Raw genomic sequence first — 57,671 nt, forward strand, 5'->3', positions numbered from 1 at the left:
GTTGCAGCGCGACGTTGAGCTGCGTGCCGGAATCGAGCTCAGCGAACCGAAACGTGCCGGCGAAGACGACGAACCCGACACCGCCCCGCCCGCCCTCACCGTGCGCGGCAGCGACAGCCAAGGCTTTCGGCTGGACATCATCCGCACCGCCGCCGACCGGCCCGGCGCCCTGCAACGGGTGCGCTGGTGGCTCAAGGGCGACACCCTGTACCGCGCCGCCGCCCCGGCCCGCAGCCGCTATCCGCTGCCGGCGCCGACCTCTGGGGTGGCGGTGCTCACGGATGTCAGCGAAGCGCAGGTGCGGGTCTGGGATCCGGACAAGGGCTGGCGCCCACTGAGCGGCAACCGCAAGGAAGATCCGCCGGGCCTGGAACTGCGCCTGACCCGCCAGACCCCGCAAGGCCCCGAACGCTACCGCCAGGTCATCGGCCCGCTGCTGTGATCGCCCTGATTCTGCGGTGCCTGAGCCACCGCCATCGCCAGCAGGCTGGCTCCCACAGGGGATCCAAGTTGATGGCAGATTTCCGTGCCTACCACAGGTATCCTCGGTGTCCGCAAAATCCAGGTACACCACAAAAACCTGTGGGAGCTGGCTTGCCAGCGATGAGGCCGGCACTGCCGACATCTCTGTTGCCTGACACACCGCCATCGCGGGCAAGTCGAGTCGTCGCACCGCAGCTCCCACAGGTATCTCAAGCGCCCGCAAAATCCAGGCACACCACAAAAACCCGTAGGAGCTTGCCTGCAAGCGATGAGGCCGGCATTGCTGGCATCTCTGTTGACTGAACCACCGCCATCGCTGGCAAGTCGAGTCGTCGCACCGCAGCTCCCACAGGTATCTCAGGTGCCCGCAAAATCCAGGCACACCACAAAATCCTGTAGGAGCTTGCCTGCAAGCGATGAGGCCGGCACTGCTGGCATCTAAACCGCCAGCCATGCCGTCAGCTGAAAACGACGACCCCGCCCGGCAGTTTGGTGCATTTGACGCCATAGGCGTCGCGGATCAGCAAGGCGACGCCGGCCAGTTGGTCAAGGCTGAAGCGGGCCTGCACCCGGCGCTGGCCCAGTTCGCGGTTGAGCAGCACCAGCATGCCGGGGCGGTAGCGGTTGATCTCGTCGATCATCTGGCTCAGCGTCGCGCCGTTGAACACCAGCACCTGGTGCCGCCAGTTCATCACCGCGGCGGTGTCGACGCTCTGCACGCTGCCCACCTGCTGCGCGTCCCAGGTCAGTTGCTGGCCCGGCTCCAGGCGCACGCTGCGGCCTTGCAGGTCCACCTCCAGCACACCGTCGAGACACGTCACGCACACCTGCCGGTCGAGGTTGCGCAGGTTGAACCGTGCCTGACTGGTCCGCAGCCAGCCGCTGCCGGCCTGCACCGCCAACGGCCGGCGCACGGTCTGCACCTCGACTTCGCCGCTGAGCAGTTCGAAGCCTTGCGCGCCGCCTTCCACGGCGCGCTGGTTGATGCGGGTCTGAGTGTTGAGCTCCAGGCTCAGGCCGTCGGCCGGTTCGAAGCGGCGCTGCTCGCCGACCTCGGTGATGTAGTCGGCCCCAAGGCCCGAGAAACCGCCGGGCACCGTGCCGCGCACCAGCAGGAACGCCGCCGACGCCGCAATGGCGCCGCCCAGGAACGCCCGTCGGCCGAAGCGCCGGGGAGCCCGCAGGCCCTCGGCCGCCGGTTGCAGCAGGTGCCACAGGGCCTTGCAGTCCTCGAAGGCGCGGGCGTGTTCGGGGCTTTGCGCGCACCACTGGCGCAGGGCCCGGGCATCGGCGGCCGTGGCCCGGCCCGAGGTCAGCAGGATCAGCCAGTCGCGGGCTTCGCTCTGCAGACGTTCACAGGCCTTGGGCGCGGCAGGTGTCAGACGGAGGATGTTCAAACGCACAGTTACTCGACGGGTTGATCGGGACGCCCGGATCGGCGCTCTACTTTCAAGACGGTTTTCCGGCCCCGCGACCGAACCGCTGAAACACTTTTCTTTCCAGTTTCGCCGCGCAGTGCCCCAGCGCAGCCTTGATTTCCTTCTCGACCATGCGCGTGGAGATGCCGAAGCGCTGGGAAATCTCCAGGTGCGGCGCCTCTTCCAGACGGGCGGCGATGAAGATCCGCCGGCGCCGCGCCGGCAGCTCATACAGGGCGCTGAGCAGCGACTGGATCTCCTTCTGCCCACCCACCACCCGCGCCGGGTCGAGGGCTTCGTCGCTGATCTGCAGCAGTTCCTCGACCTCGCTGCCGGTGAGCAGCCGGGCGTCGGCCTGGCGGCGGTCGGCGGCGATGTTCAGCGCCATGCGGTAGAGGTAGGCGTTGGGCCGCAGGAGATCCGGCGGAGGCTCCATGCGATCCACCCGCAGGTAGGTCTCGTGCAGCACGTCGTTGGCCAGGTCCTCGGAGCCGAGACGACGGCGCAGGCGCACCCGAAAGTCGTCGTAGGACGTCAGGAACAGCTGGAGCATCGAACCTTGTCCGGCGTCTTTCATCCCCCGGAAACTCCTTCCCATCTGGTGCAGTCCATGCGTTTCCCTGTGTTTTTCTTGTCCATGGTTTCCGGCAACAGCAGCAGTGTCACCGGCTGACGCAAAGCCCCGGGCGTCGGGCGCTCGATGCTCAAGCGTTGAAAACTGTCCACCAGCGCCGCGTCCCGCCGGCCATCGCCGGTGGAGGTCAGCAGCCGATGGTGCTGCACCACCCCGTCGCGGCCGATCCACAACTGCAGCACCGCGCGGTAACTGCCCGGACGGGTGAGCGGCGAACGGCACAGCGTGCGTTCGATGGCCGCCTGCACCGCCGTCGCATAGCTGCGGTTGACCGCGCTGGGCGCCGCCGTTGCGTGCTGGGCCGGCCCTTGCGTCTCTTCGACCTGCGCCACCTGCAAGGTGAACGCATCAGCGCGGGCGTACTTGGCCATCAGGCCGCTGCCGCCGAGCATGCGGCGCAAGGCGTCGGCCGCGGTGAACTCACCGTCCACCGCCGACGAACGCCGGCCCCGGCTCAACTGGCTGTCGACCAGCACCGCCATGCCCGTGGCCCGACTGAACCGGTCCAGGGCCGACGCCAGATCCTGGGCCGGGATGTGCAGCGTCATGCGCAACGGTTCGGCCTTCGCCCCCAGCGCCAAGAGGCCCAGCAACAGGCCCAGACAGGCCTGGCGCAAAGGCGCTGAACGCACAAAACCGCCCTTGGCATGGCCTCGCTGCACGGCTGACGCACCCCTGAAAACCGTCATCCTGAGGGCTGTTTATGAATCTGGTGTGACGGACGGTGCAAAAAAACCATCACGGGATCGCCGACGGCCTTGCAGTAGACTCAAGTACCAGAGCGGCCCGTCGGGCCGGCCAGGAGGCCTGCATGAAATCACTGAGCAACATCGTTCTGGGCGGCGCGGTGCTGATCGCCTGCGCCATGGCGCACGCCGAACAGCCGACGGGGTGCATCGACGTAACGGTCGGCGGCTACAAGGCGCCGAACTACGATTGCCTGAGCCAGCAGATGGGCAACAACCCCGAAGGCGCCAAGGCGGCGCAAAAGAACCGCGAGGCGATGAACGTGCCCGTCGACAAGCGACCGCCGAACCAGGTGGGCCTGGCGACGCCGGCCGCCACCGCCACGCGGATGGGCAACGCCTTCGGCCACTCGGTCAAGCCGCAGCGGCCGCCGGCCGGTCAATGAGCCCAGAGCCCGAGGCGAGGGCGCTGGCTCGCGCGTGCGTGCGCAGCAGCCCTGCGCGCGCTCGGATCACTCGCTGGGCTCCTGGCGGAAACTCACCGCCAGCCGGTTCCAACTGCTGATGGTGCTGATGGCCATGGTCAGATCCACCAGCTCGCCTTCCGCGAACTGCTCCCGCGCTTCCTGGAAGACAGCATCCGTGACCTTGCCTTCGGACAGCAGCGTCACCGCTTCGGTCCAGGCCAGCGCCGCCCGCTCGCGCAGGCTGAAAAAGCCGCTGTCGCGCCACACCGCTACCGCGTACAGGCGCCGCTCGCTCTCCCCGGCCCGTCGGGCCTCCACCGAGTGCAGGTCGGTGCAGAACGCACAGCCGTTGAGCTGCGAGGCGCGGATCTTGATCAGGTGCAGCAGCGGCGGCTCGATGCTCAGGCTGCCGGTCAGCGCCTCCAGGGCGATCATCGCTTTCATCGCCTTGGGCGAGGCGCTGTAGTAATCCAGGCGCGGGGACATGGGCGGGTCTCGGGCAGCAGAAGAGTGATTTCACGGTAAGCGCTGGTGCGCCAGGGTTACAGCCCCAATTCCACGGAAAACTGGCAGACCACTGAACCCGGGCACACACTGACTCTGTGGGAGCTGGCTTGCCAGCGATGGCGGTATACCTGCTGACACTGATGCTGGATCCGAAGGCCCCATCGCTGGCAAGCCAGCTCCCACAGGGTTCTGCACCAATTTCGGGGATTTGCGATACGCAACTTCTGCCCCGCGTGCATTCGGAAGTAATCTGGCGGGCGCACAATCCGCCTCATTCGCCCCAGGAGCCCCGTCGGTATGGAACTTCATGTCGTGATCAACGGCCGCAAGGATCTGGCCGGCCAGTTGTACCAGCAACTGCGCGGCGCCATCGAGTCCGGGCGGCTGGCCGCCGGCACCCAGTTGCCCCCCAGCCGCCTGCTGGCCGAGCAGTTGGGGATTTCGCGCAAGACCATCTCCGACACCTATGCGCAGCTGACCTACGAAAACTTCCTCACCGGCGTGATCGGCAAAGGCACCTACGTCAACGCCCGTCCCGCCGCCGTGCAGCGCAAGCAAAGCGCTGCGGAACTGGCCGGCGCCGAGGTCGTCGAGCGATGGCGCAATCTGCCGGTGTTCCTGCGCCACCCGACGCTGGAAGGCTCGCTGCGCTACGACTTCATCGGCGGCGCCACCGGCAAGGGCCAGTTTCCCCAGGACGACTGGCGCCGTTGCGTCGCCCACGCCATGCGGCAGATGGCGACCTCCAAGGGCTTCTACAGCCTGCCCGAAGGCTTGCCGGCGCTGCGCAACGCGATTGCCCGGCACATTGCGTTTTCCCGTGGGGTGAATTGCCAGGACGAAGACGTGGTGGTGTGCAACGGCGCCCAGCAGGCGCTGGACCTGATCGCCCGGGTGCTGCTGCAGCCCGGCAGCGTCGTGGCGATGGAAGACCCCGGCTATCCACCCGCCCGTCTGCTGTTCGGCACCCACGGCGCCACGGTGGTCGGGGTGCCGGTGGATGCCGAGGGCATTCAGGTCGAGCACATTCCCGACGGCACCCGGCTGATCTACGTGACGCCGTCGCACCAGTTCCCGCTGGGCATGCCCATGAGCCAGGCCCGCCGCGAGGCGCTGCTGGAGCGCGCCCACGCACTGGGCGCCATCGTCATCGAGGACGACTACGACAGCGAATTCCGCTACGAAGGCCGGCCCACGGATTCGCTGCACAACCTCGACCGGCGCGGCCTCGTCGCCTATGTCGGCACCTTCTCCAAGACCCTGCTGCCGGAGCTGCGGATCGGCTATGCGATCCTGCCGCCGGCGATTCTTGAGGCGGTGATCCGCGCCAAGCAGCTCACCGACCTGCACGCCTCCACCCTGCCGCAATGGGCCCTGGCCAAGTTCATCGCCGAGGGCTGCCTGCTCAAGCACATCCGCCGCTGCCACACCGTCTACGCCCAGCGCCGGGAACGGATCCTGACGCGCATGGCCACCGACCTGTCGCCGTGGCTGGAGGCGGTGCCGCCCAGCGCCGGGTTCCACATGGCGGTGTTCTGCAAGGTGCCGCTGGACCTGCCGCTGATCATCGAGCTGGCGAAAAAGGTCGAGGTCGGGCTGTACGCGATCAACGGCTTCTACTATCAGCAAGCGCCCCGCGACGGCCTGTACTTCGGCTTCGGCGCCATCGAGACTCTGGACATCGATATCGCCCTGGACCGCCTGCGCGATCTCTTGCAGCAAGTGGCCTGAGGGATTGGTCTAACCGATTAACCGCCGATTGGTTATTGGTGATCCCGGGAGGCAGGCCTATCCTGCACAGGCCTTATCCCTCAATGGGCGGATGCGTCCGAACCGGTACAGGAGAGCGAGCCATGTCCAACCCCGTGATCAATACCGTCCAGGTGCAGGCCGCCGCCGGCCGCTCGGAAGAGCTGGGCAGGCAGTTGCAGAAGATCGTCGAGACCCTGCGTGAAACGCCCGGCTGCGACTCCTACATGGTCGACCGCTGCCCCGAGGACAGCCAGCGCTGGACGGTCAGTGCCCACTGGCAATCGGAAGCGGCCATGCAGGCGCACTTCAACCGCCCCGAGGCACAGGGCTTCATCGACCTGATCGACAGCCGGCTGGCCAACAGCGTGGACTTCAATTCCTTTCCCATCGTCTAGTCCTGCAGGGTCGCCACGGGTCTGTCTCTCTGCGGGATCGATTCGGCGAAACGCCCTCGCCACAGGGGCACGTGCCCGACAGGTTTCAGGGGCGGCGATTGGTCTCCCGATCTTCCCGAACATTGGCCGTTTGATCGAACCGCCGCGCGAACTACTGTGATCACCGACACCCACATTCCACAGGTGATGCCCATGAAAGCCCTGCACGTGTTTACCGCCCTCGCCCTGCTCGCCGCCGGCCCGGCCTTTGCCCATGGCACGGACGAACCTTCCGAGAAGGTCACCGTCCTGCAGGATCAGATGCTCAAGAACGCCCCCGGCAAGAAAGCCCTGATGATCGAAGTCGACTACAAACCCGGTCAGTCGTCCATCGCCCACCGGCACGAGGGCACCGCGATGGCCTACGTGCTGGAAGGCGAGATCGTGTCCCAGGTCAAGGGCGAACAGCCGGTCACCTACAAGAAGGGCCAGTACTGGTACGAACCGGCCGGCTCCGAACACCTGGTGTCGAAAAATGCCAGCAAGTCCAAGCCGGCGAAGTTGCTGGTGTTCATGGTATTGGCCCCGGACGAGAAAGTGCTGATCCCCCTGGAAAACTGATCGCTGTTGTGCCAGCCATAAATAAAAAGGCTCAAATCGTCGATTTGAGCCTTTTTATTTCCCGGGGCAATTAATCATGGGCGTTTAAAGCGAACAAGACTATTGGTCACCCGGTAACTTCGTCGATTGGTCGTTTCAACTTTCCGGTGCGGGTTTAGTCTGGTTCAACTGCCGTTCAGCGCGGCAACTTTAAACTCTTCGAACCGAAGTTGTTTCACGGGAGAACCACCATGAAACTTGCGTTTGCCGCAACGTTGTCGATCTCGGTACTGGCCCTCTCCGCCTGCTCGGTGCCCACCGCGCCGCCCTCGGCATCCTCGCTCGACACGCTGTTCACCCACCCTGTGGGCCGCAGCGGCGCCACCCGGGTGCCCAGCGGCGCCGACGTGTCCCTCGGCATCGTCTACAGCCCGGGCACCCAGACCAACCGCCAATACCTGCGCGACTACCAGGCCAACGCCGGCACCGGCTTCGGCCAGAGCCTGCTGGTGCAGCCGATCCACGACGCCTACGTCGCCACTTCGAAACCGGACATGGCCGTGGACTGGATGACCGCTTCGCTCAAACGCCGCTTCGGCTCGGTGACCGTCTACCCGGACATGCAGAGCCTGCGGGCGGCCAAGCCCGACGTGACGGCGATCATCGAGACCCGCAGCCAACTGATCACCTCGCGCAGCTCCGACATCCGTACCGACGCCAGCGCGGACTTCTACGATGCGCAGTTCAACTACATCGGCACGGCCAAAGGCACCGATGCCAAGGCCTTGAGTCCGTTGTGGGCCGACTACAAGCGCACCGACGACATCGTGGCGGATATCCATGAACAGCAGGACGTTCAAGTGCGGGCGTTGCAGAAGTTCGACCGGTCGCTCAGCGACTTGTTGGGCGGTGCGGCGGACAGTGTGTCGATGCTGGATACCCGGCAGGCTCAAAAGTTGTACTGATTTCGGTGGCCTCATCGCCAGCAGGCTGGCTCCCACAGGGATTCGCCTGCAACGCAAAACCCATGTGGGAGCCAGCCTGCTGGCGATGTGGCCCGATCAGGCGACACAAACCGCAGGCATGAAAAAGCCCCGCCTCTTGCGAGAGCGGGGCTTTTTCATTCAGCTACGGCTCAGGCCGGTTCCAGCTCGGCGTTGCGGGCCGAGGCGGCCGGTGCGACCGTCTGGCCGCTCAGCGCCACGTCCAGCAGTTCGCGGTTGGCCACCGCGTACATGGCGTAGTCGGTGCCGCTGGCGGCACGGATTTCCACCAGCATGGCGCGCCAGCGCTCGATCATCGCGTCGTGCTGTTCCATCCACAGCGCCAGGCGGGTTTCCACCTCCTGGGAGCCGTCGCCCTGTTGCAGGACGGAGATGGTGATCGCACGCTGCTGCCAGTCGACGTCGTCGCGGAACGCCTCGCGGGCCAGGGCCTGCCAGTTGTTCTCGACCGGCAAGGCGCTGATCTGCTGCATGTACCAGGTGATGTCCAGCGCGCTGCCTACGGCGAAGTAGGCCTTGGCCACGTCCGCCGGGTTCTGGCCGGTCACGTCGGAAGCCTCGATGATCGGCAGCAGGGTGTACAGGTGCGAGGTTCCCGCCACCATGCGCGCCAGCAGCTCCGGCACACCGGCCTCGACGTAGGCTTGGTAACGGGCCTGCCAGGTCTCGCGGATCTCGCCGCTGAGCAGTTCGTCGAGCTTGAGGCCCAACTCCTTCAGGTGCGGACCGAAATGCGCGACGTCACGGGCAGCGTTCTGCTCGTTGCGGCGGGCACGCAGGAACCAGCGGGTGGCGCGGCGCCCCAGGCGCATCAGCTCGTCCATCAGCTCCAGCTGCACTTCGGCAGGCACCTGGTAGTCCAGCGCTTCGATCTGACGGAACCAGTGTGGGAGGTGGAAGATGTCACGCACGATCACGTAGGCGCCGGCCACGTTCGCCGGGCTCATGCCGGTGGACTCCTTGAGCCGCTGAACGAAGGTGATGCCCATGTGGTTGACCAGGTCGTTGGCGATCTGGGTGCTGACGATCTCGCGCTTCAGGCGGTGACGGCGCATGGCTTCGGAGAACTTGCTGACCAGGGTCGGCGGGAACGCCGTTTCCATGTCGCGGGTCAGGTAGTCGTCATCCGGCACCAGCGAGTTGAGCAGCTGCTCCTTGAGGTCGATCTTGCTGTAGGAGATCAGCACCGACAGCTCCGGACGGGTCAGGCCATGGCCTTCGGCCACGCGCTCGGCCAGTTGCTCTTCGGTCGGCAGGAACTCGATGGCGCGGTCCAGCTTGCCGCGGCCTTCCAGGTCGCCCATCAGGCGCTTGTACTCGGCGATCCGCGCGTAGGCACGGCGGGCCGCCAGGGACAGGGCCTGGGTCTGCTTGTAGTTGTTGCCCAGCACCAGGCCGCCGACTTCGTCGGTCATGCTCGCCAGCAACTGGTTGCGTTGCTTGTCGGTCATGTCGCCGGCCTGAACCACTTCGTTCAGCAGGATCTTGATGTTCACTTCGTGGTCGGAGCAGTCCACACCACCGGCGTTGTCGATGAAGTCGGTGTTGGAGCCGCCGCCGTTGAGGCCGAACTCGACACGGCCCAGTTGGGTCATGCCCAGGTTGCCGCCCTCGCCCACCACTTTGCAGCGCAGTTCGTTGCCGTTCACGCGCAGCGCATCGTTGGCCTTGTCGCCGACGTCGGCGTGGCTTTCGGTGCTGGCCTTGACGTAGGTGCCGATGCCGCCGTTCCACAGCAGATCCACCGGCGCCTTGAGCAAGGCGTTCAGCAGTTCGGTCGGGGTCAGCTTGTCGGCCTGGATGTCGAAGCGCTCTTTCATCTGCGGCGAGATGGCGATGCTCTTCGCGCTGCGCGAGAAGATGCCGCCGCCTTCGGACATGATGCTGGTGTCGTAGTCGGACCAGGCCGAACGCGGCAGGTCGAACATGCGCTGACGCTCGACGAAGCTGGTGGCAGGGTTCGGGTTCGGATCGATGAAGATGTGCATGTGGTTGAACGCGGCAACCAGCTGCAGCTTGTCGGACATCAACAGGCCGTTGCCGAACACGTCGCCGGCCATGTCGCCGATGCCGACCACGGTGACGCTGTCTTCCTGGACATTGATGCCGCGCTCGCGGAAGTGGCGCTGCACGCCGACCCACGCGCCCTTGGCGGTGATGCCCATCTTCTTGTGGTCGTAACCGGCCGAACCGCCGGAAGCGAACGCGTCGCCCAACCAGAAGCCGTAGTCGATGGCGATGCCGTTGGCGATGTCGGAGAAGGTCGCGGTGCCTTTGTCCGCCGCCACCACCAGGTACGGGTCATCGTCGTCATGGCGCACGACGTTGGCCGGCGGCACCAGTTTGCCGTCCTTCAGGTTGTCGGTGATGTCCAACAGGCCCGAGATGAAGATGCGGTAGCAGGCGATGCCCTCGGCCGCGATCTCGTCACGGCTGCCGCCCAGCGGCAGGCGACGCGGCAGGAAGCCGCCCTTGGCGCCCACCGGCACGATGACCGAGTTCTTCACTTGCTGGGCTTTCACAAGGCCCAGGACTTCGGTGCGGAAGTCTTCTTCACGGTCGGACCAGCGCAGGCCGCCACGCGCGACGTTGCCGAAGCGCAGGTGCACGCCTTCGACGCGCGGCGAGTAGACGAAGATTTCGAACTTCGGCACCGGCTTCGGCAGTTCAGGGATCAAGTGCGGGTTGAACTTGAAGCTGAAGTACGACTTGTTCTGGCCGTTGGCGTCGGTCTGGTAGAAGTTGGTGCGCAAGGTCGCTTTGATCAGGTCCAGGTAACGACGCAGGATGCGGTCTTCGTTGAGGACTTGAACGTCGTCCAGCGCGGTCAGGATCGCTTGCTCCAGACGCAGTTGCTTGTCGTCCAGATCATCGCTGCCCAGTTTGCGCGCCAGGTAGAAGCGGGTCTTGAACAACCGGGTCAGTTCGCGGGCGATGTCGGTGTGGTTGTTCAGGGTGCTGGCGATGTAGCCCAGGTCGAAGCCCAGACGGATCTGCTTCAGGTAGCGGGCGTAGGCACGCAGCAGCGCGACGTCGCGCCACGGCAGGCCGGCGGTCAGCACCAGGCGGTTGAACGCATCGTTTTCGGCGTCGCCGCGCACGATGTGGACGAACGCGTCCTGCAGGGTGTCATTGAGCTGCTGGATGTCCAGGTCCATGCCTTCGGCCGCGGTGAACGCGAAGTCGTGGATCCAGAACTCGCGGCCGTTGTTGTGGCGCAGGCGGTATGGGAACTCGCCCAGCACGCGCAGACCGAGGTTTTCCAGGATCGGCAGGACGTCGGACAGCGCCAGCGGGGTATCGGCGTGATACAGCTTGCAGTGCAGCTCGCGCGGGCCCGAGGCCAGCGGCTGGTAGAAGCTCATGGCCAGCGGCTTCTTCTCGCTCAGGTTGAGCAGGTGCTGCATGTCGACCACGGCCGAATGCGCCGCGAAACGCTCGCGGTAGCCGGCCGGGAAGCCTTTCGGGAAGTCCGCCAGCACGTTGGTGCCGTTGGCTTCGCCGAAGGTCTCGACCGTCAGCGCGGCATAGTCGTCCTGCCAGCTGCGGCAGGCCTGGATGACTTCGTTCTCCAGTTGCAGCGGGTCGATGTCGATGCGGTTTTTCGGGTCGACGCGCAGGATCAGCTGCACGCGGGCCAGCACGGACTCGGAGAAGAACGTCCAGAACTCGCAGTCGGTGGCCTTCAGGCGCTCCATCAGCACGTGCTGGATCTTCTGGCGCACTTCGGTGGAATAGATGTCACGCGGCACGTAGGCCAGGCAGTAGCAGAAGCGGCCGTACGGATCCTTGCGCAGGAACACGCGGATCTTGTTGCGCTCCTGGATCTGCACGATCGACATCACGGTGCTGAACAGCTCGTCGACCGGGGTCTGGAACAGGTCGTCGCGCGGCAGCACTTCCAGCACCTGCGCCAGTTCCTTGCCCAGGTGGGCCTTGGACTGGAAGCCGGAGCGGCGCTCGATCTCCTCGACCTTGCGGCGTATGTACGGGATGGTGCGCACGCTTTCGCCGTACACCGAGGAGGTGTACAGGCCCATGAAGCGGCATTCCTTGATGACGTTGCCGTCGGCGTCGATCTCGCGGATCGACACGTAATCCGGGTAGGCCGGACGGTGCACGCGGCTTGGGTGCGCGGCCTTGGCGAAGGTCAGCAGCTTGGGTTCGCGCAGGTAGTTGACGGCGTAGTCTTCGATGCGCAGGTCGTCATAGGTCATGCCGGTGCGCAGCAGCTTGGTCAGGCCCAGGAACGAGGCCGGGTCGTACTCGATGTGGCCGCCGTCGGCCTGGTCGGTGACCACGAACTCTTCGTAGCCGAGGAAGGTGAAGTGGTTGCCCACCAGCCATTCCAGGAAACTCTTGATCTCGGTCTTCTCGTCGCCGTCGACGGCAAATGCGCTGGTGTCGAGCTTGGTGAGGATCTCCTGCACCTTGGCCTTCATCGGCTCGAAATCGGCGACCGCGACGCGGACCTCGCCCAGGACCTGTTCCAGTTCCTTGGTCAGCACATTCAGCTCGGCCGCGTTGGCGCAGCGGTCGATTTCCAGGTACATCAGCGACTCGTGCTGCACGCCTTCGCCGGTGGTGCCCTTTGGAAGGATCTCCAGCAGCTCGCCCTTGTCGCCGCGACGCACGCTCAGCACGGTGGTCTGCAGGGTGTGGATGCTGTAGCCGCGGCGGTTCAGCTCGGTGCGCACCGAGTCCACCAGGAACGGCAGGTCGTGGTGCAGCACTTCGACCGCGGTGTGGGTCGACTGCCAGCCGTGACGTTCGTAATCGGGGTTGTAGACGCGAACCTGCGGTTGCGCGTGGTCGAAGCGCTCAAGCAGGCGCCATGCGGAAAGCGTACAGCCAGCGAGGTCGGAGAGGCGACGCTGGGTCAGCTCGTCCAGGGAAATGATGCCGAAGAATTGTTCAGAGAACAGCGCCACTTGTGGCAGTGCCTGTTCACTGATGTGCTGCGCCAGTGCCGCTTGCAGTTGGTGCTGGAAGTCGGCTTTGCTGGCTGCGGTGAAGAACGCCATCTGTGGTACTCCGCTTGGGCTTGTTATTGATGGAAAGCGTCACATGCTGCATGGCCCCCTATCGGGCCGTTCCGTCTCCCTGTTCCTGATTCTCGGGCAGAGGAAACAGGGTGACAGGTGGGTGAAGCTGGACGAGACACTCAGGTCACATTCACCTTCCATTGGATGGGCATCTGCAAAAACGACTGCCGGGCGCCGGGTGCGGGCCGTCGGCAATGCCTTTACGGGTGCCCATCCGTTGCGCAGCTTAATGGCTGCGACAATGTGCCTGCTTGCAGCGCTGCGACATATTCGGTCATCGGCACGTAAACGGCGGCCTGCGCACCGGACAACACTAGCAGGGGATGGGCGTCCCGGCCTGTCCGGCGTCATTTTTTGCCGCACGCCCGTGCCAAAAATGACTGCGCCGGCGCGATTCGTTCCCTCTGGGTGCTTCGTCCGGTTTCGGCCTGATTTCCCATGCCCTTCCCTGCCCGGCCGGCACCTGAAAAACCGATAAGAAACAACTTGTTAGTTGCAGATTATTCGGTCGCACAAATCTCAAAGAATTGCCCTACGTCATTAACACAACACTTTCCTACAAGCCGGTTTGTTGGAAACAAAGGGCAATGTTATCAATGGAAAACCGGCAACCCATTTGTAAACAAACACGAAGCACGTTTTCGCGACGCACTTCGCTTGCCCGAAGGATCGGGCGTTCACCGCACAAGGAACAGGCACATGCCACAACTGGAAATACCCGGAATCATCACTTACGCCGACGGGACGTGGGAACTCATCAACTTGAACCCGGACAAGATCCGTGGCGACATCCGCAAGAACTACCCGCTGGGCAATCCGATGCACGGGTTCACCCTGGCCATCCAGAACGACTATCTGGCGCGCAAGCACAACCTTGAGCCCCACCTGCAAAACGAACTGAACGCCGTCGACGGCAACCATCCGCCCTTGCGCCACCACACACCGGACGAGTGGCTGGCGCGGACCGTCAACATCGTCAACGAACTGCTCTTTCGCAAGAACACCGAATACCAACAGCAGTTGAAGGCCACGCAGACGACCAAGCAGCTCGGCAAGCTGCAGGCCACCTACAACGCGATGATCCTCAACGACCAGATCACCAGCCTGCAGAACCGCCAGTCGTCCCTGTACGCGGAAATCGCCCGCCGCCAGGCCGAAGCCCTGGCGCAGCAACAGGCGGCAGAGGCCGCACGCCGCGCGGAGGAAGCCCAGCGCCAGGCAGAGGAACACGCGAGGCAAGTGGCGGCGGAGCAGGCCCGGATCGCAGCCGAAGAACAGGCCAGGCAGATCGACGACTACAAGCGCGCCGTGGCCTTCGTCGCCGAAGCGAACACCTACATCCTGGAAAAATACGGCGAGAAGCTGCATCAGGTGGTGCTGGACCTGCAGAAGGACATCTCCGGCAAGAAGATCCGCAGCTACGGCGAGGCCATGCAGACGTTCGAAAAGGTGCGCAACAACCCCCATGCCAGGCTCAGCCCGCAGGACACCCGCGCCGTTGTCGATGCCCTGAACGCGCTGGACAAGGCGACCTACGTGGACAACGTCAACCGGTTGGCCAAAGGGTTTGGCGTGACCGGCAAAATCGTGCAGGCGCATTCGGTGATCGAGAAGACGATCATTGGTTTTCGGGATGGGGATTGGAAGCCGTTGTTGCTGGAGTTTGAGAGCATCGCTCTCGGCATGGGGGCAGGGATGCTGGTGGCCATCGGCGCCGCGAAGTTACTCTCGGCTGCTGTTGCAAGCAGCGTTCTCGGCATCGTTGCGGTCGGCTTGCTGATTGCCTTGATAGCGTCAGTTCTTGATGCGAAAAACGTAGAAACAATCAACACCCTCATCCTCGAACAGTTCAACGCTGCGCCACAAGTATAACGACGCAAACCTGTTGGCCGGATGAGTCATAACGTCAATTCATTCCGGCCACACAACTTATAAATTGAGGCCTGCACGGAGATCACGCATGAAAACAATAGAGTTGAGAATACCCCTACCGGTGTTGATCATCGGTACATTTTGCGCCCCGATTTTCATCATCGGTTTCACGCTGCCTGCTTTTCCGCAGACCGATAATGACATTGCTCTCAATGAGTTCCTGGACGACCGGCTCTTCGGACTGGTTGGATTCTGGTCATCTCTCTTTCCCTTCAGTTCGAAGGCAGCTGCAAACTATGTGGCGACAACCGGCCCACTCATCTTCCTATATTCGATATACATGGCCATCACCGTAAAGGCCGACCCAAACGACAGCAAACCCTTGACATCTGCACAATACCTCGCCCTAGCAGCGGGAATGATACTTTTATTCATATTTCTTACATGGATATTTTATTTCAGACCAGATGATCTTGGAACACACAAAGGGAAATACGGAAACCTATTCGGCTCTTACACCTTCCTCTATTCATTCCATCAATCGCTCATCTCATTTCTGTATTTTTTCTTTCTTCCATTTTGCATACTCAAATCCATCTTCCGCACCCCTTTATTTAACCTGAGAAAATCATTAAAAAACTTATAAACCTGACAAAACCATCAACCTGCTTTACTTGACACTCAATGAGAACCCCATGCAAAAAAAAAAGAAAAGCCGACAATATCATTGGCTTTCCTTTTGGCAATCACGATGCCGATGCTGCTTGTCAACTTGATAGTCCCGCTCATAGGCGAGCCGCTACATACTGCCCTCGAGCATTTCCTCGATGCCTACCTGGTCGACGACATCGGCTTCTGGTCTTCAAAGCTGCCACTGAGCTCAAAAATCACCACGAATTACATCGCACTGACGGGGCCAATAGCCGGCGCGATCCTTTTGTTCAGAAACTGCAAAAGGATTGACACAATAAAGAAAGACCTGCAGCGCAATTCAGCCATAAAAATAATGGCCACGGCCTTTGCATTCCTACTCCTCTGCCTATTTTTCGCACACCAGGCTTATTTCAATTCCGTCGACCTGGCGATCCGAAACGAGAAGCTCAGGATCGCAGGACAAAACTTTCTGCTCTACACGCTATTTTCATCATCGATACTGCTTTACATTGCATTGACTCCGGTGTGCATATTCCTGCTCATGGTCTGTTTCTATTATCGAATCATTGAACCGCTGGCAAAAAAGGTGATGTAAGGGGCATGACTCATGCCTTGGCGATGTTCTCTTTGGCACCCCTTTTTTGTTTGTTCCTTCTCTGTACTCCATCCCACGATTCAAGATCGAACGTTGGCTGAGCAAGAGGCAAAAAAAATGAAGATGTAGCAGCAGATTCTTCGTCGGACTGGCAGAATCACGTTTTTTTCGTCGCCCCATCGCGTCCGGCCCCTCAGGAATCCTCCCCATGCAAATGACCACCGCCCTGCTCATCGTCAATCCGTGCGACGACGAAGAAGACAACATGGCCATGCTCTGCTGCCACAGCGACAAGGGCGAAATGTTCCTGATGAGCCGCTACCCGGACGAGGATGAACTGGAGATCACCCTGGATGGCGACCCTTCGACCCTGGAAGGTGTGAAGGTCACCCTGACCAAAACCCTGCTGAAGATCGAAATCGCGGCGGCGGATGCCGATGCGCTGAACGGTGACGACGTGCTGGAGATCACCTTCAACCCGGACATGGTGGATCTCGACGAGGTCGAAGAGACCCTGAAGAACATTCTGGACGGCACCGGCACTTACATCCGCCAGGCCTGAAGTCGCCAGGGCGGGCCCATCGTCGGATCGCCACCCGGAGCAAGCCTGCCCCCCCGGATCTGTATCGCGCACATCCCCTGTGGGAGCCAGCCTGCTGGCGATGGCATCCGTGCAGGCGCCATCGCCAGCAGGCTGGCTCCCGCAGGACTTTGTGCACGGCCGAAGTCCGCTTGATCCGCGTTGCCCGCACTGGAGCGGTGACAGCCATCCCCCCATGCGATCGTTACCCGGTCATTTCCCGCACTTTGCGCAAAATGCCGTTAGTCGCCACCCCCCGCGATGGATTAAAGTAACGCCCCCAGCCCCGGCGTTATCCGAACGTCTGCGGCCACCCTTTCCAGGAACAGTCACCGATGGAACATCGTGAAGCGCTGCTGGCGCTGCGCACCTTTCTTTCAACGCAGATCCTCGGCCAGGAAAAACTCATCGAGCGCCTGCTCATCGCCCTGCTCGCCGACGGCCACATGCTGGTCGAGGGCGCGCCGGGCCTGGCCAAGACCAAGGCGATCAAAGAGCTGGCCGAAGGCATCGATGCCCAGTTCCATCGCATCCAGTTCACCCCCGACCTGCTGCCGGCGGACGTCACCGGCACCGAGATCTACCGCCCGGAGACCGGCAGCTTCGTGTTCCAGCAAGGCCCGATCTTCCACAACCTGGTGCTGGCGGACGAAATCAACCGTGCCCCGGCCAAGGTGCAGTCGGCATTGCTCGAAGCCATGGCCGAACGCCAGGTGAGCGTCGGGCGCAGCACCTATGAACTGTCGCCGCTGTTCCTGGTGATGGCCACGCAGAACCCGATCGAGCAGGAAGGCACCTACCCGCTGCCCGAAGCCCAGCTCGACCGCTTCCTGCTGCACGTCAAGATCGGTTTCCCGGACGCGGCCGTCGAACGGCGCATCCTCCAGCAGGCCCGCGGCGAAGCCCTCAACGGCGAGACCAAGCCTGAGCGGCGGGTCAGCCAGCAGGCGATCTTCGCGGCGCGCAAGGAAATCCTCGGGCTGTACATGGCCGACGCCGTGGAGGAATACCTGGTGCAACTGGTCATGGCCACGCGCAACCCGGCCAAGTTCGACCCGGAAATGGCCGAGTGGATCGCCTACGGCGCCAGCCCCCGCGGTTCCATCGCCCTCGACCGCTGCGCCCGGGCCCACGCCTGGCTCGCCGGCCGCGATTTCGTCAGCCCGGAAGACATCCAGGCCGTGCTGTTCGACGTGCTGCGCCACCGCATCATCCTGTCGTTCGAGGCAGAAGCCGCCGGCATCGACCAAGACCGGGTGGTGCAGCGCATCCTTGACGTCGTTGCCGTCGCTTGACCGCCATGAACGCCCCCCTGCCGTCCGAACCGGGCATCCGCGTCAGCCTCGCCGAGCTGATCGAGATGCGTCACCGCGTCCGTGAGGTGCAGCTGTTTTCCACGCCGAGCCAGCGCAGCCCGCTGATCGGCCTGCACCATTCGAAGTTCCGCGGCCGCGGCGTGGACTTCGACCAGGTGCGGGTCTACCAGGCCGGCGACGACGTGCGCACCATCGACTGGCGCGTGACCGCCCGCACCCAGGAGCCGCACACCAAGCTGTTCCACGAGGAGCGCGAGCGGCCGATCTTCATCATGGTCGAGCAGAGCCGACGGCTGTTCTTCGGCTCCGGGCTGATGTTCAAGTCGGTGCTCGCCGCGCAGGCGGCGGCTCTGATCGGCTGGGCGGCGCTGGGCCACAACGACCGGGTCGGCGGACTGGTGTTCGGCGACAACGAGCATTACGAGATCAAGCCGCGGCGCAGCAAGCAGAGCCTGCTGCAACTGCTCAATCGGCTGGTGCGCGCCAACCAGGCGCTGCACAGCGAGCGCGAACCGGACCGCGATGCGTTCGGCGTGGCGTTGCGCCGCGCCCGCGAGGTGCTGCGGCCGGGCAGCCTGGTGATCGTGATCTGCGACGAGCGGGTGCTGTCCGACAGCGCCGAACAGCAACTGAGCCTGCTGTCGCGCCACTGCGACCTGTTGCTGCTGCCGCTGTCCGACCCGCTGGATCACGCCCTGCCGGCCGCCGGGCTGCTGCGGTTCGCCGAGCGCGGTGCGCAACTGGAGCTGGACACCCTCAACTTCGACCTGCGCCAGACCTACCGCGCCCAGGCCGAAGCGCGGATCGCCCGTTGGGAGCTCCTGGCGCAGAAGCTGCGCGTACTGCTGATGCCCCTGAGCACCCAGAGCGAAATGGTCGAGCAGATGCGTGAGTTCCTCAATCCGCAGCGTCCGGGCAGCGCACGATGAACGGCCTCGAACAACTGCAGCCGCTGATGTCCCCGCCACCGGTCGCCTTCTGGCCGCCGGCGCCGGGCTGGTGGCTGCTGCTTCTGCTGCTGCCCCTGGCGGGTTTCGCCCTGTGGCGCCTGCGCCGACTCATTCCGGTGAAGAAGCGCCCGATCGTGCGGGCCGAACTGCCGCTGGATCCGGTGCGCCTGGCCGCCCTCGCCGAACTGGCGCAAATGGCCAAGCCCTATGACGGCGCGCCCGCCGGTGCCTGGCTGCAGCAGCTCAACGGCCTGCTCAAGCGCCTGTGCCGCAACCATTACCCGAACAGCCAGAGCCACACCCTCAACGGCCGCAAATGGCTGGCGTTCCTCGACAACCGCTGCCCGGCCGCCGGCCTGACGCGCTGGATGGTGCTGGTCGAAGGCGCCTACAAACCCGAATGCAAGCTCGACGACAAGGCCATCGCCGGCCTGACCCAAGCAGTCGACACCTGGATCCGCAAGCATGTTTGAGTTCGCCTGGCCGTGGGTCTTCGCACTGCTGCCGCTGCCCTGGCTGATGCGCCTGGTGCTGCCGGTGGCCGACAGCGGCGAGCCGGCGCTGAAGGTGAGCTTTCTCGCCGACCTCGAAGGCCTTGCCCGCCGCCGGGCCCGGGCCAACCTGCCGGCCTGGCGGCAGCAGGCGCCGTTCCTGTTGCTGTGGCTGTTTCTGCTGATCGCCGCCGCCCGCCCGCAATGGCTGGGCGAACCGTTGCCGATCGCTGCCAGCGGCCGCGACCTGCTGGTGGCGGTGGACGTGTCCGGCTCGATGGACTTCCCCGACATGCAATGGCAGGACGAAGACGTCAGCCGCCTGTCGCTGGTGCAGCACTTGCTCGGTGACTTCCTGGAAAGCCGCGACGGCGACCGGGTCGGCCTGATCCTGTTCGGCAGCCAGGCGTACCTGCAGGCGCCTTTGACCTTCGACCGCCACACGGTGCGGGTCTGGCTCGACGAGGCGCGGATCGGCATCGCCGGCAAGAACACCGCCATCGGCGACGCCATCGGCCTGGCCCTCAAGCGCCTGCGCATGCGTCCGGCCCAGAGCCGCGTGCTGGTGCTGGTCACCGACGGCGCCAACAACGGCGGCGAAATCGACCCATTGACCGCCGCCCGCCTGGCCGCCGGCGAGGGCGTGAGAATCTACCCGATCGGCATCGGCGCCGACCCCGAGTCGAGCGGCAGCACCGCCCTGCTCGGCGCGAACCCGACCCTGGACCTCGACGAACCGGCGCTCAAGGCCATCGCCGAGGCCACGGGCGGCCGTTATTTCCGTGCCCGCGACGGCCAGGAGCTGCAAGCGGTCAAGGACACCCTCGACCGCCTCGAACCGGTGGCCCAGCAACCGACCCAGGCCCGCCCGGCCCAGGCGCTGTATCAATGGCCGCTGGCGCTGGCGCTGCTGCTGAGCCTGTTGCTGGTGGTCCGCGAACTGTGGCCGGACAACCCGCTGCAACGCCTCTTCAGCAAGGAATTGTATTTGCAGAGCCCATTGCCTGACTGGCGTGCACGCCTCAAGCGCCTGCGTCTGCGGAGGCGTCGATGATCACGTTCTGGCCGCACTGGTTCCGCCCCTGGTGGCTGTTGCTCCTGCCGTTGCTGAGTTGGCTGCTCTGGCAGCTCTGGCACCGGCAGAAGCGCGCCGGGCGCTGGCAGGTGATCCTGCCGCCGGCCTTCCATGCCACCCTGCTGCGCGGGGGCGGCGGGCGCGACAGCAAGCTGCCGTGGATCGCCCTGGGCGTGGCCTGGCTGCTGGCCCTCGCCGCGCTGCTCGGGCCGAGCTGGGAGCGGGTCGAGCAGACCACCCAGAAACCCGCCGACCCGCTGGTGGTGCTGCTGGAGCTGACCCCGGAGATGCTGGCCACCGACTCGCCGCCGACCCGGCTCGAACAGGCGCGGCGCAAGCTGTTCGACCTGTTGCAGGCGCGCAGCGACGCGCAGACCGCCATCGTCGTGTACGCCGGCAGCGCCCACACGCTGGTGCCGCTCTCCGATGATCTGGCCACCAGCCGCAACCTGCTGGACGCGCTCAAGCCGTCGCTGATGCCGCAAAGCGGTCATCGCGCCGACCTGGCGGTGAACAAGGCCCTGACCCTGCTCAAACAGGGCGCCTTGGGCCAGGGGCGAATCCTGCTGATCGGTTCGTCGCTGTCGGAAGAGGAACGCCTGGGCATTCGCCGGGCGCTGGGCGGGCAGTCCCCGCAACTGCTGATGCTCGGGGTCGGCACCGCCGAAGGCGCGCCGATCGCCCAGGAGGACGGCAGTTTCCTCAAGGACGCCCAAGGCGCGATCCGCGTGCCGCAGCTGGACGGCGCGGGCCTCAATGCGTTTCTCAATTCGGTGGGCGGCGAGTACCGCGGCGCCCGCCTGGACGAGTCCGACCTGCGCGCCCTCGGCCTGCTCGACGGCCCCCGCAGCCTGCGCGACGACGGCCAGACCCTGCGCCTGGACACCTGGGCCGACCAGGGCTATTGGCTGCTGCTGCCGCTGTTGCTGCTCGCCGCCTGCGCCGGGCGCCGCGGCTGGCTGTTTTGCCTGCCGCTGCTGTGGTGCCTGCCGCAGCCCGGCTATGCGTTCGATTTCGAAGACCTGTGGCTGCGTCCCGACCAACAGGGCCTGCACCTGCTCAAGCAGAAGCGCCCGGCCGAAGCGGCCAAGCACTTCGAAGATCCGCAATGGCAAGGGGTGGCGCTGTACGAGGCCGGCGACTACAGCGGCGCCGCCCAGCGCTTCGCCGAAGGCAACGACGCCCGCGCCCACTACAATCGAGGCAATGCCCTGGCCAGGAGCGGCGAGCTGGAAGCGGCGCTGGACGCCTACGATCAAGCCCTGGAGCGCCAACCGGACCTGCGCCCGGCACTGACCAACAAGGCCTTGGTGGAGAACCTGCTGAAACAGAAAAACGCCCCGCCGCCCGCCGAACCGCAGAAGCCGTCGACGCCGCAGAACCTGCCGGGCGACGAACCGCCGCCACCGGCCGCGACGCCGCCTGTGGCCAACAGCGAATCCCCGAGCGACACCGCACCGCCGCCTGCGGCCAGCGAACCGCCGCCGACCGCCCCGCCGCTGCCGGGCACCGATGAGCTGAGCGAAAGCGAACCGCAGGGCGAACAGAACGCCACACCGCCGCTGCTGCGCCCCGCCGAAGACAACCTCGAAGGCGAGCAGCGCCAGGCGCTGGAACAATGGCTGGGCAAGATCCCGGACGATCCGGGCGAACTGCTGCGACGCAAGTTCTGGTACGAACAGCAACAACATCAGGATCAGGAAAACATTCGATGAGCCGTTTCACCGCACTCTTGCTGCCCCTGCTGATCTGCACGGCCACCGCCCAGGCGGCCGGGCTGACGGCCAGCGTGGACCGCACGCGCCTGAACTCCGGCGAGACGGTGGAGCTCACCCTGGAATCCAACGATGTCACGCAGTTCGGCAAGCCGGACCTGGCCCCGCTGGAGCCGCAGTTCGAAGTGCGCGGCACCCGTCAGGTCAACCAGTTGAACACCCTCAACGGCGACAACCGCGCCACCACGCGCTGGATCGTCACCCTGCTGCCGAAAAACAACGGCAGCGTGGTGATTCCGCCGCTGCAGCTGGGCGACGCGCAGAGCCAGCCGATCACCGTGCAGGTGGTCGAGAGCGACGACCGCGAGAGCGCCGACAGCCTGGATCCGGTGTTCATCGAGGCCAGCCTCGACCAGAGCAGCGTCTACGTGCAGGCCCAGGCGGTGCTGACCGTGCGCATCTACCATTCGGTGTCGCTGTACGACGACAGCAGCCTGACGCCGCTGCAGATCGCCGACGCGCGCATCGAACAGCTGGGCGACACCCGCACCTACGAAAAAGACATCAACGGCGTGCGCCACGGCGTGATCGAAATGCGTTACGCGATCTACCCCCAGCACAGCGGCCTGCTGAGCATCGCCCCGCAGACGTTCAGCGCGACGCTGGTCGATACGCGACCGTCCGCGGACACCTCCACCCAAGGGCCGAAGCCGGGCAAGCTGATGCGCATCAGCTCCGCCGCGACGGCGCTGACGGTCAAGCCCAAACCCATCACCTACCCGGCCGACGCGCCGTGGCTGCCGGCCCGCAGCCTGACCCTGAGCGAGAGCTGGAACCCGGAGCCGGATCACCTGCAGGTCGGCGATTCCCTGACCCGCAGCCTGACCCTCAAGGCCGAAGGCCTGGCCAGTTCCCAGTTGCCCGCGCTGCCGGCCACCGAGGCCAACGGCTTGCGCCGCTATCCGGACCAACCGGTGCTCAACAATCAGAGCGGCGACCGGGGCCTGACCGGCAGCCGCGAGGAGCGCGAGGCGCTGGTGCCCAGCCGCAGCGGCGCCATCGAGCTGCCGACGGTGGAGGTGGTCTGGTGGAACACCTTCGAAGATCACCTGGAACACAGCAGCCTGCCGGCGCGCACCCTGCAAGTGGCGAGCAACCCGAGCCTGCAGGTGGACACCCCGGCCGGCACCCAGGCCTCGGGCGGCGCCGACAGCGAAGCGCTGTGGTGGTGGAAACTCAGCACGCTGGTCCTGGCGTGCACCACCGCCCTCGGCTTCGGCCTGTGGTGGCGGGCCCGCTGGCAACCGGCGATCCTGCGCGCCGCCCAGACCGGCCCGAGCCCGCGCACGCTGCTTGACGACATCAAGCGCGCCAGCCAAGCCAACGACCCCCACGCCACCCGCCAGGCCCTCGACGCCTGGGCCCGCCAGCAACCGGAAACCCTGGCCGACATGGCCGCCCGCTTCGTGCCGCTGTCCGATGCCCTAGACGGCCTCAACGGCGCGCTCTACAGCGAAACCGGCCAGCACTGGCAAGGCGAAGACTTGTGGCGGGCGATCCGCACCATTCCGGCGGCTGAGCGGGCGAAGGATCCGGTGGGCGACAGCGGGTTGCCGCCGCTCTACCCCAAATGACCGCGCGACGTCGCCACCTGCGGCGTCATTGCCCGTCAGGTGCCCGGTCTTCGGAGTCCTGCTGCGGCAGAAATGTCCGGGCGGCCAGCCAGCAGCTGGCCATCGACGCCAGGAACGACACCGATAGCTCCAGCCAGTAATCCGAAATCTCGCCGCCGTTGATGTCGTTGTTCCGCACAACGAGCAATACGAACCAGAACATCCATCCGGCGGCGACTCCGGCGCCTGCCAGAGCGACCAGCAAACAGTTCAGCGCCGTCTTCCTGACCTTCATCAAAGCGATCGCCAGCGCAAAAAACAGAAAAGGCAGAAAGAACACCAACTGCGCGAGGAAAGGCGCCAGGAAGGGCATCAGCAGCAGTTCGCCCCCCCTGACTTCCCCCAGCAGTTTCGGCGTATCGATCAAGTGGGCAAACACTGTGGCCGTCTTGATGATTCCGGCGATCCCCCCGACCACCATCGGGCACAGGAAGAAGGCCAGGAAGACCTTCCCGCGTGGGTATCGAGCCTTGATCATGGGGTGCAGCCCTGGGCTTTCGACAGGCCCAAGAGCTTGCAGCCATAGTTCACCCTTGAGCGGTAATCCAGGATGACCACACCGCCGTCGACACCTTGCTTGTCGCCGATGAGCGGATTGAGCGACGTGTCCGTGGCGTATTTGCCGACGGTCGTGAACCATGAATGGTCACCCAGGAACTTCTCATGGATGGTCTGCAGCAGCGACTGTTCGTTTTTCAACTGTTTGATGTCCCAGGCAACCGGATCAGTGGCCGATTTGTTGTACAGGTCTTTGAAATTATCGAAGCCGCCCGTGATCAGCGCGTCCCCCGCCGCCTTGCGCCAGTCGTAGACCGGGGCCAGGAACCAGCCCAGGCCAAAGCTCAGGAAGGATCCGTTCCCGTCCGCCCCCAACCCAGTCAACGGCGCTCTGGATACCGCCTCAGCGCCCCCGAACCAGTTGGCCCCGATCCCCAGTTCCTGTTCATACAGGTTGCTGGCCCCGAAGAAGTTGGCCCGGTTGTCGATGGTGTTCAGGTACGTCACCAGGCGGTCTGAGGCCCCTTGCGTGTTGTAGAGGTAGTCGAAGGTCGTGTGCGATGTGCGCGCCACGTCGTTGTGCATGACATTCCAGGCGTCCTGCATGGCGATGTACTTCAGCGCCGCGTTGACTGCCGTGCGGCAGCCGTCGCTCTGGGGGGCCTTGTCGCATATGCTGCGCATCTCCGAATCGAGGAACTCGCTGAGCTTCTCCGCCTTCGCGATGGCAGCGTTCTTTTCCTCTTTGGTGGAGCACGTCTTGCCGTTCAGGCAGTCTTCAACCTCCGAGAAGGCCTGGTGGGACAGATAGTTGTAGAGCGTCCCATTGGCCGCCACCGAGGCCGCCGTGCTCGGGTCACCCCCTGACGCCGTGGCCCCCAGCACGCCTACGATCTGGGAAATGGCCAGCAGGTTGGCCTGTGCCTGAATGTATTCAGGCGTGCCCGGCACATAGTTGGCCGGCAACAGTTTGTCCCCGAGCAGGCCCACCAGGAACTCGTTGGCACCGCCGGCGATCGCCCCCGTGCGGAAATCCCCTCCCATGGCCTTGGACAGCAGCCCGCCCAGGCCAGCGTGCAGCAGAATTTTCTCGATGCTGCCTTCAGGCAGCTTCAAGTCTCCGATGGCGCCCGCCCCCATGGCCGCGCCGATGGCAGTCAGCGTTCCGGTAGCCGAGCTGACCAGGTTGTCCTTGAAGCTGCCGCCGTAGACGACCGTTTTGATCAGGGCGTCGGCCGTCACCTTGGTGGCTATGACCTTGAATCCCTCCGGGGTCAGGCTGATGTTGCCCACGTCGAACTTCAACCCCTGGGTGACCCCCGCCGTGGCTGCGGCGACAACATAGCTTTTGATGGCATCTTCGGAGGTCATGTCTTTCAGGATTTTCCCGAGGTTGCCCCGGTTATCGATCGTGCTGACCGTCGCTTTCGTCGCGGCGGTGATGGCCACGCCCTGCAGCATCGCGTTCATGCCCGCCATCATCGGCCCGATGATGGCAGCCATCGCAATGGCGATGATCAGTTGAGAGGCCGGCCCGAGCCCGGAGTTCGAGTATTTGAACGACTCGTGGATTTCCTTCACTTGCCGCCAGTCCACGTCTCCGCGCGCTTCGGCCTGCTTGAGCCACGCCATCTGCGGATCGGCCTTGACCATGGCATCGATGGATTCGCTGACCGTCTGCTGATTGATCTGCTTCACATCGATCTTGAGGCCTTCCACCGCCTTGATGGCGATTTCGCCCTTGGCGGACATCTGTGTCTGACGGAACGTCTCGTCCGTGTTGCCCTTGCCCTTGGACGATACCCAGAAAGCGCTGTCGTTGGTCTTGGTATGGCTCTCGTCGTGAAGGTCTTTGACCCCTTCGAACACGATCTTCCCGCCGCTGTCCAGGCTGATGCCGCCACCACTGTCGAGCTTCGCGACCTGGAATCTCTGGTCGCCGCCGCTGACCAGCGCCATGTTGCCTCCGGTCGTGATTTCACTGCCGACATGCGTCACCTGCGTGACTTCGTCATGACGCAGTTTCTTCCTGCCGAAACTGCCCTTGTCCTTTTTGTCGTACAGCGAGTAGTCCGTGTCTTGCGCGGCCAATACTTCGAGCTCGTCCCTGGCCACCAGATAGGCTTCGTCGCCGGCCTTGATCCGGCTGGAGATCAACGTCAGGTCATCGCCTGCCCGAATGGCGACATCGCCGCCGGCAGTGATCGTGCTGGCGATCTGTTTGACGTGGTCTTCCTGGGCGGTCACCTTCTTGGTCTTGTAATAGGAGTGGCTTTCATCGGCCCCGGAAGCGATGGTCACATCGCCGTCCGCAATGAGCGTGAAATTGCGTTTGGCGTTCATGTCACTGGCGACTGCGGCAAAGTCACGACCCGCACTCATCGAGATATCGCGTCCGGCACTCAGGCTTGAGCCGAACTGAGTGACGGAGCTGCTCTGCCGGGCACCGCCGTCGACGTTGATCTGTTGAGCCGAAGCGATGGCGATGTCCCGACTGGCCTCGATCCGGACATCCCGCCCGCTGGACATCGAACCTCCCACGCTGAGCATGTCCCGGCCCGAGAAGATCGTCAGGTCATTCGCCGCCTCGATGCGCGCTGCACTGTCGACGACGTCACGCTGGAACGACTTGCCCTTGCCGTCGAAGGCATCGGTGCTCACCGAACGCTCGTTGACGATGTCCCCCGTCAAGGTCACAAGGTTGACGTCTCGCCCGGCGATGATGCCGCCCGACTTGTTGACGATGTCATGCACGGCCAGCAGGCCCAGGCGGTTCCCCGCTTCGATCAGGCCGCTGTTGGTCAGGTCCAGCCCGGCGCTCGCGGCCAGATTGTTGCTGGCGCGCAACGTGCCTGCGTTGACCAAGTCTTTGCCTGCGATCAGATCGACATCGTGTCCCTGGATCAACGCCCCGTTCGGCGCCAGTCGATTGTTGGCCTGGGCCAGGTACAGCACCGGCACCAGGACCTTTTCGCCGTTCACTTCGTGCTCTTCGAGCCAGACGATGTCGTGGGTCAGCGCCGCCACTTGCTGAGCGGTCAGGGTCACGCCGACGGACAGGTTGAGCTCGTTCTTGCTCGCCACCGCGTTGTTCATCAGGTACTTGAACATCGCTTCGTCGGAGGTCTGGCCGTCGATGAAGCGCTGGCCCGTGCGGGCGACCACGGCCTGCTGCACCAGGCGCTGCTCGAACAGGCCGTCGCCGAGGCGCTTGGCGCTGGTGTCGGGGTCGTAGCCGAGCTTGCCCAGCAGGTAGTCCGAGCTCATGAACGACTTGAGGTCAGTCAGCGCCGGGTTGGTCTCGATCAGGTACTTGTGCGGGTTGGAGCGCACGCTGGTGTCGGGCAGCCCCTGAACCCGCGGCACATCGAACGAGGCCTGAGAGCGGTCGGGCGCCAGCACGCCGACCGGACCGTCGCCGGCGACCGCGTTGACGTTGATCGGCGCCGTCTGGCCATTGAGGTTCAGCGACGGACGGGCGGCCAGGGTCAGGTCGCGCTTGGTCGTCGAGACCGGACCGCTCTTGTCGAACGTCAGTTCGGTGGCCGGCCGGGAAGGCATGCCGTCCGAGCGCTGGGTGGTGCCGGCGGCGACGGTGCCGATGGTCCAGTCCTTGCCGGGCGTCACCGCCGGCTCGCTGCCGCCTTTGCCGCTGTAACGGAACAGGCCGTTTTCCCCGGTCGGCAGGGTGAAGCCCGGCAGCGCCAACGGGTTGACCTGTTGCTGGGCCAGATCCGGCGGCAGTTGTGGATTCAAGAAGATGACCGTCGGCTTGACGGCGCTCTTCACCCCGGTGTCCGTCCCCTCCTTGGCCGTGCCGTCGAAGTGGGTATAGGGATTGAGGTTACCGTTGCGGATCGTGGTTTTGGCGTTGATCTCCACCGCCTGACCCGCCTGGACAACGGAGGAAACGCTGCCGCCGCCGTCAGTGAAGACACGGGTGTCCTTTTTCAGGTCGCCCGCCAGAATCTGGCCGGGGACGGCGACCTCGGGGCCGGTGCCGAACTTCGCGTTGGTCTTGCCGAGCATCTGCTTGGCGATCGCGGTGTAGTCCCAATGCGTTCCGCCCTTGTCCGGCTCATGCCAGGTTTCGATGTAGTCGTACTGGTTTTTGGAGTTGCGGTCTGCATAGGCTTGCAGGTCGGTGCTGATCCAGCTCGTCTGCTTGCCGGGCAACCCGCCGAGCTTGAAGATCCGCGAGCGGGTGAAGGTGCCCGACTGCAGGCCGAAGTTGTCGAAGGTGTCGACGTCGAGCTTGATGTTCTTGCCGGCCGATATCAGCGAGGCCGTGTTGGTGAACGCTCCGACGTTGCCGGTCAGGTTGCCCGCCACATTGAGGGACGCCTGGGGGCCTGAGATCGTCGAGGTCGATTCGAAGCTTTCGTTGACATAGAACGTCGCGGAGCCGTCGAAGGTGATGTCACCCGAGATGAACTTCTCCTCGCCGACCACGCCTTCGGTCTTGTTGTTGAAGCTGTTGGCCGACAGCGAAAAATCGCCATCGACATTGATCGACGCGGCCTGGTTGTTGACGGCATTGGCGCGCCCCCCGTCCTTTCCGCCGATTGTGAGATTGCCGATGCTGTAGACATCGCCGGTCTGGTTGGTGAAGTCATTGACCAGCAGGTTCATGTTGCCGCCGCTGAAGATCAGCCCACGGTCATTGAGCAGGCTGGCCGTCCTCACCGTCAGCGTCTGAGCCGCGCCCAGCGTGCCGCTGTTGGTCACGGCGCCGGCATCGATCGTCAAGTCACCGCCGGCCGTCAAGCGTCCGCCGGCGTTGTTGAGCAACCCGCCCACGGTGACTTTGCCCTGCCCGCCTGCGCCGATGCTGGCGGCGTTGGTCAAGCCGAGTTGTGCCGCCGCAAACGTCAGATTGCCCAGGCTGCTCAGGCGGCCATTGCCGCCGTACCCGCCGCTCAACTGGATATCCAGCTCGCCGTCGCTGGCGATCAACCCGTCGTTGGTCCAGCTCGCGCCGCGCCCGACCAGTTTGTCCGAGGCCAGCAGTTGCCCACTGGCGGTCTGGGTGAAGCGGTTGACGTTGACGGTCAGGCGGCCGGCCTGGATCACGCTGCTGTTGGTCCAGCTGTCGGCGTTGAGCGTCAGGCCGCCACGGGTGACCAGCGCGCCGCCGGCGTTCATGACGTTGGCGGTCGAGAGGCCGAATTCCCCCGTCCCCACGTGCGTCATGGTGCCGCCTGCGTTGAGCAGGCTCGGCGCGTTCAGGATGAAGTCCGTGTTGGCGGTCTCCACCAGGCCGTTGCGGTTGTCGAACAGGCTGCCGATCTGGAAGTCGGTCTTGCCGCCGCTGCCCAGCGCCCGCAGCTTGCCGCCCTGGTTGTCCACGTTGGCGGCGCGGATCGCCAGCAAAGCGGCGCTTTCGATCAGGCCGCCGCGGTTGCTCAGGTTGCCGTCGAGCCCCAGACCGATGCCGTTGCCGCTGACCTGGCCCGCATTGTTGTTCAGCGAGCCGGCGACCATGTTCACCGCGCCTTTGGCGTAGATCCCGCCGCCGCTGTTGTCGATGGCGTTGCCGCCGGCGTTGAGCAGGATGTCGCCGGCGTTGGCGGCGATGCGTCCGCCGTCGCTGTAGATGCCGCCCAAGGCCCGCAGGTCGAGGCGTGCGCCTTCAAGCTTGCCGCCCTGGCCGTTGCGCAGCACGCCGGTCAGGCGGGTCTGCAGCAGGCCCTTGAGGCTGGACAGCACGCCGCCGCGGCTATCGAGGCTGGCGGCGGTGAGGTTCAGGTCACCGGTCCGGGCGATGAGCTTGCCGCCCTGGTTGTCGATGGCCCCGGTGCCCGCGTCCACCGTCAATGCGGAGTAGCTCTGCACCGCGCCTTTGCCGTTGCCGAAGGCGCTGGCCTTGATGTTCACGCCGGCGTCGCGGCTGAAGATCAGCCCGTCGGTGTCGTTGTGCACGGTGCCGTCGGCTGTGATCGCCAACTCGCCGTTGGCCGAGACCGTGCCGCGCCCACTGTTGTTCAGGTCGCCGCCGGTCAGCAGGCTCAAGGAGCCCTGGCTGATCACCTGGCCGCCTCGGTTGTCGATGCCGCTGGCGCGCAGCACCGTCAACGGGCCGGCGCTGCCGAGGGCGCCGTTGATGTTGGTCAGGGCGCCGAGCAGGTCGAGGGCAACGCTGCCGTCGCCGACCAGGCTGCCGCCGCTGTTGTCCAGCCACGTGCCGGTGAAGGTCATCGCCTGGCCGGCGGTGATGCGGCCGCCGGCGTTGTTCAGGCCAGTGGCGCGGATGTCGAGGGTGCCGCTGCTTTCGATCAGGCCGCCCGAGGCGTTGGTCAGCGTACCGCCGGTGACGGTCAGCGTCTGCTTGGCGCCGCTGGTGATGATGCCGGCGGTGTTGTCGAGGCTGGCCGCCTTGATGGTCACCTCGCCCTTGCCGCCCAGACCGCCCTTGCTGTGGTTGACCAACGCGCCGCTGAGGCCGATGGCCAGATCACCGAACTGGCTGGAGACCGTGCCTTCCTGGCTGTTGTCGAGGCTGCCGCCGTCGACGGTCACGCCGTTCCAGCCGGACACCAGGCCGCCCTGGTTCAGGATCTCGGCTGCCGTCAGGTGCAGTCGGTCGTTGCTGATCAGGTTGCCGCCACGGTTGTCCAGGCGGTTGCCGGTCAGGCTGAAGCCGTTGACGCTGGAGATCTCGCCCTTACGGTTGTCCAGGTCGCGCAGGTGCGCAATGCTCAGCACGCCCTTGGTGTTGATCAGGCCGTTCTGGTTGTTGAGATCCGCCGCCGTCGTGCCCAGATCGATGTTGATGCCGGTTTTCCCCAGCAGCATGCCGCCCCGGTTGTTCAGGCCGCTGCTGTTGAGCGTCAACTGCTGTGCGGCCTTGACCGTGCCGTTGCCGTTGTCCAGCAGGCCGTCGACGGTCACGCTCAGGTCGCTGTCGCTGAGCAGCACCCCGCCGTCGCTGTTGTCCAGGCTCGCGGCACGGACCTTAAGCGCCGCTGCAGCGATCTTGCCCTTGACCGAGGTCAGGGCCTTGTCGAGCGTCAGGGTCAGCTTCTGGTTGCTCAGCACCTGGCCGCCGCTGTTGTCCAGCGAGGCGGCGATCAGGTCGAAGGCCTGTCCGCTGGAGATCTCACCGTTGCGGTTGTCGATCCCGACGAGGTTCGTCAACGACAACACGCCCGGTGCGTTGATGAGTCCGTCTTCGTTGTTCAGCGCGCCGCCTTGCAGGTCCAGGCTCAGGCTGCCCTTGCTGAAGAACTTGCCGCCCTGCTGATCCAGGCCGCGGACCTTGCCCGCCAACTCGGTGGTGGCGCCCAGGCTGCCGGCGGTGTTGGTCACCTGGCCCGCATCGAGCTCAAGCCGGCCGTCGGAGAAGAGGCTTCCCCGGCTGTTGTTCAGCGCGCCGGTGGTGAGGCTCAAATTGCCCTTGCTGCTGATGACGCCCTTGTCCTGGTTGTCCAGCGACTGGCTGTTGAGGGTGAGCGCAGCGTCTGTCAGCAGTTGGCCGCCCTTGTTGCTCACGGCGCCACGGGTGTTAACGCTCAGGGCCTTGGCGCTGGAGACCACGCCTTTGTCGTTGCTCAGGCTCTGGGCGTTGACCGACAGCGCCCCTTCGCTGTTGAGACGCCCCTGATCGTTGTTCAGGGCCGACGACAGGTTGATCGACAAGTCACGCAACGTGCTCAGCCGGCCGCTGTTCTCCAGGGTCGCCCCGGTCAGCGTCAGCCCCGCATCGCCGGACAGCACGCCGCCGTTGCGGTTGAACACCTCGCCCACGGTCAGCGCCAGGTTGCCGCCGGCCAGGATGTAGCCGCTGTCGCTGTTGTCGAGCCAGGCGCCGGTGAGGCTCACATCGGCCTTGCCCGACAGCTCGCCGGTGCGGTTGTCGAGGCGGCCGACGGTGAGTTTCAGCGCTTTTGCGGCGCCCACCAGGCCTTCGCGGCGGTTGTCCAGGCTGGCGGCGTCGACGGTCAGGCCGGCGTCGGCGATGACCACCCCGGCCTGGTTGCCGAAGGTGTCGCTGACGGTGAGCCCCGCCTCCCCGCGAATGCGGATTTCGCCGTCGGTGTTGTCCAGGCTGGCGCTGCGGCTGTCGAGGCCGGCGGCGGCGATCAGCCCCTTGACGTTGCTCAGCGCCCGGTCGACGACCAGGGTGAGCTTTTCGTTGCTCAGCAGTTTGCCGCCGTCGTTGCTCAGGCTCTGCGCAGTCAGGCTCCAGGCCTTGGCCCCGGCGATCTCGCCGGCGCCGTTGTTCACCTCGCCGAGGTTCTTCAGCAACAACTGGCCAGGCGTGCGGAGGTTGCCGCGCCGGTTGTCCAGCAGGCCCCGGTTCATGTCGAGCGTCAGGTCGCCGTTGCTGAACAGTTCGCCGCCGTCCTGCTCCAGCGACGTGAGCGATACCGTCATCTGCTGCTGGCTGCCGATCCTGCCGCCGCCGTTGTCCAGGTGCGCGGCCGTCAGCAGCAGCGTGCCGTCGGTGGCCAGGCTGCCGCCCCGGCGGTTCTTGAACTCGCCGGTGCTCAGGGTCGAGTCGCCCTTGGCGCTGATCAGGCCGGCGTCGCTGTTGTCGAGGCTGCCGCTGGCGAAGGTCAGGCCTTTTTGCGAAACGATCAGGCCACCCTGGTTCAGCGCGGCGCCGACGCTGGTCAGCGCGATCGCCTCAAGGCCCGACAGCTTGCCCAAGCGGTTGTCGAGGCGCCCGGCATCGAGGGTCAAGCGGCCGTCGCTGCTGATCAGGCCGTTCTGGTTGTCGATGACCTCGTCGAAGGCCAGCTTCAGGTCCTTCTGGGTGACGATCCGTCCGCCCACGTTGCTCAGGCCGATGCCGCTCAGTGTCACGGCGCCCTTGCCGAAGATCAGGCCGTTGGTGGCGTTGATGATCTGCGCGACCTTCAGGCCCAGGGTCGTATCGGACAGCACCTTGCCGTTGTCGCTGTTGTCCAGGCGCGCACCGCTGATCAGCAGGCCCTGCCCGCCGGACAGCGAACCGCCCCGGTTGTCGATCTGATCGACGTTCACGGTCAGGGCCTTGAGCGAAGCGACCAGGCTGTCCTCGCGGTTGCCCAGCTGCTTGCCGGTCAGCGTCAGGTTGCCTTCGGCGACCAGTTCACCGCCCTGTTGGCTCAGGACGTCGATGTTCGCCTCGATGTCGCCCTTGCCGGATATCCGTCCCTTTTCACGGTTGTCCAGTTCTCCGACCGTCAGCTTCGTCGCCAGATCGGCACGAATCAAGCCGCCTCGGTTGTCGGTGTTCGTGCTGTTGAGGATCAGGGTGTTGAGCGACGATACCTTGCCCGCGCCGTTGTCCAGGCGGGTGGCCTGCACATCCATCGCGCCGTTGGCCTGGATCAAGCCTTTGCGGTTGTCGAGCTGGCCGCCGATCCGGGTGGTCAGCGTGCCTTCACTGGTCAACTGGCCTTGCTGGCTGTTGTCGAGTCGCTGCGCGCGAACGATCACATTTTGCTTTGCGCCGATCTTGCCGGCGCTGTTGTTGATCGCACCCAATGCGCTCAGGTCCAGCAAGCGGCCGGCGGTCATGAGGCCGGCGACGTTGTCGAGCGCGGTGACGACCAGGACGCTGTCGGTTTGGCTGGAGAACTCGCCGCCGGAGTTGCTGAACTGCCCGACGTTGCCGTTGAAGTTGCCGCCGCTGTTGATGACGCCCTTGCCGTTCAGCACCTGGCCGGCATTCAGGCTCAGGGACTGGCCGCCCAGCACCCGCGCGCCGTCGCGGTTGTCGAGCGTTCCGGCCGTGACCGCCGTGCGCTGCCCGCTGAGCGTGCCGCCCTGGTTGTTCAGGTTCTGCGCCACAGTGACGGTCAGGTTGCGGCTGGCGACCACGCTCTTGCTGTTGCTGAGGCTCTGCGCGCTCAGGCTCACATCGCCGTTGGCGTTGCGGCTGTTGTCGGCATTGACCCCGGCCTCGACGATGCCGGCGTTGCTCAGCTGACCGCCCGCCGTCAGGGCGATGCTGTCGCGGGCGGCGAGGGTCTGGCGGTTGGTCAGGTCACCCTGGGTCTGCACGCTAAGCGCGGTGCCGGCGTCGATCGCGCCGCGCGCATCGAGGCCGGCGGTCTTGACCTTGACAGCGCCGGTGGCCGAAGTCTCGGCCAGGCTCAGCTGACCGTTGGCGTCGAGCTGGATGTCGCCGCCGCTGGCGATCAGTTTGCCGTCGAGCTTCACGCCGACCCCGGCCTCGGTGCCCACCAGCTTGATCGCCCCGGCGTACATCCCGCCCAGGGCCGAGCTGTCGATGGCCAACTGCGGCTTGGCGCTGCCGTCGTCGGCGCGGGCCGTGGCGTTGAGGCTGTCGGCGTTGACGTCGTTGCGCCCGGCGACGATGGCCAGGTTCTGCGCCTGGAGCCGGGCGTTGATCTTCGCGCTGCGGGTGATGATCTCGAAGCGGTCGACATTGCCCGCATTCAGGCCCTCGCCTTCGATGGCGACGCTGCCCTGGTCGACCTGGAAGCGGTCGAGGCGTCCGTTGTCCAGCACCGGCTTGCCGGTGGTCAGCGTGACCCGCGGTGCGTTGATGAAGCCGCAGCCGCTGCAGGTGATGCCGTAGGGGTTGGCCACGATCACCCGCGCCGACTGCCCCGCCACCTCGGTGTAGCCGCGCAGCTGGCTCGGGCTGCCGCCGACCACTTCGTTGAGGATGGTCTGGGCCGAGCCGCTGTTCTTCAGGTTCGGGTTGCCGATGATGTGGCCGCCCAGTTGGGTGGCGGCGGTCTGGGTGGCCGCGTTGTTGAGGATCACCCCCTGGGCGCCGACGTTGTAGTCGTTGAACTGGTTGTGCGACAGCCCCGTGCCGTTGGGCGTGGCGATGTTGACGATCGGCACGCCGTTGCCGGCCCGGTCCAGCCCGGTGCCGGGGTTGGCCACCACGATCCCGTCCGCCTGCGCCCACAACGGCTGCCAGAACATGACGTTCGCCAGCAGGAACGCCAGCCCGCGCTTGGGCATGCCCAGGAAGCGCTCGCGCGGATTGACGGCAGCAGCGGGTTGGCCGGCCGGGAGGGTCGGGTGGCGAACATCCATGTCGATGATCTCGGATAATTGTTTTTAGAAGAATGCAGATGCAGCAGTGCGGCGCCTTGCGCCCGGTCAGCGCAGACGGCGCCAGGAAGACAGGTCAGAAGAAGTGCGCATCGAAGTGCGCAACGGCTCCATCAAGGACAACGGCAGGCATGGGCAGACAGGGCAAGCCTGCGCCCGGCCTCGCCGCAAAGAGGCGTGAGTGCATGTCCGATCCCTCGAAGCAAAAGTGATATCAAAACAATATCGAAATACTAAAATGCCACTATTCTGGCGTCAATTAATAGATTGTCCTCCCGATGCTTGTAAATCCCCCGAAGCGAGGACGCACGCGAGTTCGACCACAATCGACGCATTTGCCAGTAGACTCTCCCCTCTTTGGCCTCCCGACTTTGCAGCGGCCATCACCTCAATCCTGATGCGGAGTCCGCCTTGCGTCTGTTTCACACCTCCGACTGGCACCTTGGACAGAACCTGCACGGCCAGGAGCGCGATTTCGAGCACGCCTGCTTCCTCGAATGGCTGCTCAAGCAACTGCAGCTGGCGCAGCCGGATGCGCTGCTGATCGCCGGCGACATCTTCGACACGGTCAACCCGCCGGTCAAAGCCCAGGAGCGCCTCTACGACTTCATCGTCAGCGCCCACGAACAACAGCCCGCGCTGACCATCGTGATGATCGCCGGCAACCACGATTCCGGCTCGCGGATCGAACTGCCCGCGCCGCTGATGCGACGGTTGCGCACCCATGCGCTAGGCCGGGTGCTGTGGCTCGATGACGGGCAGCTCGACACCGAACGCCTGTTGCTGCCGGTGCCGGACGCCTCGGGCGAGGTCGCCGCGTGGTGCTTGGCGCTGCCGTTCCTGCGGCCCGCCGAGGTGACCGGCCCGCACTTGGGCGACGACTACCTGCACGGCATCGGCCAGGTGCATGAGCGCCTGATCGATGCGGCGAACGCCAAACGCGCGCCCGGCCAGGCGCTGATCGCCGTCAGCCATGCGCACATGGCCGGCGGCTCGGTGTCGGAGGACTCCGAGCGCAGCCTGATCATCGGCAACGCCGAGGCCCTGCCGGCCAGCCTGTTCGGGCCCACCGTCAGCTACGTCGCCCTCGGCCACCTGCACAAGCCGCAGAAGGTCAACGGCGAGGAACGGATCCGCTACAGCGGCTCGCCGATCCCCCTGTCGTTCTCGGAGATCAACTATCAGCACCAGATCCTCGACGTCACCCTCGACGGCGAAACCCTGGTCAGCGTCGAACCCCGACTGATCCCCCGCTCCGTGCACCTGCAACGCGTCGGCCCGGCGCCGCTGGCCGACATCCTTTTGCAACTGGCGGACCTGCCGAACATCGACCTGCTTGCCGAGACCCAGCGCCAACCTTGGCTGGAAGTGCGCGTGCAGCTCGACGAGCCGCAGCCGGACCTGCGCCAGCAAGTGGAAAGCGCCCTGCAAGGCAAGGCCGTGCGGCTGGTGCGGATCGCTGCCGAATACGCCGGCAGCGGCGGACGGAACGGCACCGACGAGGGCGATGCCCTGATCGAGCTGGACCAGCTCACCCCGCAGGAACTGTTCAGCCGGGCCTGGTTCGACAGCTACGGCAACGAGGCCGACGAGCAGACCCTCAAGGACTTCGCCGAACTGCTCCAGGACGTACAGATGGAGGTCGGCCAGCCATGAAGATCCTCGCCATCCGCCTGAAGAACCTGGCCTCGCTGGCCGGCCCGTTCGAAATCGACTTCACCGCCGAACCGCTGGCCAGCGCCGGCCTGTTCGCCATCACCGGCCCGACCGGCGCCGGCAAGAGCACCCTGCTCGATGCCCTGTGCCTGGCGCTGTTCGGCGCGGTGCCGCGGCTCAGCAACACCGGCCGCGACGCCAAGGTACCGGACGCCGACGGCGAGATCGCCACCGGCGACCCGCGCACCCTGCTGCGCCGCGGCACCGGCGAAGGCTTCGCCGAAGTGGACTTCGTCGGCGTCGACGGCCGCCGCTACCGCGCCCGCTGGGAAGCCAACCGTGCCCGCGAGAAAGCCGCCGGCAAATTGCAGGTCAGCCGCCAGAGCCTGCGCGACATCGACCAGGATCAACTGCTGGCCAGCCAGAAAGGCGAATACAAGACCCAACTGGAAGCGGCCCTGGGGCTGAACTTCGAGCAGTTCACCCGCGCCGTGCTGCTGGCCCAGAGCGAGTTCAGCGCCTTCCTCAAGGCCGACGACAACGACCGCAGCGAACTGCTGGAAAAGCTCACCGACACCGCGCTCTACACCCGCCTGGGCCGGCGCGCCTTCGACAAGGCCAAAGAGGCCCGCGAGGCGCACAGGCTGCTGCAGGAACAAGCCGTGGGGGTCACGCCGCTGGCACCGGAGGCTCGCGCCGAACTGGACGAGCGCTTCAACGCGGCGCAACAGCACCTGAAGGGGCAACAGGCGCAGCTCAAGCAGCTTGACCAGCAACAGGCCTGGCTGAAGGAACTGAGCCGCTTGCAGGAAGCGCAGCGGGCCGCCGCCGAGCAGTTGCACAGCGCGCAACAGCAGTGGGAAGGCCTGGCCGCCGAGCGCCTGAGGCTGACCCGGCTGGAACAGCTCGGGCCGCAGCGGCACCAGTTCACCCGCAAGTCCGAACTGGAAGCGCTGCTGACGCCGTTGGCCGAGCAGATCGCCGCCCACACGCAGCAGCAGACCGAACTGGCCGAACGCCAATCGCAACTTGCGCAAGGTCTCGACGCGGCGAAGGCCGCCCTGGGCGAGGCGCAACAACGGCAAGGCGACAGCACGCCGCTGCTGCGTATCGCCTTCGAGGAGCAAAGCACCCTCGCCCGCCTGGCCAAGGAAACCGCCCTCAGCGCCGAAGCCAGGCAGCTCGCGGAACAAGCCTGCGCCCAGGGCCAGGCCGGCATTCAAGCCTTGGTGGAGAGACAGGCCGAGGTCGCCGAACGCTTGCGGGACATCGCAGGCGGGCTCGGGCAAAGCGCCCACCTGGCGCCGTTGAGCGATGCCTGGAACGCCTACCGCGACCGCCTGCAACAGCTGATGCTGATCGGCAACCGCCTGAACAAGGGCCAGGCCGAACTGGCCAGCCTTGAACAGGCCGCCACCCGCAGCGCCGAAGACCTCGCCCGGCAGAAACAGGAGCTGGACGTGCTGTTCAAGGAGGCCGGCGCCGAACCGGACGCGGTCGCCGAACAGATCGGCCTCCTCGGCAACCTGCTGCAGGACAACCGCAAGCAGCTGCGCGCCGTCGAAGACCTGACGCGTCTGTGGAGCCACCATCAGGAACTGGGCACCCGCAGCGCCGACCTGCAGCAACGCCTGGTCGAAGCCCAGCAGGAACGCGACCGCCTGACCCAGGACGGGGTGAAGGCCAAGGCCGAACTGGCCGTCGCCGAACAGACCCTCACGGTCACCCGCGAGCTGCTGGAACGCCAGCGCCTGGCCCGCAGCGCCAGCGTCGAGGAACTGCGCGCGCAGCTGCAGGACGGCCAGCCTTGCCCGGTCTGCGGCAGCGACGCGCATCCGTACCATCAGCCCGAGGCGCTGCTGCAAAGCCTCGGCCGGCATGACGAGAGCGAACAGGCCAACGCGCTGCAAGCGGTGGAGCGGCTCAAGGAATCGCTGATCGAACTGCGTACGGCCGTCGGTGCCGTCATCGCCCGGCAGAAAGAGCTGCTGCAGCAACAAGAGCAACTGACCGCGCAACAGCACGCCTTGGCGCCGACCCTTGACGCGCATCCGTTGGCTACGCAGTTGAAGGTTCAGGACGCCGACAAGCGTGACGCCTGGCTCGTGCGGCAGAACGATCAGCTGAACCTGAGCATCGCCCAGGACGAACAGCGCCAGAGCGACCTGCTCACCCTGCAACAGGACGCGGCGCGGCTGACCCAGCAGTTGCGCAAGACCGAATCCGCCCATCAGCAGGCGGCGCAGCACCTGAGCCATCAGCAGCGGGAACTGGACAGCGACCGGCAACGCCTCGACGAAGAACTCGACGCCTTCGCCAACCTGCTCCCGGCGGACACCCTGCAAGCGCTGCGCGTCGAGCCGGCGGCCGCCTTCATGCAGCTTGACCGCCAGATCGCCGAGCGCCTGGCGCAGGTCGATCAGCAGAAGGAGGCGTTGGAGGAACAGCAGGAACGCCAGCAGACGCTGGACAAAGAGCAGGAGCGTCAGCGGAGCCGCGCCGAGCAGGCGCAGGCCGCCGAGCGGCAATTCAATGACTTGGCCGAGCAGCAACTGGCCAGCCAACAGAAGCTGGCGCAGTTGCTCGGCGAACACACCAGCGCCGAGCAATGGCAGCAGCGGCTGGAGCACGCCGTGGAGCAGGCCCGCCGCGCCGAGGCCGACACCGCCCACGCCCTGCAAGATCTGCGCACGCAACAGGTGCAGACGGCGGCGGAACTCAAGGCGCAGCAAGAACGCTGGCAAGCGCTGGACACCGAGGATCGGGAGCTGGCCGGCAAGATCGCCGACTGGCGCGCGCGGCACCCCGAGCTCGACGACGGCGGCCTCGAAGACCTGCTGCGGATCGACGACGCGCAAGTCAGCGAACTGCGCCAGCGCCTGCAGCACAACGAGAAGGCCATCGAGCAGGCCAACGTCCTGCTGCAGGAGCGTGACCAGCGCCTGCTCGAGCACCAGGCGCAGCGCAACGGCGGCCTGGAGGCCGACGCATTGGCGACCGCCCTCGCCGACCTGCTACAACAGCTCGCCGTCAGCGAGCAGCAGTGCGCCGAACTGCGTGCCGAGCAGGCCGAAGACCAGCGCCGGCAGAACGCCAATCAGGCGCTGGCGCAGCGGATCGCCGAGGCCTACGCCGAATACCAGCGCTGGGCCCGGCTCAATGCGCTGATCGGCTCGGCCACCGGCGACACCTTCCGCAAGATCGCCCAGGCCTACAACCTCGACCTGCTGGTGCATCACGCCAACGTGCAACTGCGTCAGTTGGTCAAGCGCTATCGGCTCAAGCGCGGCGGCAGCATGCTCGGCCTGCTGGTGATGGACACGGAGATGGGCGACGAACTGCGCTCGGTGCATTCGCTGTCCGGCGGCGAGACGTTCCTGGTGTCGCTGGCCCTGGCGCTGGGGCTGGCGTCGATGGCGTCGAGCACACTGAAGATCGAATCGCTGTTCATCGACGAAGGCTTCGGCAGCCTGGATCCGGAATCCCTGCAACTGGCCATGGATGCCCTCGACGGCTTGCAGGCCCAGGGACGCAAGGTGGCGGTGATTTCCCACGTGCAGGAAATGCACGAACGGATTCCGGTGCAGATCCAGGTGCGACGCCAGGGCAACGGCTTGAGCACCGTGGAGGTGAAATGAACACGCTCTACTCGTTCCGCCGCTGCCCGTACGCCATGCGCGCGCGGATGGCGCTGCGCTATGCGGGGGTGCCGGTGGACATCGTCGAGGTCAGCCTCAAGGCCAAGCCGGCGAGGATGCTGGAGCTCTCGCCCAAAGGCACGGTGCCGGTGCTCGACGCCGGCGGCCGGGTGATCGACGAGAGTTTGGAGATCATGCGCTGGGCACTGGCGCAGAACGATCCGGACGACTGGCTGCTCAAGGACGATTCGTTCCACGCCCTGTGGATGGAGAAGCTGATCTACGGCAACGACCAAGTGTTCAAGGTGAACCTGAACCGGTACAAGTACGCCGAACGCTACCCGGAGCAGCCGATGGAGGCCTATCGCGCCGAGGGGACGCTGTTCCTGCAGAAGCTCGACGAGCTGCTCGGCAAGCGCGAGTACTTGCTGGCCGACCATCCGTGCCTGGCCGACATCGCGCTGCTGCCCTTCGTGCGCCAGTTCGCCCACGTCGACCGCGAGTGGTTCGCGCAGACGCCTTACGTGCGGTTGCAGCGATGGTTGCAGCGCTTTCTCGAATCCGACCTGTTCACCGGCATCATGAAAAAGTAATCCCGGGTTCAGGCCAGCACTTCACACATGCCGATGGCCGAGCAATCCACTTCGAACGGCCCGAGGAAATCACGCTCGGACTTGACCGGCGGATTGCCGGCCAGCAGCCCCAAAGCGTTGGCCCGTTCGATGTTGTGGGCGATGGTGTGGTTGGCCTCTATGGCCCGGGCCAGGCCGCCGACCGAACCTTGGCCGAAGCCCAAGAGCGAGGCGCCGTTGGTCATGAACGCAAGGCCGGCGATGATCCAGAGTCTGTAGCCTTTCATGCTCCGCCGACTCCTGCCAGTTCAGCCGCGTCCGCCGTTGCGCCGTGGGAACGGAGCTCGAACTGAATGCCGGGATGGGCGACCTGGACCGGTGCGTCGAAGCGGTGCTGCGACTGCGAGACGAGGCTGACGGACAGCACCATGACCAGGTACAGACCGATGGCCAGGTAAGCGCCGCGTTTGGCGTAAGCGATGAGGGAACTGGCCATGATGTGGACTCCGTGAACCTGTTTCGAGGCCCACAGAATCGATCAAAAAAGCCGAAGGAACCACTCAGGGTTATCCATAGTGACCATCAGCTTCGTTGATCATTAAACCGGTCTATCTCAGCCTTCAATAATACTCATGAGGCGTTCGAACGCGGCTTCCGGCTCGCCGGCGACAGGCTCGGCAGCCGACAGGATGGGGGTGGAATAGAGAAACAGGAGTACCACGGCCAGACGCATCGCCATGCTGTCGATCCTTATGCGGGGAAGGAGTCAAAAAATCAGCGTCAACTTTACGTTCATGGCTATGTGATATCAAGCGCGGACAGTGATATCCGGCAGATGCTGTCGCAAACGGTTATGCAGGAGCGACATCACTGTTGCGGCCAACGCTTGGAAAACTGCGGCGGCGTCAATGACTTCGCTCCTGCATAACGGGTGCAGTGCGGGAAGAGTTTCAGTGTTGGGCTTTGTGGTCCAGAGCGGCGTAGAAGTTGGCGCTCTGTTGCAGGTACTTCTGGGTGTAGCTCTGGGTGTGGGATTTCTTGTCGCTGACTTCGACGCTGGCGCTGGCTGGCAGGGCCACGGAAGCGGAGATGGCGGACGCGGCAATCACGGAAAAGAGATTGAAGTTCATGGCGGTAACCCTCGTGTTCGGTTGGCTTGCTTGCCCGTTCGGGCCGTGAAGCAAACTTAACGCTCGAGGGTCCGCCGCTTGAAATGCTTTATGGCATTAGCTGTTATCAGCGCGATTAATACAAAGGCGCAGGCCCCGCGAACCGGGGCCTGCGGCTCATTGACGCAGCAGGAACTTGAGGTCGCTCGGGGCATCCATCGGCAACGTCTGCACGACTTTGCCCAGCAGACCGGTCTTGTCGTCGCGCTCAAGCACGACGATGCCGTTGCTCTTCTGGTTGGCGATCAGCAGGAACTTGCCGGTGGGGTCGAGGCTGAACTCACGGGGGTGATCGCCCTCTACCGAACGCCGTTGCAGCTCGCTGAGCTTGCCGCTGGCAGGGTCGATGGCGAACACCAGCATCTGGTTGGCCGTGCCCCGGTTGCTGACGTACAGGAACTTGCCGTCGGCGGAGGCGTGCAAAGCGGCTGCGGCCTTGTCCGAGGTCGGCTGGCCGGCCGCCAGGTCCACCAGTTGGGTCTGGGTCAGCACCCCGTCCCGGTAGTCGAACACCGCCACTTGGGCGCTCATTTCCATGGTCAGCCAGGCGTGCTTGCCGTCGGCGCTGAACAGCAGGTGACGCGGGCCGCTGCCCGGCGGCAGGTCCACCGACGCGGTTTTCGCCGGGGTCAGCGGCAGCTCGGGGTTGGCCTTCGGGTCGTAGCGGTAGATGAAGACCTTGTCCGCGCCCAGGTCATTGGAGAACACGTAGCGGCCGTCCGGCGAGGAGACCGTGGAATGCACATGGTTCGATGCCTGACGCTCCGGGTTCACCCGGCTGGCCGGGTGGGCGCTCATCTGCACCACCGGCTTCAGGCGGCCGTCGCTGCCCACCGGCACCACCGCCAGCGTGCCGCCCGGATCCTCGGCCACCGAGTAGTTGCTGACGAACAGGTGGCTGGCGTCGCCGCTGAGGCTCGAATGGGTCGGCTCGTTGCCCAGGCTCTGCACCTGGCTGATCAGGCTCAGGGCCTGGGTCTTCGGGTTGATCGCGTAGCTGCTGACGCGACCCACCGGGTCTTTCTGGCCGGGGCCGTTTTCGTTGACCACGAACAGCTTGCGCTGATCCTTGGACAAGGTGAGCCACGACGGGTTGGCGCTCTTGACCACTTGCAGCGGGTTGGGCCCGATGCGGCCGGTGGCGCTGTCGAAACTCATCCGGTAGATGCCTTGGCTCGCGCCCGCCGTGTAGGAGCCCACCAGCAACTGGAAGGTTTCGGCCGAGGCGCTGGAAAGGCCCATCGCGCCGACGCTGCCGGCCATCAGCAGCGGCCAGAACTTACGCATCTTCATGAGCGTCATCCTCATCGTCGCCACCGCCGAAGGCGTCGAGGCAGACCAGACGGTGTTCGCCGCTGGCGCCGACGATCAGCCAGCTCTGAAGGGATTCGTCGAAGGTCGCGGCCTTGACCTGGGCCGGGGTGAATTCCCAGTGTTTGGACAAGCGCCCGTCTATGCATTCGATGTGCAGGTTGTCGACTTCGTCGAGGGCGAATTCGAAGGCGTGCAGGCCGTCGATTTCGACCATCCCGCAATGTTCGAGGGCGTCGAGAAGGGAGTTGGGTACGGCAGTCATGGCAATCATGTCTTTCAGGGGGAAAGCGGCAATGATAGCTCAATGTGAGGCTGGATCCTCTGCGGGAACGCAGGTGGGTACAGAGGCCGACAGTGCCGGCCCCATCGCTTGCAGGCAATCTCCCACAGGTATCTCGGGTGTTTGCAGGATCTAGGTACACCACAAAAACCTGTGGGAGCTGGCTTGCCAGCGATGACGGTGGATCAGGCAACAGAGATGTCGGCTGTGATGGCCTCATCGCTTGCAGGCAAGCTCCCACAGGATTTAGCGGTGTTCGCAGAAATGGCAGATCACCGCAAGTCCTGTGGGAGCCAGCCTGCTGGCGATGAGGCCGGTACAACAGACATCTGTCAGAGGGCCTCGCGCGTTGGCTTACCGTCCACCAGGCGCTGGATGCGCAGCGGATTGGCGTTCTTCAGCGGTTCCGGCAGCAGGTGGTCGGGGTAGTTCTGAAAGCACACCGGGCGCAGGAAACGGTCGATCGCCAACGTGCCGACCGAGGTGCCACGGGCATCGGAGGTCGCCGGGTACGGCCCACCGTGCACCATCGAATCGCACACCTCGACCCCGGTCGGATAGCCGTTGAGCAGGATCCGCCCGACCTTCTGCTCCAGCAGCGCCGTCAGTTCCGGGAACTGCGCAAAGTCTTGCGGCTCACCGATGAGCGTCGCGGTGAGTTGCCCGTGCAGGCCGTTGAGCGCCGCATGCAACTGCGCCTGGTCTTCCACTTCGACCACCACCGTGGCCGGCCCGAACACTTCCTCCTGAAGCACCTCGTCGCCCTGGATCAGCAACCGAGCATCGGCCTTGAACAACTGCGGCTGCGCCTGGTTGCCTTGCTGCGGATTCCCCGCCAGGTGCGTGATGCCCGCGTGGGCCAGCAGCTTCTGCAAGCCCTTGCCGTAACTGGCGAGGGTGCCGGCGTTGAGCATGGTCTGCGCCGGTTGATCGGCGATCAGCCCGGCCAGTTGTGCCACGAACCCACTGAACTGCTGCGAACGCAGGCCGATCACCAGGCCGGGGTTGGTGCAGAACTGACCGCAGCCCTGCACCACCGAGGCCGTCAGGTCACGGACCACGGACTCCGTGCGGGCAGCCAGCGCCTGCGGCAGCACGATCACCGGGTTGATGCTCGACATCTCGGCGAACACCGGGATCGGCTGCGGGCGTGCGGCCGCCATGTCGCACAGCGCCCGTCCGCCCTTGAGCGAACCGGTGAAGCCCACGGCCTGGATCGCCGGATGCTTGACCAGCCATTCGCCGACGCCACCGCCGTAGATCATGTTGAACACGCCCGCCGGCATGCCGGTCTTCTCCGCCGCACGGATCAGCGCATCGGCCACCCACTCGGCGGTGGCCATGTGGCCGCTGTGGGCCTTGAACACCACCGGGCAGCCGGCGGCCAGCGCGGCGGCGGTGTCGCCGCCCGCCGTGGAAAAGGCCAACGGAAAGTTGCTGGCGCCGAACACTGCCACCGGCCCGAGGCCGATGCGGTACTGGCGCAGGTCCGGACGCGGCAGCGGCTGACGCGCCGGCAACGGCAGATCGATCCGCGCCCCATAGAAGTCGCCGCGACGCAGCACCTGGGCGAACAGGCGCATCTGGCCGCTGGTGCGGGCGCGCTCCCCTTGGATCCGCGCCGCCGGCAGTGCGGTTTCGCGGCAGACCACGGCCACGAACTCGTCGTCCAGCGCGTCGAGCTCATCGGCGATCGCATCGAGGAACTGCGCCCGGCGCTCTGCGCTGAGGCTGCGGTAGGCCGGGTACACGGCGGCGGCCGCTTGGGCGGCGGCGTCCACCTCCTGCGCCGTTGCCTGGAAAAAACCGTAAGGCAACGGTTCGCCGGAGCTGGCGTCCACGCTCTGCAACTGGACGTTGCCGGCGGCGCTGCGGCGCCCGCCGATGTAGTTGAGGCCGAGAATCTGAGTCATGGGATCTCCTTAAAGGGTACCGATGCTGCCGGGGGCGAAAACCGCGTCGGCCGGGGCGATGCCGTTGACCAGGGGCGCGCCGAATTCGGCCAGGCTGATCTCGAACACATCGCCCGGACGGGTGCGGACACCGTCGGCGAACGACAGCGTCGCGGTGCCGAAGAAATGAATGTGCACATCGCCCGGCCGCAGGAACTGGGCGTACTTGAAATGGTGGTATTCGAGGTTCGCCAGGCTGTGGCACATGTTCGCTTCGCCGCTCAAGAACTCGTTCTGCCACAGCGTTTCGCCGTCGCGCAGGATGCGGCTGGTGCCGGCCAGGTGCGGCGGCAGATCACCGACCCGAAGCTCGGGGCCGTAACTGCAGCTGCGCAGTTTCGAATGGGCCAGGTACAGGTAGTTCTTGCGTTCCATCACGTGGTCGGAGAACTCGTTGCCCAGGGCAAAACCGAGGCGGTACGGTTTGCCGTCGTGGCCGATGACGTAGAGCCCGGTGAGCTCCGGTTCTTCGCCGGCGTCTTCGGCGAACGGCGGCAACGGGAACGGCTGCCCCGGCCGCACGACGATGCTGCCGTCGCCCTTGTAGAACCACTCCGGCTGCACCCCGGCCTGCCCAGCCGCCGGCTTGCCGCCCTCCACGCCCCATTTGAAGATGCGCAGGGTGTCGGTCAGCGTCGCTTCGTCGCCGGCCTGCTGGTGCATCTTGTCCCGGGCCGAGGCGCTGCCCAGGTGCGTGAGCCCGGTGCCGCTGACCAGCAGGTGCGCCGGATCCGGATGGTCGAGCGGCGGCAGGATACGCAGCTGCTCCCGCAGTTCGGCGTAATCGTGGCTGATGCCCAGGCCGAAGGCCTGCACCTGCTGCGCGAGGCTGACGCCGGCCTCGATGGCCGCCAACGCCAGATCACGCACGGCGCGCACGTCCTGCACCTCCCGCACCAGACCGCCCTCGACCACGCCGACGCGGCGTTCGCCGTTGCTCAATTCGAATTGCACCAGATGCATGTGTTCTCTCCTCTCAACAAAATGTCTGAACACCGGAAAACCTGTGTCCGGCAGGTAGCGTCAGGTGCGAGTCGCGCCCCGTGCGCTCGCTGCGAACTGGTCTGCCGGCAACACGTGTCTGCGCTCAAGCACCCGGTAGACCACACCGGTCAGCATCAGTCCGAACACCATCACCCCGGACAGGAAGTACAAGCCCGAGGCGAGGTTGCCGGTGTATTCCTTCAGCGCCCCGATCACGAACGGACCGATGTAGCCGCCCAGGTTACCCACCGAGTTGATCAGCGCGATGCCCGCCGCCGCGCTGGCGCCGGCGAAGAACCGCCCCGGCAAGGTCCAGAACACCGCCGTGCAGGAAAACAGCGCGAACGCCACCAGGCACAGCGCCGCCAACTGCATCGCCGGCAACGCCAGCCAGGCGCTGAAGAACAGGCCGAGCGCGCCCAGCACGTAGAGCACCGCCAGATGGCCGTAGCGGTCGTTCAGCCGGTCGGAGCTGCGCGGCACGATCAGCAGGCCGACGATGCCGAAGAGGTACGGCACCGCCGACACGAACCCGGTGACCAGGTCGCTGCCGCCGAACTGCTTGATCAGGGTCGGCAGCCACAGGCCCAGGCCGTAGATGCTCAAGGTCACCGGCAGGTAGAACAGCGCCAGCAGCAAGACGCGCGTGTCCTTGAGCGCATGCAGCGGGTTGCCGTGACGGGTCTGGCCGTATGCCTGCAGATCCTTTTTCAGCTCGCCGCTGAGCCAGTCCTTTTCGGACCGTTCCATCCAGTCCACCTGCTCCGGCCCGTCCGGCAGCCAGCGCAGCACCGGCCAGGTCAGCAGGATCGCCGGGGTGCCAATGACGATGAACAGCCATTGCCAGCCATGCAGGCCGAGGATGCCGTCCATGCCCAGCAGGCCGCCGGACACGGGGCCGGTGATCATCATGGCGATGGGCTGGGACAGGATGAACAGCCCGAGGATCTTGCCGCGGTGGCGCACGGGGAACCATTGGGTGATGTAGTACAGAACACCGGGAAAGAACCCCGCCTCCGCCGCGCCGAGCAGAAAGCGCATCACATAGAAGCTGTACGGGCCCTGGACGAACGCCATGCCGATGGTGATGGCGCCCCAGGTGATCATGATCCGCGCGAACCAGCGCCTTGCGCCGAAGCGTTCGAGCATCAGGTTGCTGGGGATCTCCAGCAGGAAATAACCGATGAAGAACAGACCGGCGCCGAGCCCGTAGGCCGCGTCGCCGATGCCGATGTCGGCGCCCATGTGCAGCTTGGCGAAGCCGACGGCGGAGCGGTCCACGTAGGCGATCAGGTACAGCAGGATCAGGAAGGGAATCAGTTTCAAGGTGATGCGCCGGACAAGCCGCTGTTCCTGGCTCATGGGGTCGGTCTCCGATTGTTGTTGTTATGGAACCTCGGGGGATGCCTCAGGCGAACCTCGCCAGGGCCGATCCTCTCGTTGAAATCGACTATATAGTAATACTTATTAGACGCCAACACTTCCACAGCAGCCATTTTTCGCTTAGCTTAAGCCAAAGCTCGCAAACAATAGTCTTACAATAAGAGAACCGATCATGTCTGATAAGAAACCCGCCCTGCGCTCGGCCCAATGGTTCGGCACCGCCGACAAGAACGGCTTCATGTACCGCAGCTGGATGAAGAATCAGGGCATCGCCGACCATCAGTTCCACGGCAAGCCGATCATCGGCATCTGCAACACCTGGTCGGAGCTGACACCGTGCAACGCGCACTTTCGCCAGATCGCCGAGCACGTGAAACGCGGCGTGATCGAGGCCGGCGGGTTTCCGGTGGAATTCCCGGTGTTCTCCAACGGCGAGTCGAACCTGCGCCCGACCGCCATGCTCACCCGCAACCTGGCGAGCATGGACGTGGAGGAAGCCATCCGCGGCAACCCCATCGACGGCGTGGTGCTGCTGACCGGCTGCGACAAGACCACCCCGGCGCTGCTGATGGGCGCGGCCAGTTGCGACGTGCCGGCCATCGTCGTCACCGGCGGGCCGATGCTCAACGGCAAGCACAAGGGCAAGGACATCGGTTCCGGCACCGTGGTCTGGCAACTCAGCGAACAGGTCAAGGCCGGCACCATCACGCTCGATGACTTCTTGGCGGCCGAGGGCGGCATGTCCCGCTCCGCCGGCACCTGCAACACCATGGGCACCGCGTCCACCATGGCCTGCATGGCCGAAGCGCTGGGCACCTCCCTGCCCCACAACGCGGCGATCCCGGCGGTGGACGCGCGGCGCTACGTGCTGGCGCACATGTCCGGCATGCGCGCGGTGGAGATGGTGCGCGAAGACCTGCGGCTGTCGAAGATCCTGACCAAGCAGGCGTTCGAGAACGCGATCCGGGTCAACGCGGCGATCGGTGGTTCGACCAACGCGGTGATCCACCTCAAAGCCATCGCCGGACGCATCGGCGTCGACCTGGATCTGGACGACTGGACGCGCATCGGCCGGGGCATGCCGACCCTCGTCGACCTGCAGCCGTCCGGGCGTTTCCTGATGGAAGAGTTCTACTACGCCGGGGGCTTGCCGGCAGTGCTGCGGCGCCTGGGTGAGGCCAACCTGATTCCGAACCCGGACGCATTGACCGTCAACGGCAAAACCATCCGCGAGAACACCCAGGACGCACCGATCTACGGCGAAGACGAAGTGATCCGCACCCTCGACAACCCGATCCGCGCCGACGGCGGCATCTGTGTCTTGCGCGGCAACCTGGCGCCGCTCGGCGCGGTGCTCAAGCCATCGGCCGCGACGCCGGAACTGATGCAGCATCGCGGCCGCGCCGTGGTGTTCGAGAACTTCGACCACTACAAGGCACGGATCAACGACCCGGAACTGGACGTCGATGCCCACTCGGTTCTGGTGATGAAAAACTGCGGGCCGAAGGGTTATCCGGGCATGGCCGAGGTCGGCAACATGGGGCTGCCGGCCAAGTTGCTGGCCCAGGGCGTGACGGACATGGTGCGCATCTCCGATGCGCGGATGAGCGGCACGGCGTACGGCACCGTGGTGCTGCACGTCGCCCCGGAAGCGGCGGCCGGCGGGCCGTTGGCGGCAGTGAAAGAAGGTGACTGGATCGAGCTGGACTGCGCCGGCGGGCGCTTGCACCTGGACATCCCGGACGCCGAACTGGCGGCGCGCCTGGCCGATCTGCAACCGCCGCAGCCATTGCTGGTGGGGGGTTACCGTCAGCTGTACATCGACCATGTGCTGCAGGCAGACCAGGGCTGCGACTTCGACTTCCTGGTCGGCTGCCGGGGTGCCGAAGTCCCGCGCCACTCCCACTGACAACGCCTTCCCCTGTGGGAGCTGGCTTGCCAGCGATTACGGTCTTTCAGCTGACATTCATGTTGACTGACACGCCGCCATCGCTGGCAAGCCAGCTCCCACATTTGCTTTGTGCACCTGCCTCAAGACCATGCCACGCCTGCTATGATGCCGGGCACCGTTCACCCCACAGGATCGCCCCGCTCCCCATGGATTACCGCAAACCCTCCGACCGCAAAAGCATGCACTCGCGCATCGTCCAGGAACTGGGCCTGCAGATCGTTTCCGGACGCTTTGCGCCCGACGACAAACTGCCCGCCGAAGCCTTGCTCTGCGAGGAGTACGCGGTGAGCCGGCCGGTGCTGCGCGAGGCCACGCGGGTGCTGGTGGCCAAGGGGCTGGTGTATTCGAAGCCGCGGGTCGGCACCGTGGTCAAGCCACGCCGCGAATGGCACATGCTCGACCCTGACGTGCTGCACTGGCTGATGCAGAGCAGCCCGCAGAACGAGTTCTTCAACGTGCTGACCAGCGTGCGCAGCATCATCGAGCCGGCCGCCGCCGCCCTCGCCGCCCAGCACGCCACCGAGGCCGACATCGCCGCCATCGGCGAAGCCTACCGGCGCATGGAGGCGGCGCCGACGCCGGAAGCCTTGCTGCAGCCGGATCTGGATTTCCACAGCCGCATCGCCGACGCCACCCACAACGACCTGCTCGCCAACCTGTGCAACATGCTCTCGGTGGCGATCGCCGAAGCGCTCAAGCACTCCAACCAGCGGCCGAACCTGCACGAACTGGCGCTGCCGCGGCACAAGGCGATCCTGACCGCCATCGAGAACCGCGATGCCCTCGGCGCACGGCATGCGACGCTGGTGCAGCTGGATGATGCGCGCAGTGCCTTGAGTGTGGTGCTCGGCACCGACCTCGCCTGAAATACCAAAAAGCCTGTGGGAGCTGCGGTGCGACGATTCGAATTGCCAGCGATAGCGGACCAATAGCCAACATCAACGTTGAATGTTAAGCCCTCATCGCTGGCAAGCCAGCTCCCACAGGGTTTTGTGTGAATCGTGAAATGCAGAAAAGCCGCAACCCTGAGGTTGCGGCTTTGTCGTTCCAGCCCCCAAGGATCAGTGGGCGAACAGCGAATTGCCCTTCTGCCCCGCCAGCTTCTCAGGCTTGATCAGGAACTTCGCCAGCGCCGGCAGCAGCCACAGCGCGCCGAACATGTTCCACAACAGCATGAAGGTCAGCATCAGGCCCATGTCGGCCTGGAACTTGATCGCCGAGAAGATCCAGGTGCACACGCCGATGGCCAGGCACAGGCCGGTGAACAGCACGGCCTTGCCGGTGGACTTCAGGGTCTGGTAGTAGGCTTCCTGCAACGGCAGGCCGGCACGCAAGAAACTCTCCAGGCGGCTGTAGATGTAGATGCCGTAGTCCACGCCGATCCCCACGCCCAGCGCCACCACCGGCAGGGTCGCGACCTTGACGCCGATGCCCATGAACGCCATCAGCGCGTTGCCCAGCACCGAGGTCAGCACCAGCGGCAGGACGATGCACAGGGTCGCCGCCCACGAGCGGAAGGTGATCATGCACATGACCGCCACGCAGATGTACACCAGCACCAGGATGGTCAGCTCAGCCTGCTTGATGACTTCGTTGGTGGCCGCCTCGATCCCGGCGTTGCCGGCGGCGAGGATGAACTCCAGGCCGTCCTTGTTGTTGTCCGCGGCGAAGGCCTGCACCGCCTTCACGGCACGGTCCAGGGTCTCGGCCTTGTGGTCGTTGAGGAACACCAGCACCGGCGCCAGCGAACAGTTGTTGTTGTACAGGCCGTCGGCCCGGGCGATGGAGTTGTTCAGCACGTCCGGGTTGCGCGACAGGGTCTCCCATTTCAGGTTGCCCTCGTTCATGCCCTTGATCATCTGCTTGGACACGGTCACCAGCGAGATCGCCGACTGCACGCCCTCGGTGTTCTGCATCTTCCACATCAGCTCGTCGATGGGCGCCATCGCCTCGTAGCGCGAGCAGCCTTCGGACTTGGTCTTGACCATCACCACCAGCACGTCGGAACTGGTGGAGTAGTTGCTGATGATGAAGTTGTTGTCCTTGTTGTAGCGCGAGTCCGGACGCAGTTCCGGCGCGCCCTGGTCGAGGTCGCCGATCTTGAGGTTCTTGCTGTACCAGAGGCCGCCGCCGAAGGCGACCAGCGCGATCAGGATCGACACCGGCGCCACTTTGGAGCTGGCGAAGTTCGACAGCAGGCGCCAGAACGGATGCTCGCGGTTCGCGTCTTTCTTGCTCTTGGCCACGGCGCGCTTGCTGATGCCGACATAGGAAATCGCCACCGGCAGCAGGATCAGGTTGGTGAACACGATCACCGCCACGCCGATGGACGCGCCGATGGCCAGTTCGCGGATCACGCCGATGTCGATGATCAGCAGGGTGATGAAGCCGACGGCGTCCGCCAGGATCGCGATCATCCCCGGCAGGAACAGTTGCCGGAAGGTGCGCCGCGCGGCCGTCAGGGCGTTGTCCGCCTCGCTGGACTGCAAGGCGATGCCGTTGATCTTCTGCACGCCGTGGGAGATGCCGATGGCGAAGATCAGGAACGGCACCAGCATCGAATACGGATCGAGCCCGAAGCCGAAGAAATGCATCAGCCCCAGTTGCCAGATCACCGCCACCAGCGTGGTGCTCAGCACCGCCACGGTGCTGCGCATGCAGTGGGTGAACCAGTAGAGCAGGATCAGGGTGATGACGAAGGCGACGCCGAAGAACATCACCACCATCACCAGGCCGTCGATCAGGTCGCCGACCTTCTTGGCGAAGCCCACGATGTGGATCTTGACGTTGGGGTTCTGCGCCTCGAACTTGTTGCGGATCTTGTCCTCCAGCTCATGGGAGAACTTGCGGTAGTCCAGCGCCAGCAGCTTGCCCTGGTCCTGCGGATCCGGGTAGGACTCCAGCAGCGGGATGTCGACGATGCTCGACTTGAAGTCGTTGGCCACCAGCCGCCCGACCTGGCCGGACTTGAGCACGTTGTTGCGCAGCAGGTCGAGGCTGTCCTGGGAGCCGTTGTAGCTCTGCGGGATCACTTCGCCGCCGGCGAAGCCTTCCTCGGTCACCTCGGTCCAGCGCACGCTCGGGCTCCACAGCGACTTGAGGCCGGAGCGGTCGACGCCGGAGATGTAGAACACCTCGTCGTTGATCTGGCGCAGGGTCTCCATGTACTCCTTGGAGAAGATGTCGCCATCGGTGGCCTCCACCGAGATCCGCACCGTGTTGCCCAGGTTCGCCAGGTCGTTGCGGTGCTCCATCATCTTCTCGATGAACGGATGCTTGAGCGGGATCATTTTCTCGAAGCTGGTGGACGGCCGGATCAGCGTGGCCTGCCAGAACAGGAAGATGCTGACCAGCAGGCAGATCACGATCACTGCCGGGCGGTTGTTGAAGATCAGGCGTTCGAGGAACGTCGCCTTGTCCTGATGATGAGTGCTCAAGGAAGTCATAGCCCCGCCTTCTTATTATTGATCCGGCTCATTTGCCCAGCTCGGCGCCGTTGGGCGCCGTGATGCGTACCCCGCCCTGCCCGGTCAGGATCAGGTCGCCGTTGCCGGCGGCGGTGACCGACGACAGCGAAATGCGGTCGGGCCGGTTGAACACGCTGAAAGTCTCGCCGTTGTCGCTGCTGCTGATCACCGAGCCGCCGTTGCCGACGATCACGATGGAACCGTCGTCGAGCAGCGTGGCGCCGGACAGGCCGAACTCCAGGGAACCGCGCGCCGCCTTCAGCTCGACCTGTTCCCAGGTGCCGCCGAAGTCGGTGGAGCGGTAGAGGTTGCCGCGCAGGCCGTAGGCCAGCAGGGTCTGCGGCTGCGCGGTGCCGATCACGCCGAACAGCGAGCCTTCATACGGGCCTTCGAGCTTTTCCCAGGTCTGGCCCCAGTCGGCGGAGCGGAACATGCTGCCCTGCTCGCCGACGATGAACAGCCCGGCGTCCTTCACGGCGGCGATGGCGTTGAGGTGGTATTGGTCTTCGTTGTCGAGGCGGTCGCTGACGTCTTCCCAGTGCTGGCCGCCGTCGGTGGTCTCCAGCAGCGCCCCATAGGCGCCGACGGCGATGCCGTGGCTGGCGTCCTTGAACCAGACGTCGAGCAGCGGCGCTTCGCGCTTGAGGTCTTCGAACTGCTTGGTCCAGGTCAGGCCGCCGTCTTCGCTGGCGAGGATCTGCGCGTCATGGCCGACGGCCCAGCCGTGCCGGTCGTCGACGAAGTACACGGCGGTGAGCAGTTGCCGGGTCGGCACCTTGGCCTGGGTCCAGGTCTTGCCCTGGTCGTCGGAATAGAGAATGTGGCCGCGATCCCCGACCGCCACCAGCCGGGCGCCGGCATGGACGACATCGAGCATCAGGCTTTTGGCGGCCTTGGCCGAAGCGGTGGAATAGACCCCGTCCGCGGGCGCTTCGTCGGCCAGTGCACAGGCCGGTACGGCTGCCAGGCCCAGCAGGGCGCAGGCGGTGGCCAGCAGTGCGGTTTTGCGTAACGCCGGCGGGCGGCAACGAACCATAGACCTTCCCCTATTTATTATTGTTGGGCCATCGGGCCTTCAAGGGCGCCGCAAGGGTGCTCCGGGACCGACCGGTCAGCTGCGCTGCGTGCAGCATAGTCCTGAAACCCGCAGTCCAGAGCCCCTTCGGATGCTGGCTCATCCTATCGGGCTTTGGAAACGTCTGACAATCGGCGCCACGTTATCTTTTGTTAACCGCCAAACCGGTCTGTTGCAGACGAATGCTTGCTCACGAAGGCGCCAGGTCAGGCCACAAAGACGCAGGCCGGAGCGGCCCCATCGCCAGCAGGCTGGCTCCCACAGGGATCTGGGGTGAATGCAGAGTCGGTGGCCACAGCAGAACAATGTGGGAGCCAGCCTGCTGGCGATGACGGCCGAATGAACGGCCATTCGCCGGATGGATGACGCAAAACTTGCGAAGGGGACTTGCGCGATAGGTATTATGGTATACCATCAGACGCACAGACACTCTTATCCCCTACGGAGCAGCCCATGAGTTTCGAAATCCGCAAGATCGTCAGCTACATCGAAGAGACTTTCATCGAAGGCGGCAAGGCCACCGACACCCCGGTGACCATGGTCGGCCTGGCGGTCGTGATCAAGAACCCGTGGCTGGGCCGCGGCTTCGTCGAAGACCTGAAACCGGAGATCCGCGCCAACTGCTCCGACCTCGGCGCGCTGATGGTCGAACGCCTGGTGGCCGCCATCGGCGGCGCCGAGAAGATCGAAGCCTACGGCAAGGCCGCCGTGGTCGGCGCCGACGGCGAGATCGAACACGCCTCCGCGGTGATCCACACCCTGCGCTTCGGCAATCACTACCGCGAAGCGGTCAAGGCCAAGAGCTACCTGAGCTTCACCAACAAGCGCGGCGGTCCCGGCACCTCGATCCAGATCCCGATGATGCACAAGGACGACGAAGGCCTGCGCTCGCACTACATCACCCTGGAAATGCAGATCGAAGACGCGCCGCGCGCCGACGAGATCGTCGTGGTGCTCGGTTGCGCCGACGGCGGCCGCCTGCACCCGCGCATCGGCAACCGCTACATCGACCTGGAAGAGCTGGCCGCCGAAAAGGCCCAGTGACCACAATAAGAAAGCATTGCAGGAGCGCTCCATGATTCGGCTCACCGCTGAACTCACCCCCGCCGGCACCAGTTATCTGGCGACCGGCCTCGGCCAACCCGTCGTGCTGATCCACGGCGTGGGCCTGAACAAAGAAATGTGGGGCGGCCAGATCGTCGGCCTCGCCTCTCAGTACCGGGTGATCGCCTACGACATGCTCGGGCATGGCGCCAGTCCGCGACCGGCCGCCGACACCGGCCTGCTCGGCTACGCCGATCAGTTGCTGGAGCTGCTGGAGCACCTGCAACTGCCCCAGGTCACCGTGATCGGGTTTTCCATGGGCGGCCTGGTGGCACGGGCCTTCGCCCTGCACTACCCGCAGCGCCTGCAAGGGCTGGTGGTGCTCAACAGTGTGTTCAACCGCACCGAAGAGCAGCGCGCCGGCGTCATCGCCCGCACCAGCCAGGCCGCCGAGCATGGGCCGGACGCCAACGCCGAAGCCGCGCTGTCGCGCTGGTTCAGCCGCGAATACCAGGCGGCCAACCCGGCGCAGATCGCCGCGATCCGCCAGACCCTGGCCGGCAACGACCCGCAGGGCTACCTGACCACCTATTCGCTGTTCGCCACGCAGGACATGTACCGCGCCGACGACCTGGGCAGCATCCAGGTGCCGACGCTGATCGCCACGGGCGAGCTGGATCCCGGGTCGACCCCGGAGATGGCCGAGCAACTGGCCCGGCGCATCCCCGGCGCGAAGGTCGCCGTGCTGCCCGAGCAAAGGCATATGATGCCCGTAGAGTCGCCGCGCCTGGTCAACCAGATGCTGCTGGAATTTCTCGAATCCGCAAACGCCCGACAAAACCATATAAAGGGGATCGTTGCATGACACTCGCACGCTTCCAGATGTGCATCGGCGGAGAATGGGTCGACGCCCTCTCCGGCAAGACTTTCGAAAGCCTCAACCCGGCGCTGGCCGAGCCCTGGGCCGAGCTGCCCGATGCCGACGAGGCCGATGTCGAACGCGCCGTGCAGGCGGCCCAGACCGCCTTCGACAGCCCGGCCTGGCGCGGCCTGACCGCCACCGCGCGCGGCAAGCTGCTGCGCCGCCTCGGTGACCTGATCGCCGAAAACAAGGAGCAGCTGGCCCAGCTGGAAAGCCGCGACAACGGCAAGCTGATCCGCGAGACCCGCGGCCAGGTCGGCTACCTGCCGGAATTCTTCCACTACACCGCCGGCCTGGCCGACAAGCTCGAAGGCGGCACCCTGCCGCTCGACAAGCCCGACCTGTTCGCCTACACCGTGCACGAAGCCATGGGCGTGGTCGCCGCGATCATTCCGTGGAACAGCCCGCTGTACCTGACCGCGATCAAACTCGCGCCAGCCCTGGCGGCGGGCAACACCATCGTGATCAAGCCGTCCGAGCACGCTTCGGCGACGATCCTGGAACTGGCGCGCCTGGCCCTCGAAGCCGGCATCCCGCCGGGCGTGGTCAACGTCGTCACCGGCTACGGCCCGAGCACCGGCGCCGCCCTCACCCGCCATCCGCTGGTGCGCAAGATCGCCTTCACCGGCGGCGCGGCGACCGCCCGGCACGTGGTACGCAGCAGCGCCGAGAACTTCGCCAAGCTGTCGCTGGAGCTGGGCGGCAAATCGCCGAACATCATTTTCGCCGACGCCGACCTCGACAGCGCCATCAACGGCGCCATCGCCGGGATCTACGCGGCGTCCGGGCAGAGCTGCGTGTCCGGCTCGCGCCTGCTGGTGCAGGACGAGATCTACGATGAGTTCGTCGG

At 65.1% G+C, this 57,671-nt stretch carries 42 protein-coding genes (2 of these 42 only partly in view); 24 read left to right on the plus strand and 18 right to left on the minus strand.

Annotation, left to right across the window (positions count from 1 at the left end; all coding sequences use genetic code 11):
* On the plus strand, positions 1 to 442 hold the 3' portion of the coding sequence (locus CAG29_RS08360; protein ID WP_085582234.1) for a prepilin-type N-terminal cleavage/methylation domain-containing protein. Its footprint begins 167 nt before the window's first position; only the last 442 of its 609 coding nucleotides appear in the window; its start codon lies off the left edge, out of view; the stop codon is at positions 440 to 442.
* Between the two features lie 499 nt (positions 443 to 941).
* On the opposite strand, the gene CAG29_RS08365 is transcribed toward CAG29_RS08360, so the two are convergent.
* The 3 genes from CAG29_RS08365 to CAG29_RS08375 are packed head-to-tail and all read right to left on the minus strand — an operon-like array spanning position 942 to position 3,197.
* A complete protein-coding gene (locus tag CAG29_RS08365) occupies positions 942 to 1,880 on the minus strand; it encodes a DUF4880 domain-containing protein (protein ID WP_085694221.1) in 939 nt (312 codons plus the stop codon).
* A 52-nt stretch (positions 1,881 to 1,932) separates the two neighbouring features.
* Positions 1,933 to 2,478, minus strand: coding sequence for an RNA polymerase sigma factor (locus CAG29_RS08370; RefSeq protein WP_085586901.1), 546 nt, complete (start codon positions 2,476 to 2,478; stop codon positions 1,933 to 1,935).
* On the minus strand, positions 2,475 to 3,197 hold the full coding sequence (locus CAG29_RS08375; RefSeq protein ID WP_085586900.1) for a secretin and TonB N-terminal domain-containing protein: 723 nt from the start codon (positions 3,195 to 3,197) through the stop codon (positions 2,475 to 2,477). Before CAG29_RS08375 ends, CAG29_RS08370 begins: the two co-directional genes overlap by 4 nt.
* Positions 3,198 to 3,346: 149 nt before the next feature.
* Here CAG29_RS08375 and CAG29_RS08380 point away from each other — a divergent pair, with 149 nt between their 5' ends.
* Positions 3,347 to 3,667 (plus strand): hypothetical protein, encoded by a 321-nt coding sequence (locus tag CAG29_RS08380; RefSeq protein ID WP_085586899.1) that lies wholly within the window; start codon positions 3,347 to 3,349, stop codon positions 3,665 to 3,667.
* Between the two features lie 66 nt (positions 3,668 to 3,733).
* Here the strand turns inward: CAG29_RS08380 and CAG29_RS08385 are convergent, their stop codons facing one another.
* Positions 3,734 to 4,174 (minus strand): carboxymuconolactone decarboxylase family protein, encoded by a 441-nt coding sequence (locus CAG29_RS08385; RefSeq protein WP_085586898.1) that lies wholly within the window; start codon positions 4,172 to 4,174, stop codon positions 3,734 to 3,736.
* Positions 4,175 to 4,492: 318 nt separating this feature from the next.
* Here CAG29_RS08385 and CAG29_RS08390 point away from each other — a divergent pair, with 318 nt between their 5' ends.
* The 4 genes from CAG29_RS08390 (at position 4,493) to CAG29_RS08405 (ending at position 7,886) form a co-directional block, all read left to right on the plus strand.
* Positions 4,493 to 5,926, plus strand: a complete 1,434-nt coding sequence (locus CAG29_RS08390; RefSeq protein WP_085586897.1) for a PLP-dependent aminotransferase family protein — start codon at positions 4,493 to 4,495, stop codon at positions 5,924 to 5,926.
* A 122-nt stretch (positions 5,927 to 6,048) separates the two neighbouring features.
* Complete coding sequence (locus CAG29_RS08395; RefSeq protein WP_085586896.1) at positions 6,049 to 6,342, plus strand: putative quinol monooxygenase; 294 nt, start codon at positions 6,049 to 6,051, stop codon at positions 6,340 to 6,342.
* A 192-nt stretch (positions 6,343 to 6,534) separates the two neighbouring features.
* The gene (locus CAG29_RS08400) at positions 6,535 to 6,942 is read left to right on the plus strand and encodes a cupin domain-containing protein (RefSeq protein ID WP_085586895.1); all 408 of its coding nucleotides are present in this window, start codon (positions 6,535 to 6,537) and stop codon (positions 6,940 to 6,942) included.
* Positions 6,943 to 7,172: 230 nt separating this feature from the next.
* Positions 7,173 to 7,886 carry an ATPase gene (locus CAG29_RS08405; protein ID WP_085586894.1) on the plus strand — a complete coding sequence of 238 codons (714 nt, stop codon included), beginning with the start codon at positions 7,173 to 7,175 and terminating at the stop codon, positions 7,884 to 7,886.
* 170 nt (positions 7,887 to 8,056) lie between these two features.
* Here CAG29_RS08405 and CAG29_RS08410 read toward each other — a convergent pair whose 3' ends face one another.
* Positions 8,057 to 12,949 (minus strand): NAD-glutamate dehydrogenase, encoded by a 4,893-nt coding sequence (locus tag CAG29_RS08410; RefSeq protein ID WP_085586893.1) that lies wholly within the window; start codon positions 12,947 to 12,949, stop codon positions 8,057 to 8,059.
* A gap of 720 nt (positions 12,950 to 13,669) precedes the next feature.
* Here CAG29_RS08410 and CAG29_RS08415 point away from each other — a divergent pair.
* The 10 genes from CAG29_RS08415 (at position 13,670) to CAG29_RS08460 (ending at position 23,852) form a co-directional block, all read left to right on the plus strand.
* Complete coding sequence (locus CAG29_RS08415) at positions 13,670 to 14,842, plus strand: colicin-like pore-forming protein (protein ID WP_139831481.1); 1,173 nt, start codon at positions 13,670 to 13,672, stop codon at positions 14,840 to 14,842.
* Between the two features lie 88 nt (positions 14,843 to 14,930).
* Positions 14,931 to 15,488, plus strand: coding sequence for a hypothetical protein (locus CAG29_RS08420; RefSeq protein ID WP_085633373.1), 558 nt, complete (start codon positions 14,931 to 14,933; stop codon positions 15,486 to 15,488).
* Between the two features lie 111 nt (positions 15,489 to 15,599).
* Positions 15,600 to 16,091, plus strand: a complete 492-nt coding sequence (locus tag CAG29_RS08425) for a hypothetical protein (protein ID WP_139831482.1) — start codon at positions 15,600 to 15,602, stop codon at positions 16,089 to 16,091.
* A 208-nt stretch (positions 16,092 to 16,299) separates the two neighbouring features.
* Complete coding sequence (locus tag CAG29_RS08430; RefSeq protein WP_085586890.1) at positions 16,300 to 16,653, plus strand: hypothetical protein; 354 nt, start codon at positions 16,300 to 16,302, stop codon at positions 16,651 to 16,653.
* A gap of 353 nt (positions 16,654 to 17,006) precedes the next feature.
* Complete coding sequence (locus tag CAG29_RS08435; RefSeq protein WP_085586889.1) at positions 17,007 to 17,966, plus strand: MoxR family ATPase; 960 nt, start codon at positions 17,007 to 17,009, stop codon at positions 17,964 to 17,966.
* Positions 17,967 to 17,971: 5 nt separating this feature from the next.
* Positions 17,972 to 18,916 (plus strand): DUF58 domain-containing protein, encoded by a 945-nt coding sequence (locus CAG29_RS08440; RefSeq protein ID WP_085586888.1) that lies wholly within the window; start codon positions 17,972 to 17,974, stop codon positions 18,914 to 18,916.
* Positions 18,913 to 19,410 (plus strand): DUF4381 domain-containing protein, encoded by a 498-nt coding sequence (locus CAG29_RS08445; RefSeq protein ID WP_085586887.1) that lies wholly within the window; start codon positions 18,913 to 18,915, stop codon positions 19,408 to 19,410. Before CAG29_RS08440 ends, CAG29_RS08445 begins: the two co-directional genes overlap by 4 nt.
* Positions 19,403 to 20,482, plus strand: coding sequence for a VWA domain-containing protein (locus tag CAG29_RS08450; protein ID WP_085640522.1), 1,080 nt, complete (start codon positions 19,403 to 19,405; stop codon positions 20,480 to 20,482). The genes CAG29_RS08445 and CAG29_RS08450 overlap by 8 nt, the downstream gene beginning before the upstream one ends.
* Positions 20,479 to 22,218 (plus strand): VWA domain-containing protein, encoded by a 1,740-nt coding sequence (locus CAG29_RS08455; RefSeq protein WP_085694226.1) that lies wholly within the window; start codon positions 20,479 to 20,481, stop codon positions 22,216 to 22,218. Before CAG29_RS08450 ends, CAG29_RS08455 begins: the two co-directional genes overlap by 4 nt.
* Positions 22,215 to 23,852 (plus strand): BatD family protein, encoded by a 1,638-nt coding sequence (locus tag CAG29_RS08460; protein WP_085694228.1) that lies wholly within the window; start codon positions 22,215 to 22,217, stop codon positions 23,850 to 23,852. Before CAG29_RS08455 ends, CAG29_RS08460 begins: the two co-directional genes overlap by 4 nt.
* Positions 23,853 to 23,877: 25 nt before the next feature.
* Here the strand turns inward: CAG29_RS08460 and CAG29_RS08465 are convergent, their stop codons facing one another.
* Complete coding sequence (locus tag CAG29_RS08465; protein ID WP_170930056.1) at positions 23,878 to 24,369, minus strand: hypothetical protein; 492 nt, start codon at positions 24,367 to 24,369, stop codon at positions 23,878 to 23,880.
* Positions 24,366 to 35,396 carry a filamentous hemagglutinin N-terminal domain-containing protein gene (locus CAG29_RS08470; protein WP_085694230.1) on the minus strand — a complete coding sequence of 3,677 codons (11,031 nt, stop codon included), beginning with the start codon at positions 35,394 to 35,396 and terminating at the stop codon, positions 24,366 to 24,368. The genes CAG29_RS08465 and CAG29_RS08470 overlap by 4 nt, the downstream gene beginning before the upstream one ends.
* Positions 35,397 to 35,825: 429 nt before the next feature.
* On the opposite strand from CAG29_RS08470, the gene CAG29_RS08475 reads away from it, so the two are divergent.
* The 3 genes from CAG29_RS08475 to CAG29_RS08485 are packed head-to-tail and all read left to right on the plus strand — an operon-like array spanning position 35,826 to position 41,301.
* Positions 35,826 to 37,070, plus strand: coding sequence for an exonuclease SbcCD subunit D C-terminal domain-containing protein (locus CAG29_RS08475; protein WP_085586947.1), 1,245 nt, complete (start codon positions 35,826 to 35,828; stop codon positions 37,068 to 37,070).
* Positions 37,067 to 40,708: an AAA family ATPase gene (locus tag CAG29_RS08480; protein WP_085694232.1), complete on the plus strand. Its 3,642-nt coding sequence runs from the start codon at positions 37,067 to 37,069 to the stop codon at positions 40,706 to 40,708. The genes CAG29_RS08475 and CAG29_RS08480 overlap by 4 nt, the downstream gene beginning before the upstream one ends.
* Positions 40,705 to 41,301: a glutathione S-transferase gene (locus tag CAG29_RS08485; RefSeq protein ID WP_085656764.1), complete on the plus strand. Its 597-nt coding sequence runs from the start codon at positions 40,705 to 40,707 to the stop codon at positions 41,299 to 41,301. The genes CAG29_RS08480 and CAG29_RS08485 overlap by 4 nt, the downstream gene beginning before the upstream one ends.
* 8 nt (positions 41,302 to 41,309) lie before the next feature.
* Here CAG29_RS08485 and CAG29_RS08490 read toward each other — a convergent pair whose 3' ends face one another.
* The 9 genes from CAG29_RS08490 to CAG29_RS08525 form a co-directional block, all read right to left on the minus strand.
* Positions 41,310 to 41,567 (minus strand): hypothetical protein, encoded by a 258-nt coding sequence (locus CAG29_RS08490; RefSeq protein WP_085586950.1) that lies wholly within the window; start codon positions 41,565 to 41,567, stop codon positions 41,310 to 41,312.
* Positions 41,564 to 41,776 carry a hypothetical protein gene (locus tag CAG29_RS08495; protein WP_085586951.1) on the minus strand — a complete coding sequence of 71 codons (213 nt, stop codon included), beginning with the start codon at positions 41,774 to 41,776 and terminating at the stop codon, positions 41,564 to 41,566. The genes CAG29_RS08490 and CAG29_RS08495 overlap by 4 nt, the downstream gene beginning before the upstream one ends.
* Positions 41,777 to 41,893: 117 nt before the next feature.
* Complete coding sequence (locus tag CAG29_RS28740; RefSeq protein ID WP_256575774.1) at positions 41,894 to 42,019, minus strand: hypothetical protein; 126 nt, start codon at positions 42,017 to 42,019, stop codon at positions 41,894 to 41,896.
* 211 nt (positions 42,020 to 42,230) lie between these two features.
* A complete protein-coding gene (locus tag CAG29_RS08500; protein ID WP_085586952.1) occupies positions 42,231 to 42,410 on the minus strand; it encodes a hypothetical protein in 180 nt (59 codons plus the stop codon).
* A 156-nt stretch (positions 42,411 to 42,566) separates the two neighbouring features.
* Positions 42,567 to 43,742 carry a lactonase family protein gene (locus tag CAG29_RS08505; RefSeq protein ID WP_085586953.1) on the minus strand — a complete coding sequence of 392 codons (1,176 nt, stop codon included), beginning with the start codon at positions 43,740 to 43,742 and terminating at the stop codon, positions 42,567 to 42,569.
* Positions 43,729 to 44,034: a DUF5629 family protein gene (locus CAG29_RS08510; protein WP_085586954.1), complete on the minus strand. Its 306-nt coding sequence runs from the start codon at positions 44,032 to 44,034 to the stop codon at positions 43,729 to 43,731. Before CAG29_RS08510 ends, CAG29_RS08505 begins: the two co-directional genes overlap by 14 nt.
* A gap of 341 nt (positions 44,035 to 44,375) precedes the next feature.
* Positions 44,376 to 45,956 carry an aldehyde dehydrogenase (NADP(+)) gene (locus CAG29_RS08515; protein ID WP_085694234.1) on the minus strand — a complete coding sequence of 527 codons (1,581 nt, stop codon included), beginning with the start codon at positions 45,954 to 45,956 and terminating at the stop codon, positions 44,376 to 44,378.
* A 9-nt stretch (positions 45,957 to 45,965) separates the two neighbouring features.
* Positions 45,966 to 46,958, minus strand: a complete 993-nt coding sequence (gene araD1 / locus CAG29_RS08520) for an AraD1 family protein (protein WP_085694235.1) — start codon at positions 46,956 to 46,958, stop codon at positions 45,966 to 45,968.
* Positions 46,959 to 47,018: 60 nt separating this feature from the next.
* The gene (locus tag CAG29_RS08525) at positions 47,019 to 48,341 is read right to left on the minus strand and encodes an MFS transporter (RefSeq protein ID WP_085640538.1); all 1,323 of its coding nucleotides are present in this window, start codon (positions 48,339 to 48,341) and stop codon (positions 47,019 to 47,021) included.
* 193 nt (positions 48,342 to 48,534) lie between these two features.
* On the opposite strand from CAG29_RS08525, the gene CAG29_RS08530 reads away from it, so the two are divergent.
* A complete protein-coding gene (locus CAG29_RS08530; protein ID WP_085586958.1) occupies positions 48,535 to 50,271 on the plus strand; it encodes an IlvD/Edd family dehydratase in 1,737 nt (578 codons plus the stop codon).
* Positions 50,272 to 50,459: 188 nt separating this feature from the next.
* On the plus strand, positions 50,460 to 51,179 hold the full coding sequence (locus CAG29_RS08535) for a FadR/GntR family transcriptional regulator (RefSeq protein WP_085633348.1): 720 nt from the start codon (positions 50,460 to 50,462) through the stop codon (positions 51,177 to 51,179).
* Between the two features lie 195 nt (positions 51,180 to 51,374).
* Here CAG29_RS08535 and CAG29_RS08540 read toward each other — a convergent pair whose 3' ends face one another.
* Positions 51,375 to 53,759, minus strand: coding sequence for an RND family transporter (locus CAG29_RS08540; protein ID WP_085586807.1), 2,385 nt, complete (start codon positions 53,757 to 53,759; stop codon positions 51,375 to 51,377).
* A 28-nt stretch (positions 53,760 to 53,787) separates the two neighbouring features.
* On the minus strand, positions 53,788 to 54,816 hold the full coding sequence (locus CAG29_RS08545) for a YCF48-related protein (RefSeq protein WP_085633346.1): 1,029 nt from the start codon (positions 54,814 to 54,816) through the stop codon (positions 53,788 to 53,790).
* A 492-nt stretch (positions 54,817 to 55,308) separates the two neighbouring features.
* Between CAG29_RS08545 and CAG29_RS08550 the strand changes: the two genes are divergently transcribed.
* The 3 genes in view from CAG29_RS08550 to CAG29_RS08560 are tightly spaced (at most 31 nt apart) and all read left to right on the plus strand, a layout consistent with a single transcriptional unit that may run on beyond the window.
* Positions 55,309 to 55,899: an amino acid synthesis family protein gene (locus tag CAG29_RS08550; RefSeq protein ID WP_085586809.1), complete on the plus strand. Its 591-nt coding sequence runs from the start codon at positions 55,309 to 55,311 to the stop codon at positions 55,897 to 55,899.
* A gap of 31 nt (positions 55,900 to 55,930) precedes the next feature.
* A complete protein-coding gene (locus tag CAG29_RS08555; RefSeq protein WP_085586810.1) occupies positions 55,931 to 56,764 on the plus strand; it encodes an alpha/beta fold hydrolase in 834 nt (277 codons plus the stop codon).
* Positions 56,761 to 57,671 carry the 5' portion of an aldehyde dehydrogenase gene (locus tag CAG29_RS08560; protein WP_085586811.1) on the plus strand. It continues 571 nt past the right edge of the window, so only the first 911 of its 1,482 coding nucleotides appear in the window; the start codon lies at positions 56,761 to 56,763; the stop codon falls past the right edge of the window. The genes CAG29_RS08555 and CAG29_RS08560 overlap by 4 nt, the downstream gene beginning before the upstream one ends.

The sequence above is a fragment of the Pseudomonas sp. B7(2017) genome, assembly GCF_002112745.1.
Taxonomy (GTDB): domain Bacteria; phylum Pseudomonadota; class Gammaproteobacteria; order Pseudomonadales; family Pseudomonadaceae; genus Aquipseudomonas; species Aquipseudomonas ekonensis.

Coding starts and splice junctions, on each gene's coding strand:
- CAG29_RS08400 (WP_085586895.1), top strand. CDS start 6,535: ATGAAAGCCCTGCACGTGTTTACCGCCCTCGCCCTGCTCGCCGCCGGC.
- CAG29_RS08425 (WP_139831482.1), top strand. CDS start 15,600: ATGCTGCTTGTCAACTTGATAGTCCCGCTCATAGGCGAGCCGCTACAT.
- CAG29_RS08440 (WP_085586888.1), top strand. CDS start 17,972: ATGAACGCCCCCCTGCCGTCCGAACCGGGCATCCGCGTCAGCCTCGCC.
- CAG29_RS08500 (WP_085586952.1), bottom strand. CDS start 42,410: ATGAACTTCAATCTCTTTTCCGTGATTGCCGCGTCCGCCATCTCCGCT.
- CAG29_RS08505 (WP_085586953.1), bottom strand. CDS start 43,742: ATGAAGATGCGTAAGTTCTGGCCGCTGCTGATGGCCGGCAGCGTCGGC.
- CAG29_RS08525 (WP_085640538.1), bottom strand. CDS start 48,341: ATGAGCCAGGAACAGCGGCTTGTCCGGCGCATCACCTTGAAACTGATT.
- CAG29_RS08540 (WP_085586807.1), bottom strand. CDS start 53,759: ATGACTTCCTTGAGCACTCATCATCAGGACAAGGCGACGTTCCTCGAA.
- CAG29_RS08465 (WP_170930056.1), bottom strand. CDS start 24,369: ATGATCAAGGCTCGATACCCACGCGGGAAGGTCTTCCTGGCCTTCTTC.
- CAG29_RS08420 (WP_085633373.1), top strand. CDS start 14,931: ATGAAAACAATAGAGTTGAGAATACCCCTACCGGTGTTGATCATCGGT.
- CAG29_RS08490 (WP_085586950.1), bottom strand. CDS start 41,567: ATGAAAGGCTACAGACTCTGGATCATCGCCGGCCTTGCGTTCATGACC.
- CAG29_RS08395 (WP_085586896.1), top strand. CDS start 6,049: ATGTCCAACCCCGTGATCAATACCGTCCAGGTGCAGGCCGCCGCCGGC.
- CAG29_RS08515 (WP_085694234.1), bottom strand. CDS start 45,956: ATGACTCAGATTCTCGGCCTCAACTACATCGGCGGGCGCCGCAGCGCC.
- CAG29_RS08470 (WP_085694230.1), bottom strand. CDS start 35,396: ATGGATGTTCGCCACCCGACCCTCCCGGCCGGCCAACCCGCTGCTGCC.
- CAG29_RS08385 (WP_085586898.1), bottom strand. CDS start 4,174: ATGTCCCCGCGCCTGGATTACTACAGCGCCTCGCCCAAGGCGATGAAA.
- CAG29_RS08450 (WP_085640522.1), top strand. CDS start 19,403: ATGTTTGAGTTCGCCTGGCCGTGGGTCTTCGCACTGCTGCCGCTGCCC.
- CAG29_RS08555 (WP_085586810.1), top strand. CDS start 55,931: ATGATTCGGCTCACCGCTGAACTCACCCCCGCCGGCACCAGTTATCTG.
- CAG29_RS08410 (WP_085586893.1), bottom strand. CDS start 12,949: ATGGCGTTCTTCACCGCAGCCAGCAAAGCCGACTTCCAGCACCAACTG.
- CAG29_RS08415 (WP_139831481.1), top strand. CDS start 13,670: ATGCCACAACTGGAAATACCCGGAATCATCACTTACGCCGACGGGACG.
- CAG29_RS08435 (WP_085586889.1), top strand. CDS start 17,007: ATGGAACATCGTGAAGCGCTGCTGGCGCTGCGCACCTTTCTTTCAACG.
- CAG29_RS28740 (WP_256575774.1), bottom strand. CDS start 42,019: ATGGCGATGCGTCTGGCCGTGGTACTCCTGTTTCTCTATTCCACCCCC.
- CAG29_RS08405 (WP_085586894.1), top strand. CDS start 7,173: ATGAAACTTGCGTTTGCCGCAACGTTGTCGATCTCGGTACTGGCCCTC.
- CAG29_RS08485 (WP_085656764.1), top strand. CDS start 40,705: ATGAACACGCTCTACTCGTTCCGCCGCTGCCCGTACGCCATGCGCGCG.
- CAG29_RS08550 (WP_085586809.1), top strand. CDS start 55,309: ATGAGTTTCGAAATCCGCAAGATCGTCAGCTACATCGAAGAGACTTTC.
- CAG29_RS08460 (WP_085694228.1), top strand. CDS start 22,215: ATGAGCCGTTTCACCGCACTCTTGCTGCCCCTGCTGATCTGCACGGCC.
- araD1 (WP_085694235.1), bottom strand. CDS start 46,958: ATGCATCTGGTGCAATTCGAATTGAGCAACGGCGAACGCCGCGTCGGC.
- CAG29_RS08535 (WP_085633348.1), top strand. CDS start 50,460: ATGGATTACCGCAAACCCTCCGACCGCAAAAGCATGCACTCGCGCATC.
- CAG29_RS08495 (WP_085586951.1), bottom strand. CDS start 41,776: ATGGCCAGTTCCCTCATCGCTTACGCCAAACGCGGCGCTTACCTGGCC.
- CAG29_RS08530 (WP_085586958.1), top strand. CDS start 48,535: ATGTCTGATAAGAAACCCGCCCTGCGCTCGGCCCAATGGTTCGGCACC.
- CAG29_RS08445 (WP_085586887.1), top strand. CDS start 18,913: ATGAACGGCCTCGAACAACTGCAGCCGCTGATGTCCCCGCCACCGGTC.
- CAG29_RS08480 (WP_085694232.1), top strand. CDS start 37,067: ATGAAGATCCTCGCCATCCGCCTGAAGAACCTGGCCTCGCTGGCCGGC.
- CAG29_RS08455 (WP_085694226.1), top strand. CDS start 20,479: ATGATCACGTTCTGGCCGCACTGGTTCCGCCCCTGGTGGCTGTTGCTC.
- CAG29_RS08380 (WP_085586899.1), top strand. CDS start 3,347: ATGAAATCACTGAGCAACATCGTTCTGGGCGGCGCGGTGCTGATCGCC.
- CAG29_RS08370 (WP_085586901.1), bottom strand. CDS start 2,478: ATGAAAGACGCCGGACAAGGTTCGATGCTCCAGCTGTTCCTGACGTCC.
- CAG29_RS08430 (WP_085586890.1), top strand. CDS start 16,300: ATGCAAATGACCACCGCCCTGCTCATCGTCAATCCGTGCGACGACGAA.
- CAG29_RS08390 (WP_085586897.1), top strand. CDS start 4,493: ATGGAACTTCATGTCGTGATCAACGGCCGCAAGGATCTGGCCGGCCAG.
- CAG29_RS08510 (WP_085586954.1), bottom strand. CDS start 44,034: ATGATTGCCATGACTGCCGTACCCAACTCCCTTCTCGACGCCCTCGAA.
- CAG29_RS08545 (WP_085633346.1), bottom strand. CDS start 54,816: ATGGTTCGTTGCCGCCCGCCGGCGTTACGCAAAACCGCACTGCTGGCC.